This is a genomic window from Luteimonas salinisoli (assembly GCF_013425525.1).
GTDB classification, from domain to species: domain Bacteria; phylum Pseudomonadota; class Gammaproteobacteria; order Xanthomonadales; family Xanthomonadaceae; genus Luteimonas; species Luteimonas salinisoli.
The window spans coordinates 145,761-203,139 of record NZ_JACCKA010000091.1; the positions used below are offsets into that span (position 1 = coordinate 145,761).

45 protein-coding genes, 1 tRNA gene, 1 pseudogene and 1 riboswitch (1 of these 48 running past the window's edge) are annotated in these 57,379 nt (G+C 71.1%); of the genes and pseudogenes, 21 read left to right on the forward strand and 26 right to left on the reverse strand.

The features are described 5' to 3' along the window. Positions 1-157 precede the first annotated feature (157 nt). A complete protein-coding gene (locus H0E84_RS18005; RefSeq protein WP_180680030.1) occupies positions 158-1,987 on the forward strand; it encodes an autotransporter domain-containing protein in 1,830 nt (609 codons plus the stop codon). 315 nt (positions 1,988-2,302) lie between these two features. Next, a tRNA-Gly gene (locus H0E84_RS18010) sits at positions 2,303-2,376 on the forward strand. A 22-nt stretch (positions 2,377-2,398) separates the two neighbouring features. Here H0E84_RS18010 and H0E84_RS18015 read toward each other — a convergent pair. Both H0E84_RS18015 and H0E84_RS18020 read right to left on the reverse strand, forming a co-directional pair. After that, positions 2,399-2,830 carry a c-type cytochrome gene (locus H0E84_RS18015; RefSeq protein WP_180680031.1) on the reverse strand — a complete coding sequence of 144 codons (432 nt, stop codon included), beginning with the start codon at positions 2,828-2,830 and terminating at the stop codon, positions 2,399-2,401. 10 nt (positions 2,831-2,840) lie between these two features. After that, positions 2,841-4,217 (reverse strand): ferredoxin reductase family protein, encoded by a 1,377-nt coding sequence (locus H0E84_RS18020; RefSeq protein ID WP_345776345.1) that lies wholly within the window; start codon positions 4,215-4,217, stop codon positions 2,841-2,843. 102 nt (positions 4,218-4,319) lie between these two features. Here H0E84_RS18020 and H0E84_RS18025 point away from each other — a divergent pair, with 102 nt between their 5' ends. Both H0E84_RS18025 and H0E84_RS18030 read left to right on the forward strand, forming a co-directional pair. Then, positions 4,320-5,270: a DmsE family decaheme c-type cytochrome gene (locus H0E84_RS18025; protein WP_180680032.1), complete on the forward strand. Its 951-nt coding sequence runs from the start codon at positions 4,320-4,322 to the stop codon at positions 5,268-5,270. 74 nt (positions 5,271-5,344) lie between these two features. Continuing rightward, a complete protein-coding gene (locus H0E84_RS18030; protein ID WP_180680033.1) occupies positions 5,345-7,525 on the forward strand; it encodes an MtrB/PioB family decaheme-associated outer membrane protein in 2,181 nt (726 codons plus the stop codon). A 30-nt stretch (positions 7,526-7,555) separates the two neighbouring features. Here the strand turns inward: H0E84_RS18030 and H0E84_RS18035 are convergent, their stop codons facing one another. Continuing rightward, complete coding sequence (locus tag H0E84_RS18035; RefSeq protein WP_180680034.1) at positions 7,556-9,163, reverse strand: GMC family oxidoreductase; 1,608 nt, start codon at positions 9,161-9,163, stop codon at positions 7,556-7,558. Between the two features lie 186 nt (positions 9,164-9,349). Between H0E84_RS18035 and chrA the strand changes: the two genes are divergently transcribed. Together chrA and H0E84_RS18045 are read left to right on the forward strand one after the other, a co-directional pair. Continuing rightward, positions 9,350-10,669, forward strand: a complete 1,320-nt coding sequence (chrA, locus tag H0E84_RS18040) for a chromate efflux transporter (RefSeq protein ID WP_257644284.1) — start codon at positions 9,350-9,352, stop codon at positions 10,667-10,669. A gap of 39 nt (positions 10,670-10,708) precedes the next feature. Then, positions 10,709-12,055, forward strand: a complete 1,347-nt coding sequence (locus H0E84_RS18045) for an NTP/NDP exchange transporter (protein ID WP_180680036.1) — start codon at positions 10,709-10,711, stop codon at positions 12,053-12,055. Between the two features lie 20 nt (positions 12,056-12,075). On the opposite strand, the gene H0E84_RS18050 is transcribed toward H0E84_RS18045, so the two are convergent. Further along, complete coding sequence (locus H0E84_RS18050; protein WP_180680037.1) at positions 12,076-12,453, reverse strand: hypothetical protein; 378 nt, start codon at positions 12,451-12,453, stop codon at positions 12,076-12,078. Between the two features lie 34 nt (positions 12,454-12,487). Further along, complete coding sequence (locus H0E84_RS18055; RefSeq protein ID WP_180680038.1) at positions 12,488-14,962, reverse strand: acyl-CoA dehydrogenase; 2,475 nt, start codon at positions 14,960-14,962, stop codon at positions 12,488-12,490. Positions 14,963-15,138: 176 nt separating this feature from the next. Between H0E84_RS18055 and H0E84_RS18060 the strand changes: the two genes are divergently transcribed. The 3 genes from H0E84_RS18060 (at position 15,139) to H0E84_RS18070 (ending at position 18,240) form a co-directional block, all read left to right on the forward strand. Next, positions 15,139-15,753, forward strand: a complete 615-nt coding sequence (locus H0E84_RS18060; protein WP_180680039.1) for a TetR/AcrR family transcriptional regulator — start codon at positions 15,139-15,141, stop codon at positions 15,751-15,753. A 154-nt stretch (positions 15,754-15,907) separates the two neighbouring features. Next, entirely contained in the window at positions 15,908-17,740 is a 1,833-nt protein-coding gene (locus H0E84_RS18065) for a phosphoenolpyruvate carboxykinase (GTP) (RefSeq protein ID WP_180680040.1), read from the forward strand. 272 nt (positions 17,741-18,012) lie between these two features. Then, positions 18,013-18,240, forward strand: coding sequence for a hypothetical protein (locus tag H0E84_RS18070; protein WP_180680041.1), 228 nt, complete (start codon positions 18,013-18,015; stop codon positions 18,238-18,240). Positions 18,241-18,446: 206 nt separating this feature from the next. Here H0E84_RS18070 and H0E84_RS18075 read toward each other — a convergent pair whose 3' ends face one another. From H0E84_RS18075 to hslO, 5 genes are all read right to left on the reverse strand, one after another. Continuing rightward, positions 18,447-18,932, reverse strand: coding sequence for a hypothetical protein (locus H0E84_RS18075; RefSeq protein WP_180680042.1), 486 nt, complete (start codon positions 18,930-18,932; stop codon positions 18,447-18,449). 286 nt (positions 18,933-19,218) lie between these two features. Then, on the reverse strand, positions 19,219-19,815 hold the full coding sequence (locus H0E84_RS18080; RefSeq protein WP_180680043.1) for a hypothetical protein: 597 nt from the start codon (positions 19,813-19,815) through the stop codon (positions 19,219-19,221). Positions 19,816-19,948: 133 nt separating this feature from the next. Continuing rightward, positions 19,949-22,888, reverse strand: a complete 2,940-nt coding sequence (locus tag H0E84_RS18085; RefSeq protein WP_180680044.1) for a TonB-dependent receptor domain-containing protein — start codon at positions 22,886-22,888, stop codon at positions 19,949-19,951. Between the two features lie 182 nt (positions 22,889-23,070). Further along, on the reverse strand, positions 23,071-23,925 hold the full coding sequence (locus tag H0E84_RS18090) for an XOO1806 family protein (RefSeq protein WP_425600508.1): 855 nt from the start codon (positions 23,923-23,925) through the stop codon (positions 23,071-23,073). A 143-nt stretch (positions 23,926-24,068) separates the two neighbouring features. Continuing rightward, positions 24,069-24,971 (reverse strand): Hsp33 family molecular chaperone HslO, encoded by a 903-nt coding sequence (hslO, locus tag H0E84_RS18095; RefSeq protein WP_180680045.1) that lies wholly within the window; start codon positions 24,969-24,971, stop codon positions 24,069-24,071. A 151-nt stretch (positions 24,972-25,122) separates the two neighbouring features. Here hslO and mtgA point away from each other — a divergent pair, with 151 nt between their 5' ends. From mtgA to H0E84_RS18110, 3 genes are read left to right on the forward strand one after another with little or no spacing between them, the layout of a single operon-like run. Next, the gene (mtgA, locus tag H0E84_RS18100; protein ID WP_180680046.1) at positions 25,123-25,875 is read left to right on the forward strand and encodes a monofunctional biosynthetic peptidoglycan transglycosylase; all 753 of its coding nucleotides are present in this window, start codon (positions 25,123-25,125) and stop codon (positions 25,873-25,875) included. Between the two features lie 9 nt (positions 25,876-25,884). Further along, positions 25,885-26,910 carry a glycosyltransferase family 2 protein gene (locus tag H0E84_RS18105; protein ID WP_180680047.1) on the forward strand — a complete coding sequence of 342 codons (1,026 nt, stop codon included), beginning with the start codon at positions 25,885-25,887 and terminating at the stop codon, positions 26,908-26,910. Beyond that, positions 26,870-27,301: a CBS domain-containing protein gene (locus tag H0E84_RS18110; RefSeq protein ID WP_180680048.1), complete on the forward strand. Its 432-nt coding sequence runs from the start codon at positions 26,870-26,872 to the stop codon at positions 27,299-27,301. Before H0E84_RS18105 ends, H0E84_RS18110 begins: the two co-directional genes overlap by 41 nt. Positions 27,302-27,489: 188 nt before the next feature. Here the strand turns inward: H0E84_RS18110 and H0E84_RS18115 are convergent, their stop codons facing one another. The 7 genes from H0E84_RS18115 to H0E84_RS18145 form a co-directional block, all read right to left on the reverse strand. Further along, complete coding sequence (locus H0E84_RS18115; protein WP_180680049.1) at positions 27,490-29,439, reverse strand: AsmA family protein; 1,950 nt, start codon at positions 29,437-29,439, stop codon at positions 27,490-27,492. 101 nt (positions 29,440-29,540) lie between these two features. Further along, positions 29,541-29,909 carry a hypothetical protein gene (locus tag H0E84_RS18120; protein ID WP_180680050.1) on the reverse strand — a complete coding sequence of 123 codons (369 nt, stop codon included), beginning with the start codon at positions 29,907-29,909 and terminating at the stop codon, positions 29,541-29,543. A gap of 56 nt (positions 29,910-29,965) precedes the next feature. Beyond that, entirely contained in the window at positions 29,966-30,616 is a 651-nt protein-coding gene (gene trhA / locus H0E84_RS18125; RefSeq protein ID WP_180680051.1) for a PAQR family membrane homeostasis protein TrhA, read from the reverse strand. A 79-nt stretch (positions 30,617-30,695) separates the two neighbouring features. Then, on the reverse strand, positions 30,696-31,076 hold the full coding sequence (locus H0E84_RS18130) for a hypothetical protein (protein ID WP_180680052.1): 381 nt from the start codon (positions 31,074-31,076) through the stop codon (positions 30,696-30,698). Positions 31,077-31,144: 68 nt separating this feature from the next. Continuing rightward, on the reverse strand, positions 31,145-32,749 hold the full coding sequence (locus tag H0E84_RS18135; protein ID WP_180680053.1) for a peptide chain release factor 3: 1,605 nt from the start codon (positions 32,747-32,749) through the stop codon (positions 31,145-31,147). 356 nt (positions 32,750-33,105) lie between these two features. Next, positions 33,106-34,341: a peptidoglycan DD-metalloendopeptidase family protein gene (locus tag H0E84_RS18140; protein WP_180680054.1), complete on the reverse strand. Its 1,236-nt coding sequence runs from the start codon at positions 34,339-34,341 to the stop codon at positions 33,106-33,108. Between the two features lie 4 nt (positions 34,342-34,345). Continuing rightward, positions 34,346-35,461, reverse strand: coding sequence for an NHL repeat-containing protein (locus H0E84_RS18145; protein ID WP_180680055.1), 1,116 nt, complete (start codon positions 35,459-35,461; stop codon positions 34,346-34,348). A 118-nt stretch (positions 35,462-35,579) separates the two neighbouring features. Beyond that, a riboswitch (SAM riboswitch) is annotated at positions 35,580-35,703 on the forward strand. An 83-nt stretch (positions 35,704-35,786) separates the two neighbouring features. Between H0E84_RS18145 and metX the strand changes: the two genes are divergently transcribed. From metX to H0E84_RS18160, 3 genes are read left to right on the forward strand one after another with little or no spacing between them, the layout of a single operon-like run. After that, positions 35,787-36,827 carry a homoserine O-succinyltransferase MetX gene (metX, locus tag H0E84_RS18150; protein ID WP_180680056.1) on the forward strand — a complete coding sequence of 347 codons (1,041 nt, stop codon included), beginning with the start codon at positions 35,787-35,789 and terminating at the stop codon, positions 36,825-36,827. Further along, the gene (locus H0E84_RS18155) at positions 36,824-38,062 is read left to right on the forward strand and encodes an O-succinylhomoserine (thiol)-lyase (protein ID WP_180680057.1); all 1,239 of its coding nucleotides are present in this window, start codon (positions 36,824-36,826) and stop codon (positions 38,060-38,062) included. The genes metX and H0E84_RS18155 overlap by 4 nt, the downstream gene beginning before the upstream one ends. Next, positions 38,059-39,171 (forward strand): homoserine dehydrogenase family protein, encoded by a 1,113-nt coding sequence (locus H0E84_RS18160; protein WP_180680058.1) that lies wholly within the window; start codon positions 38,059-38,061, stop codon positions 39,169-39,171. Before H0E84_RS18155 ends, H0E84_RS18160 begins: the two co-directional genes overlap by 4 nt. Before the next feature lie 52 nt (positions 39,172-39,223). On the opposite strand, the gene H0E84_RS18165 is transcribed toward H0E84_RS18160, so the two are convergent. The 5 genes from H0E84_RS18165 to H0E84_RS18185 all read right to left on the reverse strand — a co-directional run bounded on the left by H0E84_RS18165 (position 39,224) and on the right by H0E84_RS18185 (position 43,138). Further along, complete coding sequence (locus H0E84_RS18165; RefSeq protein ID WP_180680059.1) at positions 39,224-39,799, reverse strand: hypothetical protein; 576 nt, start codon at positions 39,797-39,799, stop codon at positions 39,224-39,226. A 2-nt stretch (positions 39,800-39,801) separates the two neighbouring features. Beyond that, positions 39,802-40,419 (reverse strand): hypothetical protein, encoded by a 618-nt coding sequence (locus H0E84_RS18170; RefSeq protein WP_180680060.1) that lies wholly within the window; start codon positions 40,417-40,419, stop codon positions 39,802-39,804. Positions 40,420-40,837: 418 nt separating this feature from the next. Then, positions 40,838-41,341: an O-acetyl-ADP-ribose deacetylase gene (locus tag H0E84_RS18175; protein ID WP_180680061.1), complete on the reverse strand. Its 504-nt coding sequence runs from the start codon at positions 41,339-41,341 to the stop codon at positions 40,838-40,840. A gap of 13 nt (positions 41,342-41,354) precedes the next feature. Further along, positions 41,355-41,747 (reverse strand): DUF1622 domain-containing protein, encoded by a 393-nt coding sequence (locus H0E84_RS18180; protein WP_180680062.1) that lies wholly within the window; start codon positions 41,745-41,747, stop codon positions 41,355-41,357. Positions 41,748-41,755: 8 nt separating this feature from the next. Continuing rightward, complete coding sequence (locus tag H0E84_RS18185) at positions 41,756-43,138, reverse strand: L-serine ammonia-lyase (RefSeq protein ID WP_180680063.1); 1,383 nt, start codon at positions 43,136-43,138, stop codon at positions 41,756-41,758. Between the two features lie 45 nt (positions 43,139-43,183). Here H0E84_RS18185 and H0E84_RS20570 point away from each other — a divergent pair. Beyond that, positions 43,184-43,417, forward strand: a pseudogene (locus H0E84_RS20570) (glutaredoxin family protein); the annotation flags it as partial. Between the two features lie 430 nt (positions 43,418-43,847). Here H0E84_RS20570 and H0E84_RS18195 read toward each other — a convergent pair. From H0E84_RS18195 to H0E84_RS18205, 3 genes are read right to left on the reverse strand one after another with little or no spacing between them, the layout of a single operon-like run. Further along, entirely contained in the window at positions 43,848-44,396 is a 549-nt protein-coding gene (locus tag H0E84_RS18195) for a YceI family protein (protein ID WP_180680065.1), read from the reverse strand. Next, positions 44,389-44,988, reverse strand: coding sequence for a cytochrome b (locus tag H0E84_RS18200; RefSeq protein WP_180680066.1), 600 nt, complete (start codon positions 44,986-44,988; stop codon positions 44,389-44,391). Before H0E84_RS18200 ends, H0E84_RS18195 begins: the two co-directional genes overlap by 8 nt. Then, positions 44,985-45,707 carry a YceI family protein gene (locus H0E84_RS18205; RefSeq protein WP_425600506.1) on the reverse strand — a complete coding sequence of 241 codons (723 nt, stop codon included), beginning with the start codon at positions 45,705-45,707 and terminating at the stop codon, positions 44,985-44,987. The genes H0E84_RS18200 and H0E84_RS18205 overlap by 4 nt, the downstream gene beginning before the upstream one ends. 123 nt (positions 45,708-45,830) lie before the next feature. On the opposite strand from H0E84_RS18205, the gene H0E84_RS18210 reads away from it, so the two are divergent. From H0E84_RS18210 to H0E84_RS18230, 5 genes are all read left to right on the forward strand, one after another. Beyond that, the gene (locus H0E84_RS18210; protein WP_180680067.1) at positions 45,831-49,367 is read left to right on the forward strand and encodes a hybrid sensor histidine kinase/response regulator; all 3,537 of its coding nucleotides are present in this window, start codon (positions 45,831-45,833) and stop codon (positions 49,365-49,367) included. 77 nt (positions 49,368-49,444) lie between these two features. Beyond that, positions 49,445-53,017 (forward strand): hybrid sensor histidine kinase/response regulator, encoded by a 3,573-nt coding sequence (locus H0E84_RS18215; RefSeq protein WP_180680068.1) that lies wholly within the window; start codon positions 49,445-49,447, stop codon positions 53,015-53,017. Positions 53,018-53,159: 142 nt separating this feature from the next. Beyond that, positions 53,160-54,155, forward strand: a complete 996-nt coding sequence (locus H0E84_RS18220; protein ID WP_180680069.1) for a ligase-associated DNA damage response exonuclease — start codon at positions 53,160-53,162, stop codon at positions 54,153-54,155. Between the two features lie 28 nt (positions 54,156-54,183). Continuing rightward, entirely contained in the window at positions 54,184-55,791 is a 1,608-nt protein-coding gene (locus H0E84_RS18225) for an ATP-dependent DNA ligase (RefSeq protein ID WP_180680070.1), read from the forward strand. Positions 55,792-56,191: 400 nt separating this feature from the next. Next, entirely contained in the window at positions 56,192-56,857 is a 666-nt protein-coding gene (locus tag H0E84_RS18230) for a metallophosphoesterase family protein (protein WP_180680071.1), read from the forward strand. 31 nt (positions 56,858-56,888) lie between these two features. Here the strand turns inward: H0E84_RS18230 and hemE are convergent, their stop codons facing one another. After that, positions 56,889-57,379 carry the 3' portion of a uroporphyrinogen decarboxylase gene (gene hemE / locus H0E84_RS18235; RefSeq protein WP_219339829.1) on the reverse strand. 580 nt of this gene lie beyond the right edge of the window, so the window shows 491 of its 1,071 coding nt (coding positions 581-1,071); the start codon falls outside the window, past its right edge — the gene reads right to left on this strand; it ends in the stop codon at positions 56,889-56,891.

The following is a 57,379-nucleotide window of genomic DNA, read 5'->3' on the forward strand; positions in this document are numbered from 1 at the left end:
GGCGGCCATTGTCGCCGTTGCGGGGCGGCGATGCATGCGGCGGCGTCGCGATGACGCGGTGCGTCTTGAGCGGCCGTCGCGATCGTGGAACGATGCGCCACCATCCGCCGCCGTATGTCCCCTGCTGGCGCCCGTCTGCACGATTCTGGAGGAATCAATGCCCCTGTCCCGCCTCGCTCCCGCCGCCCTCGCTGTCGCGCTGGCCGTCGCCGCCGCGCCGGCCTCCGCCGACGACGACCGCTTCTCGCGCACCATCTTCTTCGGCGACAGCCTCACCGACGGCGGCTTCTTCCGTCCGCTGCTGCCGCCAGAGGCGCAGGCGGTGGCCGGCCAGTTCACCACCAACCCGGGCTGGGTGTGGGCACAGTTCGTCGCCGACCATTACGGCACCGACGCCTCGGCCAACGGCAACGGCCAGAACGGCGACAACTACGCCGTGGGCGGCGCCTGGGTGGTCGGCGACCGCACGGGGGCGCTGGGCCCCACGCCCTCGGTGACCAGCCAGGTCGGCAGCTACCTGGCCTCGACCGGCGGCAGCGCCGATCCCGATGCGCTGTACTCGATCTGGGCCGGCGCCAACGACATCTTCGCGATCGCCGCGGGCGCGCCGGTGGAGGAGACCCTGGGCACCGCGGTGGCCGGGCAGGTCGGCCTGGTCGGCGCGCTGCAGCAGGCCGGCGCCCGCTACATCCTGGTTCCGACCCTTCCTGACATGGGCATCACCCCGGCCGCGCGCGCGCAGGGCCCGGTGGCGCAGGCGCAGCTGACCGCGCTGGCCACCGCCTACAACGACGCGCTGTTCGGCGGCATCGCCGGCGCCGGGCTGCGGGTGATCCCGCTCGATACCTTCAGCTTCCTGCAGGAAGTGGTGGCCGACCCGGGCCTGTACGGGTTCGCCAACGTCACCGGTACCGCCTGCGAGCCGCAGATCGTCTCGCAGTCGCTGACCTGCAACCCGTCCACCTACACCAACCCGGACGCGCCGAAGACCTACCTGTTCGCCGACGGCGTACATCCCACCGATGCCGGGCACGCGGTGATGGCGGACCTGGCGCTGTCGGTGCTCGAGGCGCCGGTGCAGATCGCCGCGCTGCCGCAGTCGGCGGCGGTGGTCGGGCGCGCCCGCGCCGACCGCGTGGCCTGGCACCTCGACGGCCGCCCGCAGGGCGACGGCGCCAACTGGTGGTTGGACCTGCGCGGCGACTACCAGCGCTACCGGGACGCCGACGCCTACGACGGCCTGGCACCGGCGCTGACCGGCGGCGTCGACTGGACCCGCGGCAACCTGGTGTTCGGCGCATTCGGCGGCTACGGCGTCACCCGCCAGGACTGGGGCATGCGCCGCGGCGAGTTCGAACATTCGGACATCACCCTGGGCGGCTTCGTCGGCTGGTACGGCGACGGCGGCGGCTGGGTCAACGGCCAGCTGAGCTGGACGCAGCTGGACATCGACAGCGACCGCGACGTGTGGCTCGGGCCGGCGCGGCGCACCCACCGCGGCTCGGCCGACGGCGAGAACCTCACCGTCGCGATCAACGGCGGCTGGGAGTTCCGCCACGGCAATCTGCGCCACGGCCCGGTGCTGGGGCTGGTGTCGCAGCAGATCGACGTCGACGGCTTCGCCGAGAGCGACCCGGGCCTGTCGACCTCGCTGGCCTATCCCGACCAGACCTTCGACTCGCTGATCGGCAGCGTGGGCTGGCAGCTGGCGGTGGCCGAGGGCCACCTGCGCCCGTATGCACGCCTGACCTGGGACCGCGAGTTCGAGGACGCGCCCGAGGAAGCCTTCGCCCGGTCGCAGTCGATCGCCGGCAGCGGCTGGTACGCGGTGCCCGGGATGGCCTACGACGACAGCTATGCCACGGTGACCTTGGGCGCGCGCACCACGCTGCTGGGACTGGACGCCAACTTCGGCCTGAGCACCACTCTCTCGCACGCCGACAGCGGCAACTCCACCGTGCACGTCACCTTCGGCAAAGGCTTCTGAGCCGACCGCCCGCGGCCGATCACCCGCGCCGGCGCGGCCGCGGGCTTCACGTGCGCGGCTCGCTCCAGCAAAGGGCCGCCGGGTGCGGAGCAGGGCTTCCGTAGGCGGCCATGGCCGCGAAAGCGGGGCGTCTCCGGCCGGGTGGGCGGTGATTCCCGGCACGGCCGCCCACGCCGGCTTTCGCATGCATGGCACGCTCCTACGCGGCTCCGGGCCGGCTCCTACGGCTCAGGGCAGGGTCGCTCCGTGGAGGGGCTTCGACCGGGGCGGCGGATTGCCAAGCCCGGCCTGCCCGTCCTAGACTTCCCTTCCCGCGCGGGTGTAGCTCAATGGTAGAGCTGTAGCTTCCCAAGCTACTGACGAGGGTTCGATTCCCTTCACCCGCTCCAATGCGATCCAGGTCGGCCGCCGCTACAGGCTCAGCAGGTAGGCCACCAGAGCGTCGATGTCTTCGGCGGGCAGCGCCTGGTACGCCTGCTTGGCGCGCAGGGCGCTGGGAGAGAGGTCGTCCGCGACCGCCTTCGTGCCCAGGATCCAGTCGCGCATTTCGGCCTCGTCCAGGCGGTCGGCGACATCGTCCAGCGGACTGCGGCGGCTGCCTTCGCCGGCGATCGAGTGGCAGCGCATGCAGTCCTGCGCCTCGAACACCGCACGGCCACGCGCGATCTGCGCCGCGGGAGCGTCGTGTGCACCCGCTGTGGCCGCTCCTGCAGCCTCCGCCGCCACGGCGTCGCTGGGAGCGTCGTCCGAGGCCGGATTCATCACCATCGCGAATGCGGCCGAAATCACCAGCACCATGATGCCGGTGGCGATCGCGAGGGTTCTTGCCAGTTGTTTGCGCATGACGGGCTCCTCAGGCCAGGTCGAAGATTTCCGAGTGGACGCGCGAGGCCGGGACATCCAGTGCGCGCAGGCTGCGCTCTGCGAGCTGGATCATCGGCTGCGGGCCGCAGACGAAGTGGTGCAGTTCCTCCCCCCGCGCCGGCAGGTGGCGTTCCAGCACGGCGCGGTCGATGTAGCCGCGTTCGCCTTCCCAGCCGTCCGGCGGGTCGCCCAGTACGTGGACGATACGCAGGTCGAGCCGCCCCGCCAGTGCGTCGAGCTCCTCGCGGAACACCACGCGGTCCCAGCGGCGGTTGCCGTAGAACAGCCATAGCGGGCGGGTCTCGCCGCGATCGGCGCAGGCGCGCAGCATGCTGATGATCGGGGCGATGCCGACGCCGCCGGCGATGAACACGTAGCCGCGCGCCTCGGGGTGGTGGTCGGTGCCGAAGGTCCCGTAGGGCCCGTCCACCCAGGCGGTCTCGCCGGGCCGGATGCCGCCGATGGTGGCGGTGAAATCGCCCAGCGCCTTGATGGTGAACTCCAGGCGCCCCGGCCGGGTAGGGCTGGAGGAGATCGAGAACGGGTGCTCGCGCATCGCGAACGGCGAGGCGCGCAGGGTGACCCAGGCGAACTGCCCGGGCTGGTAGTCGAAGCGGTGCCCGTGCGCCGGCTCCACCGCCACCGTCCAGCTGCGGCCGCGTTCCTCGCGGACTTCGGCGACGCGCCAGGGATGGCGACGCAGCCACAGCGGCCGGAACAGACGGACGTGGATCGCCAGCAGCACCCACGACAGCGCCAGCGCGATCCAGAACGCACGCTTGGCGGGAGTGACGAGGTAGCTGCCGGAGCCGAGCACGTGCAGCAGTGCGAACAGGACGCCCAGGACCGCCAGAACAGTGTGGACGCGGCGCCAGGCGTCGTAGCCCAGGCCCAGGGTCTTGCGCAGCAGCGAGCTGAGCACGATCGCGACGAACGCCAGCAGTGCGAGCCAGCCCAGGCTCATGTAGCCGGGCGCGACGCGCGGATCCACGCTGCCGACCGCCTCGGGCCGCGTCACCAGCAGGACTACCACATGCAGCACCAGCAGCGCGAAGGCGACCACCGCCAGATAGCGGTGGAAGTAGTAGATGACGTCGATCCCGAACGGTGCCGTGGCGCGCTTGAAGCGTGCAGTCAGGGCGAACTGCACGCCCATCATCGCCAGCGCCGCGTATCCGACGATCAGGGCGAAATCCCAGGCGAAGCCGCCGCCGCCGGGGCGGTCGCCCAGCAGCAGGACGAGCAGGGGCAGGGCGATGAGGGCGAGATAGAGCGCGATCCAGAACGCTGGCCTCGCCCACCTGCCGGCAGCGGTGGGGCTGGTCGGGTCGATGGCGTGCCTCCGAGCCGCGATGCGGACGCGGATCGCCGCCCAGCATAGCCGGCTCGCGTTGCCGGCACGTCAACGCCCCCAGGGAACATGTGCTGCATACTTTCATGCTGTGCTGCTCCGGGGTGGGGAGGCGCGATGGGCAAGTGCTGGACAGGTGTGCTGGCCATCGTCCTGGTGGCGTGTGTGGCGTTGGCCGCGTTCTGGGCGCCCGACGGCCTGGGGCGGGAGGAAGCGCCGCCTGCGTTGCCGGCAGCGGCCCAGGACTGCATGGTCTGCCACGACGATCCGGGTGTGAACGCGATCCTGCGAACCGCGCATGCGGTGACCGACGATCCGCACAGCGGGTTCGCCGAGCATGGTTGCGCGACCTGCCACGGACCCAGCCACGCCCACCAGCAGCGCCCGGAGCGCGGCAGCCGCAGGGCGCCCCCCGACGTCGTGTTCGGGATCGCCTCGCAGTTGGATGCCGACGCGCAGAACGCCAGTTGCCTGGGCTGCCACCGCGCGGATGCCGGCCTGCACTGGCAGGGCAGCGTGCACGATCACGAGGGTCTGTCGTGCGCGTCCTGCCATCGCGCGCACTCGGTGCGCGATCCGATGCGCGATCCGGTGGCGCAGGCGCAGACCTGCTACGGCTGCCACGCAGGAGTGCGCGGCGAGACGCTGCGCCCATCCCATCATCCGCTCAACGACGAGCGCATGGCCTGCAGCGACTGCCACGCGGTGCATGGCTCCACCGGGCCCGCGCTGATGACCCGCGGTACCGTGAACGAGACCTGCCACGACTGCCACGCGGATCTGCGCGGGCCGTTCCTGTGGGAGCACCCGCCGGTGCGCGAGGACTGCCTGATCTGCCACCAGCCGCACGGCTCGGTGCAGGCCTCGCTGCTGCGCCAGCGCGGGCCCTGGCTGTGCCAGCAGTGCCACCTCGCCCAGTTCCACCCCAGCACCGCGCTCAGCGGCAGCGGCCTGCCGGGCGAGACGCTGCCGTCGGGCTCCGGTTCGATGCTGGGCAGCAACTGCGTCAACTGTCACAGCCAGGTGCATGGTTCCAACCACCCTTCGGGGGCGGGCTTCACGCGCTGAGGCGCCGCCCACGGCAGAGGAGCAACATGCGGCACGGTCCGGATTCATCGCGGCGGCGCTCCCCAGGCAGGTTGTTGCCGTGGGCGGTGTGCGCGCTGCTGCTGGGCGGAGCGGCCGGTGCCGCGGACCCTGTGGCGGACCCCGACCGCTGCCGCGAAATCGCGCTGCTGTTCGGCTATCTCGACAACGATGGTGTCCGCCATGGCCGCTATGCAGGCAGCGACAGCGGCGGCTTCGCGGGCATCGAGATCGATGCCTGCCGCGGTCCGCGTCCAGGCGAGGGCGGTGCGCGTCGCTGGTACGTCCGCGGCAGCGGCGGGGGCCTGGCCACCCGCTGGCTGCAGCTGGGCGGCGGCGAGCAGGGCAGGTACGCGATCCACGCCGACATGCGCCGGCTGGCGACGCCCGGGGCCGCCGTATGGACACCGCTGCGCGGCGAGGGCGACACGTTCCTGCTTCCGCCGGACTGGGTGCCGGCACCGGGCACCGCCGGGATGTCGCGGCTGCCGGAGCTCGGCGAGGCCCGGTTGGGCCTGGAGCGGCGCCAGCGCGGGCTCGGGTTGGCCTTCCTGCTGCCGGGCAACTGGCGTATCGAGACCCGCTACCGGCGCGAGGCGCGGCAGGGCTGGCAGCGCTTCGGCGGCGTGATCGGCAGCACCGGCGGCAATGCCCGCGCGATCGTTGTGCCGGCGCCGGTCGACCATCTCACCCGGCAGGCCGATACCACCCTCGGCTACGCGGGCGAGCACCTGCAGCTGCGCATCGGCCATCACCTGTCGCAGTTCGACAACGCCGCCACGCGGCTGCGCTGGCAGAACCCGTTCGTGGATGTCGCCGGCTGGGCGCCTTCGGCGAGCCATCCCGGCGGCTTCGGCCAGGCCCAGCCGGCGCCGGACAACCGCTTCCAGCAGTTCAGCCTGTCGGGCGCCTACGGCCGCAGCGCCGCACTGCGGATCAATGCCGATCTCGCCCTGGGCAGCATGCGCCAGAACCAGGCCTATCTTCCGTACACCGTGGATCCGGTACTGGCCGAGAGCGCCACGCAAGGGCTGCCGCGCGCCTCGCTCGACGGAAGGATCGACACCACGCTGCTGCAGTTGCGCCTCTCGGGCCGTCCGCACCGGCACTGGCGCTGGAGTGCCACCTATCGCTTCGACGACCGCGACAACCGCACGCCCCGCGACGCATACGTCGGGATCGGCGGCGATGCCCAGGCGCAGAATGCGGATCCGGCCAGCGGCCAGCGCCGCTACAACCTGCCGTACGGGTTCCGCGAGCGCACCGTCAGCGCCGACGCAGGGTTCAGGCCCTCGCGCCGTTTCGATGCCAGCCTCGGCCTGCGTCGGCAGGAGACCGCGCGCACCTGGTCGTCGCGCGCGGACAGCGACGAGACCCGCATCGAGCTGGCCCTGCGCGGCCATGCCGGCGACAGGATTTCGGGCGGTGTGCGGCTGCGCGAGGGGCGCCGCTCCGGCTCGACCTACGTGGGCAACCGTGCCTTCCTCGACAGCCACTCGCCGGACTACGTCGACACCGTGGCGGGCGGGTTCGAGAACCTGCCCGCGCTGCGCCAGTACCATCTGGCCGATCGCGACCGCAGCCATGCCCAGCTGTTCGCGACCTTCACACCCACGCCTGCCCTGGGCATCGGCATCGAGCATGGCCGCACCCGCGACGCTTATCGGCGCTCCGAGCTGGGCCTGCAGCGCAGCCGCATCGACTCCACGGGGATCGACGTGTCCTACGCGCCAGGAGGCGATTGGGCCGCCCACGCCCACGCCGGGCGCGAGCGCTTCACCTTCGACCAGGCCGGGCACAGCTTCCGCGGCGGCGCCAACAGGCTCGAGGAGGCGTTCGACCCGGAGCGCGACTGGTTCGCCTTCCACCGCGACCGTGCGCTCAGCCTCGGTCTCGGTGCTTCCCGCGAACTGCTGCAGGGCCGGTTGAAGCTGCGTGCCGACTACAGCCAGGCGTGGACCGAGGGCAAGGTGGCCGTGGTCGCCGGCACCGCGCTGGAGACCGGTCCGCTGCCTCCGACCAAGGCCCGGCTGCGGCGCATCGATCTGGATGCCGACTACCGCCTGCAGGAGCGGACGCGGCTGCGGCTGCGCTACAGCCTGGAGTCGTTCCGGAGCCGGGACTGGGCGTTCGACGGCGTCGGCCCGGAGACCCTGTCCGGCATCATCCTGCTCGGCGGCGAGAGCCCCGACTACGGCGCCGGTGCGGTGATGCTCTCGCTGCACCGAAGCTTCTAGAAGCCGGCGGGGCGCGGGCGATGAATCCGCTCAGGCGCGACTGCGGATCAGATCGGCGGCGCGTTCGGCGATCATGATCACCGGCGCGTTGGTGTTGCCACCGGGCAGCGTGGGCATCACCGAGGCGTCGACCACGCGCAGGCCGTCGACGCCGCGCACGCGCAGTTCCGGGTCGACCACGGCGTCCTCGTCCACGCCCATGCGGCAGCTGCCGGCCGGGTGGTAGACGCTCTCGGCCTTGGCGCGGACGAAAGCGGCCAGGCCGGCGTCGTCCAGGTCCTCGCGTGCGGGATGGATCGGCGCGCCGCGATACGGAGCGAACGCAGGTTGCCGCATGATCTCGCGCGAGAGCCGCGCGCACTCCACCATCATCTTCAGGTCGAAACCTTCGGCATCGCCGAGGTAGTTCGGCTCGATGCGCGGCTTGTCGCTGGCGCGCGCGCTGGCCAGGCGGATCCGGCCGCGGCTGCGCGGGCGCAGGAAGCAGGCGTGTACGGTATAGCCGTCGCCGGCCAGCCGCTTGCGGCCGTGGTCGTCGAGCATCGCCGGCACGAAATGGAACTGGATGTCGGCGCGCTCGTCGGGCGCCAGCGCCGAGCGGGCGAAACCGCCCGCTTCGGCGATGTTGCTGGTGCCGGGGCCGGTGCGGCCGCGCAGGTAGTAGCTCCAGGCGATGCGCGCGTCGCTGAGGCGGTCGTAGCTGATGCGGCTGCTGGCGTGGTACAGGGTGCAGATGTCCAGATGGTCCTGAAGGTTGCCGCCCACCCCGGGCAGGTGCAGCTGCACGCCGATGCCGTGCGCACGCAGCTCGCGTTCGGGGCCGATGCCGGAGAGCATCAGCAACTGCGGCGAGTTGACCGCGCCACCGCACAGCAGCACCTCCCGCGTGGCCTGCTGGTGGAACGCGCGCCCGCGCGCGGCATACACCACGCCGCTGGCGCGGCCGCGCTCGAAGGTGATGCGGCTGGCCATCGCCCCCGTCTCGACGACCAGATTGGGGCGCTCGCGCGCGGGCCGCAGGTAGGCCACCGCCGCCGAGCAGCGTGCGCCGTCCTTCTGCGTGACCTGGTACAGGCCCACGCCTTCCTGCCGCGGGCCGTTGAAGTCGGCGTTGTGCGGCAGCCCGGCCTGCTGCGCCGCCTCGACGAACGCATGCGAGAGCGGATTGACGTAGCGCAGGTCCGAGACCGCGAGCGGCCCGTCGCCGCCGTGCAGTGCGTCGGCGCCGCGGCCGTTGCCTTCCGAGCGCCGGAAACAGGGCAGCACCGTTTCCCAGTCCCAGCCGGGCGCGCCCTGCGCGGCCCAGCCGTCGTAGTCGGCCGGAACGCCGCGGATGTAGCACATCGCGTTGATCGAGCTGGATCCGCCGAGCACGCGTCCACGCGGCCACCACAGCCTGCGGTTGCCCAGCTGTTGCTGCGGTTCGGTGTCGTAGTCCCAGTTCACGCCTTTCTGGTTGACCAGTTTCGCCAACCCTGCGGGCATGTGGATGAAAGGATGCCAGTCGCGCGGCCCGGCCTCGAGCAGCAGCACCCGCACGTCCGGATCCTCGCTCAGCCGGTTGGCGAGCACGCAGCCTGCCGAGCCGGCGCCGATGATGATGTAGTCGTAGGCGGTCGCGGCGGAGCGGTCGGGCATCGCGCGAAACTAAGCGGCGACGCTAGAGCATATGCTCTTGCCGTCGCGGATGCGCGGCGACGGCGGTCCGCCGGCGGCCTGCAGGATATCTCGCGCCGGCCGGTGGGACGGGCGGCCGCGCCGTGCGCATTGACCCTCCGCAGTGTTCGGTCCAGATTCCACAGGACTCCCATGGCCGGTGGACCGATGCAGCCTTCGTTCAAGGACGCCCTGCGCGTCTGGCTCAGGATCGGCCTGATCAGCTTCGGCGGACCGGCGGGGCAGATCGCGCTGATGCACCGGTTGCTGGTCGAGGAGAAGCGGTGGATCAGCGAGGCGCGTTTCCTGCATGCGCTCAACTATTGCATGCTGCTGCCCGGGCCGGAGGCGCAGCAGCTGGCGACCTACATCGGATGGCTGCTGCACCGCGTCCGCGGTGGCCTCGCCGCGGGCATCCTGTTCGTGCTTCCGGGTTTCGTGCTGATGCTCGGCATCGCCTGCGTCTACGTACTGTACGGCGAGGTGGGGCCGGTCCGTGGCCTGCTGTTCGGCATGCAGGCCGCCACCCTGGCGATCGTGGTCGAGGCGGTGCTGCGGATCGGGCGCAGGGCGCTGCGGCACAGGCTGCTGTGGGGCTTCGCTGCGGCGTCGTTCCTGGCGATCTTCGCGTTCGGGGCGCCGTTCCCGCTGGTGATCCTGGGTGCCGCGCTCGCCGGCGTCGCGGGCGCCAGGCTGCGCCCGGCGGTGTTTCTGCCGGCGCTGCCAGTCGGGGGCGATCGCTCCGGGCTCCCCCGCCAGGCGCGCCCTGTCCCCGGCTGGACGCTGCGGGTGCTGCTGAGCGGCGCGGCGCTGTGGGGCCTGCCGCTGTTGCTGCTGCTGGCCACGCTCGGCGCGGGGCACGTCTTCGCCGACGAGGCCCTGTTCTTCAGCAAGATGGCGCTGGTGACGTTCGGCGGCGCCTACGCGGTGCTGGCCTACATGACCCAGCAGGCGGTGGAACGCTACGGCTGGCTCGGCCCGACCGAGATGGTCCAGGGCCTGGCGCTGGCGGAGACCACGCCCGGGCCTCTGATCCTGGTGATCGCCTTCGTCGGCTTCCTCGGCGCCTACGGCGATCCGGGCGCGCTGCATCCGCTGCTCGCGGGCGCGCTCGGCGCTTCGCTGTCCACCTGGGTCACGTTCGTTCCCTGCTTCCTGTGGATCTTCCTCGGCGCGCCCTACATCGAACGCCTGCGCGACCATCGCCTGCTCTCGGCCGCGTTGACCGGGATCACCGCGGCGGTGGTCGGCGTCATCCTGAACCTGTCGTTGTGGTTCGCCATGCACGTGCTTTTCGCCGACGTGGAACGCTGGGAAGGCTGGGGCCTGGACCTGCCGCTGCCGGTCCTGCAGTCGCTGGACGCCGCGGCGCTGGCGCTGGGTGTCTTCGCGATGCTGGCGTTGCTGCGCTTCCGGATGGGCTTGCTGAGGACGCTGGCCGTCTGCGCGCTGCTCGGTCTGCTGGCGCAGGCGGCGGGCATCGGCTAACGTGCCGCGAATGCCTTCAGGGCATCCCCGCCCCTGCACATGACCGCAGAAGTCCAGACGCAGCGCATCGCGCGCTTCCGCGCCGCGCTCGCCGCCTCGCCGCCGCTGTGGTGGGCGTTGCTCTATTTCTTTTCGCTGCTCTGCGGCTACTACGTGCTGCGGCCGGTGCGCGACGCGATGGGCGCCTCGCGCGACCCGTCCACCGTGTTCCCGCGCTGGCTGCTGGAGCTGGCGGACGCGCGCGGCATCTCCCTCGGCGACTACACGCTGCAGATCCTGTTTACCGGTACCTTCGTGGCGATGCTGGCGTTGCAGCCGCTCTACGGCGCCCTGGTGGCGCGCTTCCCGCGGCGGGTGTTCCTGCCGGTGGTGTATCTGGCGTTCATCGCCTGCCTGGCCGGGTTCTGGTGGGCGTTCGACAGCGGGGCTTCGGGTCGCGGCGCGGTGTTCTTCGTGTTCATCGCGGTGTTCAACCTGTTCGCGGTCACGGTGTTCTGGAGTTTCATGGCCGACGTGTTCGACAACGATCAGGCCAAGCAGGTGTACGGCTACATCGGCGCCGGCGGCACCCTGGGGGCGCTGGCGGGGCCGGGACTGACCCGGGTGCTGGTCGAACCGCTGGGCGTGGCCAACCTGCTGCTGGTGTCGGCGGGGTTCATCGGACTGTGCCTGCTGTGCATCGTCAGGCTGCGTCCGTGGGCGGTGCTGCGCGAGCGCGCCCACCGCGAGGCCAGCGGCGAGCGCGCGATGGGCGGCTCGGTATGGGCCGGGCTGCGCCTGGCCTGGCAGGATCCGCTGCTGCGCGCGCTGTCGATGCTGATGTTCTTCGGCGTCGGCGTCGGCACGCTCATCTACAACGAGCAGGCGGCGATCGTGCGCCAGTACTATCCGGGCGCCGAGGCCGCGACGCGCTACTACTCGACCATCGACTGGGCGGTCAACGGCCTGACCATCGTGGTGCAGGTGCTGCTGACACGCTGGCTGCTGCGCCGCTACGGCGTCGCCCCGCTGCTTCTGCTGCCGGCCCTGGCGATCCTGGCGGGGTTCTCGCTGCTGGCCGCCTCGCCCTTGCCGTTGCTGGTGGCGGTGGTGCAGGTGGTGACGCGGGCGAGCGAATTCTCGCTGGCCAAGCCCGCCCGCGAGACTCTCTACACCCGCATGGAGCGCGAGGCGCGCTACAAGGCCAAGGCGGTGATCGACACCGCGGTGTACCGCGGGGGCGACGTGACCTTCGTCTGGGTCCACAAGCTGCTCGCGGGATTCGGCTCGAGCGTGGTGTTTCTGGCCGGCCTGGGGGTCGCCGCCGGCCTGGCGTTCGGCGCCTGGCGGGTGGTGCGCGAACAGCGCCGGCTGCCGGAACATCCCGGCGACGCGCCCCACCCCTGACCGACTTCCGGCGGCGCCGGTCAGCCGAAGACCGGCAGCGCGAACAGCACCGCGCCCAGCACGAACAGCGCGGTCAGTGCGTGTACCAGCGGGTGGTTGACGCGCAGAAACACGCACTGTTCGATCGTTCGCCCCACCCAGAACAGCGCCATGAACAGGAGCAGCGCGCGCCCCAGCCGGGTCCCCGCCATGTCCGCCGGGAACAGGAAGCAGAGCGCGGCGATGCCTGAGAAGACGTAGATCAGCCTGAGATTGAGGATCTGGGTGATCGCACGGGTCGGCAGGGCGACCTTGCGAAGCTCGTACTTCCAGTCGAACAGCTTCCAGAACGCGGCGTGGAACAGCGCGAACCCGAGGCTGTGCACCCCGCAGGCCAGGACCAGCTGTTCGCCGGTCACCGGCGCTCTCCGCGGCCCGGCACCGGAACCTCGCTCAGGCCGCCTCGCGCGAAGCCTTGCCCTGCTCGCGATCGTAGTGGGACGCCGCGACCAGTTCGTGCGGGTCGAAATCGTCCACCCAGATCGTGTCGAGGGTGAGTTCGCGCAGCTCCTCGAGCAGCACCCGCTCCTCGGCGGTGATCCAGCCCTCCCGCACGCCTTCGTCGAGCTGGGTGGGGAAGTCGAGCGATTCGATGTCGCTGTTCTTCAGCGCCTTGAGGAACTTGCGCTCCACCGGCTCGGCCTGGATCGCCTTGGCCAGGTAGCTGTTGATGCGCCCGGCCGGGTTGTTGGCGCACGGGGTGGTGAAGACACCCTCGGCGAGGCGGTCGCGGGCGTCGTTGGGGTTCATCAGCAGCGCGGCGACGCGGTGGCCCAGGCGGTCGCTCGGCGCCACCGCGCGGCGGCCCCAGGGAAACACCAGACCCCACAGCAGCCAGCCCACCGGGCGGATCGGGAAATTGCGCAGCGCGCCGGAGAACGCCACCTCGATCTTGTGCACGCAGTCGTGGAACGCCCAGGCCAGGAGCGGCTGGTCGCCGACCGGCCGGCCTTCGTCCTCGTAGCGCTTGAGCATGCTGCTGGCGATGTAGAGCTGGCTGAGCACGTCGCCCAGGCGCCCGGACAGCGACTCCTTGAACTTGAGCTTGCCGCCGAGCAGCAGCATCGAGGTGTCGGCCATCAGCGCCAGCGCCGCCGAGTAGCGGTTGAGCTTGCGGTAGTAGCGGCGCGTGTAGGCATCCCCCGGGGCCTTGCCGAACCGCGCGCCGGTCAGGCCGAACCACAGGCTGCGCACCGCGTTGGAGATGGCGAAGCCGATGTGGCCGAACAGGTTGCGGTCGAACTCGACCAGGCGCTCGCGCTCGTCCTCGAGCTGCGCGGCCTTCATTTCCTTGAGCACCCAGGGATGGCAGAGGATCGCGCCCTGGCCGAAGATCATCAGGCTGCGGGTCATGATGTTGGCGCCTTCCACCGTGATCATGATCGGCACGGCCTGCCAGTTGCGGCCGGCGTAGTTGCGCGGGCCGAGGATGATGCCCTTGCCGCCGTGCACGTCCATCACGTCGCGCGAGACCTCGCGCGCCATCTCGGTGCAGTGGTACTTGGCGATGGTGGACGGCACCGCAGGATTCTCGCCGCGCGCCACCGCGGCGGCGGTGGCCTGGGCCAGCGCGCTGATCGCGAACGCCCGGCCGCCGATGCGCGCCAGCGCCTCCTCGACGCCCTCGAAGCGGCCCACCGACAGCCCGAACTGCTTGCGGATGCGCGCGTAGGCGCCGGTGACGATGGCGCCCATCTTGGCGCCGCCGCTGCCGGAGGAGGGCAGGGTGATCGAGCGGCCGATCGACAGGCACTCGACCAGCATCTGCCAGCCCTTGCCCGCATACGCCTCGCCGCCGATCAGCTGGCTGAGCGGGATGAAGACCTCCTTGCCGCGGACCGGCCCGTTCTGGAACGGGCTGTTGAGCGGGAAGTGGCGGCGGCCGGCCTCGACCCCCGGGGTCTCGCGCGGCACCAGCGCCAGGGTGATGCCGATGTCCTTCTTTTCGCCGAGGATGCCGTCCGGGTCGTACATGCGGAACGCCAGGCCGATCAGCGTGGCCACGGGCGCCAGGGTGATGTAGCGCTTGTCGAAGGTGAGCTTGACCCCGACCACGCGCGCGCCGTTCCACTCGCCCATGGCGACGATGCCGTAGTCCGGGATCGAGGTGGCGTCCGAACCGGCGAAAGGCCCGGTCAGGGCGAAGCAGGGCACTTCGCGGCCGTCGGCCAGGCGCGGCAGGTAGTGGTCCTTCTGCTCCTGGGTGCCGTAGTGGATCAGCAGCTCGCCGGGGCCGAGCGAGTTGGGCACGCCCACGGTGGAGCTGACCACGCTGGAGATCGAGGCCAGCTTCTGGATCACCTTGTGGTTGGCCAGCGCCGAGAAGCCGAGCCCGCCGTACTCCTTCGGCACGATCATGCCGAAGAAGCGGTTCTTCTTGATGAACTCCCACATGTCGGGCGGCAGGTCGGCATCGACGTGGGTGATCTCCCAGTCGTTGGTCATCCGGCACAGCTCTTCGGTGGGCCCGTCCAGGAACGCCTGCTCCTCGGCGCTGAGTTCCGCCTTCGGCTGGTCCAGCAGCACCTGCCAGTCGGGCCGGCCCGAGAACAGCTCGCCTTCGAAGCCGACGGTGCCGGCTTCCAGCGCGGTACGCTCGGTCTCCGACAGCGGCGGCAGGATCTTCAGATAGAAGCCCAATAGCGGCCGGGTGATCAGCGGCCGGCGGATGGCCGGGATCAGCAGCGGTACCGCGATCAGCGCGGCGATCGCGGCGGCGACCGCGGTGGCCACCGAGTGGGCGCCGAGCAGCCAGCAGGCGAGCAGTGCGGTGAAGGTGAGCGCGGCCCAGACCGCCAGCCGCAGCCGATGGTAGGCGGCGAATGCGCCGACGAGGAGGAAGACGATGAACGGGATCGCGACGCTCATGGGAAGCTCCGGAGGGCGAGGCCTGGGTGGGGGCGAAGACCGCATGCGCTTCGCGGCATCGACCATACGCAGAAGTATGGTAGGCCCGGCGGGTCGTGTCAATGATCGCGCAGGGCGCGTGGCGCGGGCATGACGGCGCTTTTCCCGACCCCGGCGTATGGATACACTTGCTCCCCATGACTTCCGCCGCCGCCCCGGCTTCGGGCAAGCCGAAAGCCGCCAGACCGCCGGAGCGCAGTGGCCGGCTCAGCGCCGAGGACTGGGCCCAGGCCGCGCTGGACCTGATCGCCGAGCAGGGCGTGGCGGCGGTGGCCGTCGAACCGCTGGCACGCCGGCTGGGCGTGACCAAGGGCAGCTTCTACTGGCATTTCCCGTCCCGTGACGCGCTGCTGCAGGCGGCGCTGGAGCGCTGGGAGAACGTCGAACAGGAGGCGGTGTTCGGCGCGCTGGAGAAGATCTCCGACCCGCAGGAGCGCCTGCGCGCGCTGATCCAGATGGTCGCCCACGAGATCAAGTCGCACGCGATCTACAGCGCGATGCTGCAGGCTCTGGATCACCCGATCGTGCAGCCGGTGATCGGCCGGGTGTCGGAGCGGCGGCTGGAGTACCTCACCGCCTCGTTCAGGCAGGTGGGGTTGGGCCGCAGCGAGGCGCAGCACCGTGCCCGCCTCGCCTACACCGCCTATGTCGGCTTTCTGCAGCTGTCGCTGCAGCTGCCGCAGTCGCGGCTCGACCACGACACCTTCGACGAGTACATCGAACACGTGATGGCGACGCTGATCCCGCGCTGAGCGCCGCGGATCCGCCGGTCTGCGACTCTCGTCGCATTGCGCCACGCAGCGGCCCGCCATGTGGCCACGGTGGCGCCGCGAATGGTGCAGGTGCAGCAAGACATGCCGGCGGCAGTCCCTAGAATGTCCCGGGACATCCAGCCCCGGGGCATGCATGAACGCAGTGACGCAGTTGTATCAGGACGTTCCCGCTCCGGGAACGCGGCTGCAGGAGTTGCAGGACTGGGTGGGCGAGGTCGCCGCGCTCGTCCGGCCCGACGCGATCCACTGGTGCGACGGCAGCGACGACGAGTACGCGGCGCTGCTGGCCGGCATGCGGTCCGACGGCATCCTGCTGCCGCTCAACCAGGCGACCCATCCGGGTTGCTGGCTGCACCGTTCCGACCCCGACGACGTCGCGCGCGTCGAGCACCTGACCTTCGTCTGCACTCGCGAGCGCGACGACGCCGGCCCCAACAACCACTGGATGCCGCCGGACGAGGCGCACGCGAAGATCGATGCGCTGTTCGAAGGCTGCATGCGCGGCCGCACGATGTACGTCGTGCCCTATTGCATGGGGCCGGTCGACTCGCCGCTGGCGCGATGCGGGGTGGAGATCACCGATTCGCCCTACGTCGTCGCCAACATGCGGATCATGACCCGCATGGGCGAGGCGGCATTGGCGCGGATCGAGCGCGAGGGCCGCGAGCGCGCCGCCCGCGGCGAGCGGGGTCCGGCATTCGTGAAGGGGTTGCATTCGCTGGGCGAACTCGACCCGGAGCGCCGCTTCATCATGCATTTCCCGGAGCAGCTGAGCATCAAGTCCTACGGCTCCGGCTATGGCGGCAACGCGCTGCTGGGCAAGAAATGCCATGCGCTGCGCATCGCCTCGTGGCAGGCGCGGCAGGAGGGCTGGCTGGCCGAACACATGCTGATCGTCGGCATCGAGAACCCGCGGGGCGAGACGCACTACGTCGCCGCGGCGTTCCCCAGCGCCTGCGGCAAGACCAACCTGGCGATGCTGATCCCGCCGGAGGGCTACCGCGAGGCCGGCTGGAAGGTGTGGACCGTGGGAGACGACATCGCCTGGATGCATCCCGGCGACGACGGGCGGCTGTGGGCGATCAACCCGGAGGCCGGCTTCTTCGGCGTCGCGCCGGGAACCTCGGCGAAATCGAACCCGAACGCCTTGGCGACCATCGCCCGCGACACCATCTTCACCAATGTCGCGGTGACCGAGGACAACCAGCCCTGGTGGGAGGGCCTGGACGACCGGGTGCCGGCGCTGGACTGGCAGGGCCGGCCGTACGACCCGGCCAACGGCCCCGCGGCGCATCCGAACGCGCGCTTCACCGTCTCCGCGAAGCAGTGCCCGGCGTATTCGCCGCGTGCGGAGGATCCGCACGGCGTGCCGATCTCGGCGATCGTGTTCGGCGGCCGCCGCGCCTCGCTGGTGCCGCTGGTGTTCGAGGCGCGCGACTGGACGCACGGCGTGCTGATCGGCGCCGCGATGGCCTCGGAAACCACCGCCGCCGCCGCCGGGCAGGTCGGCGTGGTGCGCCGCGATCCGATGGCGATGAAGCCGTTCTGCGGCTACCACTTCGGCGACTACTTCTCGCACTGGCTGTCGTTCGACAAGCCGGGCGCCAAACTGCCGAAGGTCTTCCACGTCAACTGGTTCCGCAAGGACGCGGACGGCAGATTCGTATGGCCGGGCTTCGGCGAGAACCTGCGCGTGCTGGAGTGGATCATCGGTCGGGTGGAGGGAACGGCCGGCGCGGTGGAGAGCGCGATCGGCGGCATGCCCCGGGAGGGCGACATCCACCTGGAGGGCATCGGATTGGGCATCGGCGCGGCGCGCGCGCTCTTCGCCATCGATGGTCCGGAGTGGCGGGCGGAGCTGGCCGACATCGGCGGCTATCTGGACGGATACGGTGAACGCGCGCCCGAAGCGTTGAAAGTGGAGCTGCGGCGGATCGTCGACGCGTTGGCCCGAGCGCCGGACTGAGGATTCCCGGCGACCGGGCGCATTTTCGTTCCCGGGCCGGCGCCGAAGGCCCGACGCCGCGGACCGCCATCCGTCAGGCCAGCCACGGCGGCATCCAGGGCCGAGAACCGGGCCTGCTCCGCGCGGATGCGCGCTGCGGGCCAGCCAGGACCGACCGGTGCTCGTCGCACCGTTCGTCGGAAAGACAACCAGGGGACTGGAGCCCGCGCCGGCGGGGCGTATATAGGGAATGCATGCCTCCGACCACCCCTGGCCGCTACTGGAGAAATGCCATGAACGTGTCCCTGCGTGTCCTCGCTTCGAGCGTCGTGATTCTTTCGCTGTCCGCGTGCGCGAGCACCCAGCGAACGGTCTCGACCTACTCGCCGGCGTATCCGGAAACCCGCCTCGTCCAGGATGTCGACTACATCCAGAACTACGAGAGGGCAGCCCAGCGGCGTGCCTTCGTGCACGTGCATTGGGTCAACCCGCCGACGCGAAGAGTTACGGCCGAGAACTGAGAACTAGACAACCAGGATTGAAAGCACTCGTCTGCCCGAAGCATCCGTTACCGACAGGGCCGGGCGCCAGGAAAGCGCGCCCGCGCCAGACGCGGCAAGCTCTTTCGATCCGACGTGTCGATGGTTAAGCGGTGGCTCCCGCCGGCAGCGCCCCTGGTCGGCCGGCGGAAACAGCGGACGTCCCCAGTCAGGCCGATGAGGACGCCCTAGCAGCTCCCGCCTTCGCCCGAAATGCAGCTGGGCTGGCGGATGATCTGATCCGCCGTTTCGCGGGCGCGGAGGCGTTCGCGCTCGATGGTGGCGACGGAGGAACACTGGGTCGAGGTGATGCGGGTGCCCGTCTTGGGTACCTGCCGGCACACCACGGCGTTTTCCCGCTGGTGCTGCACGATCGCTTCGAACGATTGCTGCGCGTTATGGAGCTCGGTCTTCTGGTGCAGCGACAGCTCGTCGGTGCCGGAGCGATCGGTCAGCAAAGCGATGATCTTCTCTCCGTTGTTGCGCAGCGCGTCCCTGTCCCTGGCGCGGAATCGCCCGTACTCGCCCCGTTCGGCGAGGGCGAGAATCTCGCGTACCTGGTCGAGGTATTCGGCGACCTGGTCGCCGGCCATTTCGATCTCGACGGCTTCCGCCTCGTCGGCGGCGGGAGCCGGTTGAGCGAGCGTCGCGTTGCCCAGGAGCAGGGGCAGCATGATGCTGCCGCAAACAAGTAGGCGCCTCATCGGCTGATCCCCCGTATTGACTTTGAATGGCCGAATATGCCACGGGGAGCGGCGGGCGATCAAGCCACGGCCGGCGCGGCCGAGGTGCCGCCGCATGATGCGGAAACTCCAGCGGACGCATCGGCGCCTGTCCGGATCCAAAGTGAGAGACGGGCCGAAGCCCGCCTCATGAATGCGCAACCTCGCGCGTTTGATGCCCCGATGCGCACGCCGAATTGTGGTGCGACAATCCGCCTGGTCTGGTTCGGCCTGCGCGTCAGCAGGAGCCGCCTTCCATCGCCTCTCCCCCGCCGAAGTGGGAGACGCAGCTGGGTTGCCTGATGATCTGGTCCGCCGTTTCGCGGGCGTTGCGGCGCTCCCGCTCGATGGTCGCGACGGAAGCGCATTGCGTCGAGGTGATGCGGGTGCCCGTCTTGGCCACCTGCCGGCAGACGACGGCGTTTTCCCGCTGGTGCTGCACGATCGCTTCGAACGACTTCTGCGCGTTGAAGAGTTCGGTCTTCTGGTGCAGCGACAGCTCATCGGTGCCGGAACGGTCGGTCAGCAGGTCGATGATCCTGTTTCCGTTGTTGCGCAGTGCGTCCCTGTCCCTGGCGCGGAAACGTCCGTACTCGCCCCGTTCTGCAAGCGAGAGAATCTCGCGGACCTCGGCGAGGTACTCGGCGACCTGGTCGCCGGCCATTTCCATCGCGGCGGTCTCCTCGTCGTCGGCGTCGGCCGTCGACTGGGCGAGCGAGACGCTGCCGAATGCCAGCGACAGCATGAGACTGGAGCAGAAGACGAGACGTTTCACCGATCGATTCCCCTGGTTGGCCGAAGGCCCGACTATGGCATCCCGGGCGGCCGGGATCAACGTCCCCGCCGACGTGCATTCAGGCCGTCGGACTGCGCGGAAAACCCCAGGAACCGGCATGGCGGCGGGCGTCGCGGCAAAAAAAAAGAGGCGGGCCGAAGCCCGCCTCCAGAGTCACGCAATCGAGCAAAAATCAGAACGTGAAGGTCGCGCCCAGCGTGATGTAACGACCGATCACGTCGTAGGTCTGCGGGAACGTGTTGCCGCTGTTGGTCGTCGTGGTGCCGATGGTGTTGCCCACCAGCGGCGGCTTCTTGTTGGCCACGTTGTTGACGTTCAGCGAGAAGCGGGCATTGAACGGCGCGTTGTAGGCCATGCCCAGGTCGAAGTAGTTGTAGGCGCTGATTTCCTCGAAATCTTCGAGGAAGTCGCCCTGCTGCAGGCCCTCGAGCTCCATCTTGCCGGTATGGCGCCAGCGCATGGAGAACTCCAGGTCGTTGAGCGACCACACCGTGCTCAGGTTCGCACGGAACTTGTGGGGACCGACGCCGCAGTCGGTGCTGTAGTAGCCAAGGCAGTCGCGGTTGATCGAGGCCGGGGTGGCCTGGAAGTCGTGGCTGGTGACCTTGCTGGCGTCGAGCCGGAACCCGAGACGGCCGTAGCTCTCCGGGAGGTTCAGGCCGTAGTGGACGCCGAGGTCGTAGCCGTCCGTCGACAGGCGGCCCAGGTTCGACTGCGCCAGCACGATGCCGTCCGAATCCACGCTGTTGAAGCCGCCGTTGCTCGGCGAGCGGAGGACCAGCTCGCAAAGGCTGTTGAACGTCAGGCCCGGATTGAACGCAGTGCTGTAGCAGCCGTCCAGAATGTCGCCGACCGCGGGGGTCGAGACCATTTCTTCCAGCTCGATCTTCCAGTAGTCGAAGGTCACGACCAGGTCGTTGGTGAACGTCGGCGACCAGACAAAACCGATGGTGCGGGTGTCGGCCTTCTCCGGCTCAAGCAGCCGGTTGCCGCCGGTGCGGACGTTGACCTGTCCGGCGGACGGCTGCGCAAGGCTGCCGATCTGGTTGACCGGAACGCCGGTGAGACGGCAGAGGTTGGCCAACGTACCGGCAGTGTTCGCCTCGCCCGGGCTGATCGCCGAACCGGCGCAGGGGTCGGTGTCCAGGTTCGCCAGGCCGGTCACCGCCGGAGCGAACAGCTCGCCGATGCTCGGGGCGCGGGTGGCGTGCTGGAACATGCCGCGGAAGCGCAGGGTCTCGATCGGCGCCCACTCCAGGCCGTACTTGTAGGTGCTGTAGTCGAACGAGTTGCCCTCGATCGAGAAGTCCGAGTAGCGATAGCCGAGCTCGAGGTTCAGCGAGCTGGCGGCGGTCATGCCGCTGAGCAGGGGCACCAGGGCCTCGCCGTAGGCCTCCTGGAGCCGGAAGCCGCCGCGACGGTCCGGGAACGGAGCGCCGGTGCCCATCACCTCGCCCTGGATCTGCGAGGCCGCGTCGGCGCGCGTCTCGGCGGTCGCCTTGCGGCTCTCGACACCGAAGGCCAAGCCGACCGGATAGTCGGACCACGGGCTCTTGAAGTCGCCCAGATCGCCCGACACCGTGCCGGCCAGGACTTCCTGGACGACGGACTGCTTGGAATACGACGACAGGTTGATGAAGCCGATCATCTCCGGGGTGATCGATCCTTCCGGGCCCCAGATGTCCAGCGGGACGCAGCCGTTCGAGGTATCCAGGCACTCGTTCGGATCGACGGCCAGCAACGCCTGGCGGGTCTTGGACAGCGAGCCCCAGTTGATCCGGGCGCTGTCCTGGTCGGACTCGCCGTGGGACCAGTAGGCGTCGTAGCGCCAGTTGTCGGTGATGTCGCCGCGCAGGCCGACGGTGTACTGGAAGGTCTTGGTGTCGATCGTGTTGATGCGCGGCCCGAGCTCGACGAGGCGGCGGCCGGGGGTGACCACCACGGTGTCGGTATTGCCGACGACGCAGTCGGCCGCGGCGATCCCGTTGCCGAAGCACAGCTGCTGACGGGCGGCCTCCGGAATGAACGGGTTGCCGATCGTGATGTCCAATCCGTTCAGGAACAGGCCGCTCGAGGCGAGGTTCAGTTCGACTTCCGAACGCGTGTAGAGCATCTGCGCGTAGGCTTCGGCATGCCGGTTGATCTCGAAGCGCCCGAGAGCGGTCGCCTGATAGCGGTCCATCGGGGTGTAGAAGTAGTTCTGCGGATTGAAGTTGAACGAGTGCACGGCCGGGTCGTAGGGGACCATCTCGCCGGTCGTCGTATCGATCACCCGGTTGCCGACGGCAGGAAGACCGGTCTCGGGATTGATGGCGCCCGTGGGAAAGCCGAGGAAGACCGACGGCACCGCGGTGGCCGAGCCCTGCGGATTGCCCGTGACCGACGACAGCGAAGCCAGACCGATCTCGCGCTCGCCCTGGGTCAGCGGGTCGGCCTTGGTGTGGCCGACGCTGAGCACCACGTTGCCGCGACCGTCGTACAGGTTGGCGCCGATGGTGACGTCGTTGCGCTGGCGCGCCTGGTCGTTCTTGTGCGACTGACCGTAGGACGAGGAGATCTCCAGGCCTTCGAAATCGCGGCGCAGGATGAAGTTGGCGACGCCGCCGATGGCGTCCGCGCCGTACACCGCCGAGGCGCCGCCGGTCACGATGTCCACGCTCTGGATCAGCGAGACCGGGATCGTGTTGATGTCGACCTGGCCGGCCAGGGTGTAGGGGACGAGGCGGCGACCGTCGAGAAGGACGACCGACCGGTTGGAGCCGAGCGAACGCAGGTCCAGCCTGGCGCCGCCGTCGGAACCGTTGTTGGTGCCGGGGCCGATCGGCGTGGTCACGCCCGGCAGCTGGCGGATGAATTCTTCGGCGGTGATCGGCTGCGAGCGCTGGATCTCATCGCGCTCCAGGCCGACGATCGGGCTGTTCGCAGTCAGGCCGGGAACGATGATGCGGCTGCCGGTGACTTCGATACGGTCCAGGGTGGTAGCCGTCTCCTGCTGCGGCTGCGCGTCGTCGGTCTCCTGGGCGACGGCGATGCCGGTCACGGCAAGGCTGCTCGCCCCAACGAACAACGCGAGGGTAATCGCGTCGCGGAGCTTGGTGGTCTTGAATGTCATCTCTCTCTCCAAGTGAGTCTTGGGAAATTCCCATGGGAACCCGCCGGCGGCGTCAAGTGAAACGCCTAATCTGGCAAGGCCGGGGCCGATAGTAGCCCCCCTCGGAGAAAAATTAAAGTGTCGTTAACACGGGTGCGGACAACGGGAACTTCACGCCTCCGCCAGGGGTGCAACAGGAGCCGTCAGAGGTCCTGTTCGTAGCGGACGTAGGGCACCGTGCCCTCGTCCTCGCCGTTCTCACCGCGCGGTGAGAAGGGGTTGCGACCGCGGGTCACCACGTTGTCGGCGCCCACCGTGAGCTGCCCGCTCCAGGGGGTCCGCCAGGTCAGGCCGAGCCCTACGCCTTCCCAGCGCGGTTGGCCGGGGGTGTCGATCACCTGGCCGATGACGTTGGCGCCGAAATTGCCGAAACCGCCGCCGACGCTGAGTGAACGGCTGTCCCAGCGGTTGGCGAGCCCGGCCGGGGCCTGGGCGTAGGGAATCAGCCGCGCCTTGGCGACGGTGCCGGCGATCGAGACGAAGCCCTGGTCGCTGATGCTCTTCTGGGCGAACACGGTCAGGTCGTTGCTGTCGACCTGGCTGGCACCGGGACGCGTACCGCCGGTCGAGGTCAGCCACGCCGGAAGGTTGCCGCTGCTCTCGCCGACGGCCACGCCGATGCTGCCGCCGGCGCGGCTGAAGGAGGCCGAAGCGGAACTGCGGCGCCCGGCGTCGTCGCCGAGATCGTCGAGCGATGCGAGCAGGCAGTTGTTGGCGAGATTGCCGAGCGCGTGCGACAGGCCACTCTGGTGGTCGCAGAGCAGGGCCAGGGAGTCGCCGGATTCCAGGCCGAACGCGGCGTCCAGGCGGTTGCCGCCGAAACGCAGGCGCGCGCCGGTCTGCGCGGTTCCGTCGTCGGTGGGCTCGAGCACCAGCAGCGCCTCGAGCCGGCCGCTGGCGTTGTTCCAGATCGGCAGCACCGTCTGCTCCCCGTCGTCGCCGCGAGCGGCGTTCCGCTCCTGCGCGTGCGCGCCCAGCGCAGCGCCGAAGGCGAGCAGGGCGGCGATCGCGAGCTTGGCAGGGCGCAGATGCATGGCGGACGGTCGACCCGTGGGTGGGGTCGGAAGTTCCCCGGGACAGCGGGAACCGACTCTACCCGATTTATGTTTATTTAACAATATCCCCGGTTCCCGGGACCCGGTCATTGCAGCCGGGTCGGGGCGTCCATTGGAGCGCCTCGCCCTGTGAACAGGGCGTCAATGGCGCTGCGGTCGAAGTGATACGCCTGGCCGCAGAACTCGCAGTGGACGCGCGCCAAGCCGTCGATGACGGCTGCCCGGGCCTCGTCCGGCCCCAGCGACTGCAGCACCGCCGCGACGCGTTCGCCGGAGCACGAGCATCCGAACCGCAGGGGCCGGCCGCCCAGCGCCTGCGGCGCCTCCTCGTGGAACAGGCGATGCAGCAGTGTGGCGGCGGGCCAGGCCAGCAGCTCCGCGGCGGAAAGCGTGTCGAACAGCGCGCTTGCGCGATTCCAGCCGTCGACATCGCCCGTATCGCCGGGCAGCTTCTGCAGCATCAGCCCGGCGGCGGCGCTGTCGCCGGCGGCCAGCAGCAGACGCGTCGGCAGCTGCTCGGACTGCCTGAAGTAGTCCTCGAACGCCTCCGACAGCGAATCCGCCGTCAGCTCCACCAGCCCCTGGTAGCGCTGCGGTTCGCGGCTGCCGGCCCCCGGGTTCTCGATGGTGACGGCCAGCGTGGCGCCGTCGCCGGCGTCGCGCAGGCCGCGCGGGGCCGTCGCGGCGTCCTCGGCGAGCCGGAGGATGCCGCGCAGGGTGCCGGCGGCGGTGCATTCGGAGAACAGCGCGCGCAACGCGCCCTGCCCGCGCAGGTGCACGGACAGCCGACCGTCGACCTTGGCGTGGCCGGTGAACAGGGCGGCGGCGGCGCTCGCCTCGCCCAACAGCGCCGCAGTGGCCGGTGGATGCGAATCGCGGCCGCGGATCGCCTTCCAGGTCTGGCCCAGGTGCACGCGCACGCCGCGGACGCCGGCGCGGGGCAGCAGGAAGCGGTCGAGACGGTCGGTGTCGGCGGGGCGGTCGGTCATGCGGGGAAAAGGTCGGCGCGCATCGGGAGTGCGTCGGACGCCGCGAAAGGGCGCGTCGTCGTCGTCATGTCGGATAATGCGCGAACGGTCGTGGCGGCGGAGACGGATGGATGGGGGCGGATCTCTTGAACCACAAGCGGGGGCGCGGGCGATGAGCGGGCCGAGGAGGCGCCGCCGGCGCTGGCTGCGGCGGCTTCTGCTGCTGCCGGTGCTGCTCGCGCTGTTCAGTGCGCTGCAGGTGGCGGCCTTGCGCTTCGTCGATCCGCCGTTGTCGCTGTTCATGGCGGCACGTCACGTGGAGGCGTGGCGCGCCGGGGACGGCGGCTTCCGCCATGCCTACCGGTGGCGCGACCTGGAGCGCATCGCCCCGACCCTGCCGCTGGCGGCGATCGCCGCGGAGGACCAGAACTTCGCCGTGCACCGCGGGTTCGACCTGGAGGCCATCGAGAAGGCGCGCGAGCACAACGCCCGCGGCGGCCGGCTGCGCGGCGCCAGCACGATCAGCCAGCAGGTCGCCAAGAACGTGTTCCTCTGGAACGGCCGCAGCTGGATCCGCAAGGGGCTCGAGGCCTGGTACACGGTGCTGGTCGAGGCGATGTGGCCCAAGCGGCGGATCCTGGAGGTCTACGTCAACGTCGCCGAATTCGGCGACGGCGTGTACGGCGCGCAAGCTGCGGCGCGCACCTTCTTCGGCAAGGATGCGGATGCGCTTTCCTCCGCCGAGAGCGCGCGCCTGGCCGCGGTGCTGCCGAGTCCGCGGCGCTACAGCGCCGCGCGCCCCGGCCCCTACGTGCAGCGGCGTACTTCGGCCATCGAAAGGCAGATGCGGCAGATCGGCGGCGCGACGTACCTCGAACGGCTGGATCGCGGCGAACCCGGTGTGCGATCCGGCAGCAGGCCTTAGGATGTGGGGATGCGCAGGGATCTGCTGACCGTCGTCGTCGCCGCCTACAACGAGGCCGAGGCGCTGCCCGTGCTGCAGCGGCGGCTGGCCGCCGTGCTCGATGCGCTGGAGGCGGACGCGGTCGACGGGCGGGTGCTCTACGTCGACGACGGCAGCCGCGACGACACCTGGCAGGTGATGCGTGCGCTCGCCGCCGCAGACGGCCGCGTCTCGCTGCTGCGGCTGTCGCGCAATTTCGGCAAGGAGGCGGCGCTGACCGCCGGGCTCGATCTGGTGGAGAACGGTGCGGCGCTGATTCTCGATGCCGACGGCCAGGATCCGCCGGAGCTGATCCCGCAGTTCGTCGCGCGCTGGCGCGAAGGCTACGACGACGTGCATGGCACACGGTTGCAGCGCGAGGGCGAAGGCTGGTTCAAGCGCGCCTCGGCGCACGCGTTCTACCGGGTGATGCAGCGGCTGTCGAGGACGCCGATTCCGGTGGACACCGGGGATTTCCGGCTGCTGTCGCCGCGTGCGCTCGCGGCGTTGCGGCAGTTGCGCGAACGGCACCGGTTCATGAAAGGGCTGTTCGGCTGGGTCGGCTACGAGCGCGTCTCGGTGCCCTATCGCCGTGAGCCGCGCCTGGCCGGCGACAGCAAGTTCAGTTTCTGGCGGCTGTGGAACTTCGCGCTGGAGGGCATTACCAGCTTCTCCACCGCGCCGCTGCGGCTGGCCACCTACGTGGGTCTCGGCACCGCGATGCTGGCCTTCGCCTATGCGGCCTGGGTTGTGTTCAAGGCGGTCTTCCTCGGCGACCCGGTGGCGGGCTGGCCGACGATGATGGCGGTGATCCTGTTCCTGGGCGGCGTGCAGCTGATCGCACTGGGCATGATCGGGGAGTACCTCGGGCGCCTGTACGAGGAGTCGAAGCAACGGCCGCTCTATCTCGTCGACAGCTGGTTGCCGGCGACGGGAGTATGCTCGGGCCGGGCCCAGCCGAGCGGAGGAGAGCGCCATGCGTACGGTGAGACAGCTGCTGGAGGCGAAAGCGCCTGAGATCTTCGCCGTGTCGCCGGACGTCCCGGTGATCGAGGCGATCCGCCTGATGGGGCAGAAGCATATCGGCGCGGTGCTGGTGATGGAGGGCGGCCGCCTGGCGGGCATCCTGTCCGAGCGCGACTACGCGCGCAAGATCGTGCTCGAGGGGCGTTCGTCGAAGGACACGCCGGTACGCGACATCATGACCGCGAAGGTCATCACGATCGGCCTGGACGACAGCGTGCAGGGCTGCATGCAGGTGGTGACGCGTGATCGCATCCGCCACCTGCCGGTCGTCGACGCGGCAGGCAACGTGCTGGGCGTGGTGTCGATCGGCGATTTGGTCAAGGCGGTGATCGAGGACCAGCAACTCGAGCTGGACCAGCTGCAGCGCTACATCGCGTCCTGAGCTCCGCCCGGTACCTCCGTTCGGGCGCTCCATCGCCAGCCGCGCAAACGGGCCGCCCCCTGTAGAGCCGAGCTTGCTCGGCTGCGTAGTCTCCGGGGCCCGCGCAGCGGAGCAAGCTCCGCTCTACGAGGGGGTGCCAGCGTCGCGACGCCCCGGATCCGTAGAGCCGAGCTAGCGGCTCGCGCGGGCTACTTCGCGTATTGCCCGCCGCAGTCGCTGTCCTCGCCGCCGCCGAGGTCGATCGTGGCCAGCAGCGCCGCCGGGGGGGCGATGCTTCCCAGCGCGACCGCAAGGGCGCCGCGCAGGCCGAGCCGGCCCATGTCGGGACGGAAGCCCGGATCGCGGAAGGTGCCGTCCACGACCAGGGGCGAGCGCAGCGTCAGGATGCTGCGGTCCTTCGGCCGCGGCTTGAGTACCAGGTCCAGCGACTCGTCGCGCAGGCTGATGCTTCCCTCGCCGAGGATGATCGTGTCGGTGGTGTCGAAGGCGAGGGCGCGGGCCTCCATGACCCCGTCCTGCACCGCGAAGTCGCCGAATGCGCAGCGGATCGGGATGACGCGGTCGCCGGCGATGAGGAAGCGCAACGCCTCGGCGATGTCGACGCCCGCGAGTTCGACCAGCAGATTGCTGATCTTCCCCGGGCCCATGCCCACGGCGATGTCGCCGCTGGCGCTGCCGAGCATCTTCGCCACCGAGTTGCCGGTCCCGCTGATCGCCGCCATGCCGCCGATGTCGCCGACCGCGTCCTCGGCCAGCGTGGAGTCCGGGAACAGCCGGGCCAGCTGCAGGCCCTGGATCCGGGCGTCCAGCCGGGTGCGGATCGGTTGCTCGTTGGCGTTCATGCGCACGGTCGAGCGGATATCGCCGCCGGCCACGCCGAAGTTCAGCGGATCCAGGGTGACCCGGCCGTTCTCCAGGAGAAGGTGCGCCTCCATGTCGTCCAGCGGCAGCGCCGGCGCATCGATGCGCGAAGCGCGCAGGCGCACGTCGGCATCCATCGCCTGCAGCTTGTCCAGTTCGTAGGGAGTGTCGGGTAGCACACGGCCGCTGGCGGCCTGCTGCCGGGCCTGCTCGCGCTGCGTCTCGTTCGCGGTCTCGCCGTCGCCTGCCTGCGGCGGTGCGCCGACGAATCCAGCGAGATCGTCCAGGTCGAGGAGGTCGGAGACGAGGTCCGCACGCAGGAAGGGCCGGTCGCCGCCGACTTCCACGGTCACGTCTCCCGCCAGGTCGCTGTCGCCCACCTTGCCCTCGAATCCGGTGTAGTGCCAGACGTTCCCTTCGCGGCGGAAGCGGCCGTCCAGGGAGTAGGGCGGCGTGGAAGGCATCGCGATGCCCAGCAGCGGATACAGGTCCTCCAGGTCGCGCCCGGACAGCGCCATCTGCAGGTCGAACCGCTGCAGTCGGAACGGATCGACCAGCGCGCCGCGTGCGTGGGCGCGAGTGGCGCCGGCCGAGGCATGCAGGTCGATCCGGTAGGCGCGTTCGTTGTCCTGCAGGTCCAGCGGGGACTGGGCGGTGCCCTCCATCCGGAAGGGGTTGCCGCGCCAGCGGCCTTCCCCCTCGATCCCGACCGGCGGCGCGCCGCCCTCGCGCCGCGACTCGCGGCTGGCGACGACCGCGTCGATGCGGGTGTCGTGCGCGGCGTCGACGAACAGCAGACGCCCGTCCTCCACCCACAGTCGCTCCAGGCGCGGTGGTGCGCCTCCACCCGATGGGCCGAAGTCCCAATTGCCGCCGCCTTCGGGGCCGGTTTCCAGGCGCAGCCGCGGTTTCACGAGGCGGATCTCCGGAATCCGGGCCCCGCGACGGGACAGCAGCGAGGGCAGGGCGATGCGCAGCTCCAGACGCTCGGCGCTGGCCATGTCCGCTTCTTCCGCCCATGACGCATTCCCCAGGCGCAGCGCATCCGCGCGGATGGTCGTTTCCAGCCCCGGGTCGACATCGAGGTCGCCGGCGATTTCGAAGCTACGGCCGGTGCGGGACTCCACTGCGCGCTCCACCGGCCCCTTGAACCAGTTCCAGTCCCACAGCAGGCACATCGCCAGCACGGCCAGCGCGACGGCGGCAAGCGCAGTCCACCAGGGATGGTCCGCGGCGATCGCGATCGGGCGCGGGGTACGTGAAGCGGCGGTTGCCATGCCTGCCTTGCGGTGTGACCTGGCCACACCATCGTCAGGGGACGGTAAAGCAGGGGTGAATTCGGCGGTCGCGGTTCAGCCGGCCTCCGCCGTTCGGAACGCTATTCCGGGACCTGCTCGCAGCGCAGGCTGCGGCCGCCGTCCTCCTGAGAGAGCTCGACATAGTCGCCGTCGACGACCAGGCGCAGCCCCACGTCCGCCCAGGTGGGCGGCGCGCTGCCGGAGATCGCCCCGAGCCGCACCATGCGGCCGTCGCTCATGTTCACGCGCGCGACGCGCCCGTCGCGGATGATCTCGACGCGGTTGCCGTCGTCGCACTGGTAGCGCGCCTGCACCACCTCGTCGTCGGCCGCGGCGGCGGCGGGCGGTGCGGCCGGGCTGGCGGCGGCTTCTTCCTGGGCCGCCTGCCGCTGGCATGCGGCCAGGACCAACGCAAGGACGAGGACGATGCCTGGGAAGAGTCTGTTCACTGGAGTCGCCTCGGGCAGGTGAGAGCGATCAATCATACGCCCGCCGTTGCCGGGCCTCAGAGCGGGCCGATCACCTCGGCCATCACCGCGACGTAGTGGCACACGCTGCCGGCGATGCAGAACAGATGCCAGATCGCGTGCGAGTAGGGCACCGATTCGCGGTGGTAGAAGAACGTACCCAGCGTGTAGGCGATGCCGCCTGCCAGCAGCCAGCCGAACGTCCAGGCGTCCAGGGCGGTGAGCACGGGTCTGATCGCCACCAGCACCAGCCAGCCCATGGCCACGTAGATCAGCGTCGACAGGCGCCTGAATCGCCCGGTGTAGAACAGCTTGAACACCACGCCGGCGAGCGCGAGCGTCCAGATTGCCGCGAACAGCGACCAGCCGAGGGGGCCGCGCAGGGCGATGAGGGTGAAGGGGGTGTAGGTGCCGGCGATCAGCAGGTAGATCGCGCAATGGTCGAAGACCTTGAGCCGGCCCTTGAGCACCGGATGGGTGACGGCGTGGTACAGCGTGGAAGCGGTGTAGAGCAGCAGCAGCGAGACGCCGAACACGATCGCGGCGCCGAGCTGCCAGGCGTTGCCGTGCAATGCCGCCAGCGCGATCAGCACGGCGCCGCCGGCGAGCGCGGCGGCCGCGCCGACGCCGTGGGTGAGTGCGCTGGCCAGTTCTTCGCGCCTGGCGTGCATCGTGGCGGCGTGGCTCATGGAGCTACCTTGGGCGGTGCGGTTGGAGCGATTGCTCGGTTTCGCGCAGCCCGCTGCGCCTGGTGCATCTCGCGCGCGATCACGGCCGGACACACTCCAGTGTGGGGCCTTCGTCCTGGTGCAGGAATACGCGGTCGCCCTCGAGGTCGAGGCCCAGTGCCTCGCCCACGTAGGCGCCGCCGCTGCCCTGCGAGGCGGACTCGGCGCGGGGAAGCGCGACGGTACGCCCGTCGGGAAGGGTGACGGTAGCCCCCTCGGCCGCATAGGCGATTCGCAGTTCGCTGCCGTCGATGCAGCGGTAGCTGGTTGCGGCATCGGCCGCGGCGACCGGGGGATCGACGTCCTGTGGCGTGCGCGCGCCGGCACCCGTGTCGTCGGCGCTGTCGGCCGGCTGCTGCTGGCAGCCCGCGGCCAACCCGGCGAAAAGGACGCAGACCGCGATGTGCGATGCGGTTCTCAACGGTAGAGGTCCGGCGCTGGAAACGCCCAGCGTAGCGGACTCGCCGGCAACGCCGGGTGACGAAGCGGTCAGTCGGTGTCGACCGCGTGCGCATGCTCCCGGGTCGCGAGGAGCTCCACGTCCGGCCAGCGTTCGGCGGTCAGCTGCAGGTTCACGCGGGTCGGGGCGAGATAGACCAGCTGGCCGGCCGCATCGATGCCCAGGTTCTGGGCGTTCTTTTCGCGAAACTCCTCCAGCTTTCTCGGATCGCCGCAGCGCACCCAACGGGTGGTGACCACGCCGACCGGCTCGAAGCCGGCATCGACGCCGTACTCGTCCTTGAGCCGGTAGGCGGCGACGTCGAACTGCAGCACGCCGACCGCGCCGAGGATCAGGTCGTTGGACATCAGCGGCCGGAAGAACTGGGTGGCGCCTTCCTCGGAGAGCTGCGCCAGGCCCTTCTGCAGTTGCTTGAGCTTGAGCGGATCGCGCAGCCGCGCGCGCCGGAACAGCTCCGGGGCGAAATTGGGGATGCCGGTGAAGGACAGCGCCTCGCCCTCGGTGAAGGTATCGCCGATCGAGATTGTGCCGTGGTTGTGGATGCCGATCACGTCGCCGGGCCAGGCCTCGGCGGCGATCTCGCGGTCGCTGGCCATGAAGGTCAGGGCGTTGGCGAGCTTCTGTTCCTTGCCGGTGCGCACGTGGAAGGCCTTCATTCCGGCCACGAACCGGCCCGAGCACACGCGCATGAACGCAACCCGATCGCGATGCTGCGGGTCCATGTTCGCCTGGATCTTGAACACGAAGCCGGTCAGCCCGGCCTCGGCCGGCTGCACCGTGCGGGTGGTGGTGGCGCGCGGCTGCGGCGGCGGCGCGTGACGGACGAAGAAGTCCAGCAGCGGCTGCACGCCGAAGTTGTTGACCGCCGAGCCGAAGAACACCGGTGTCTGCCGGCCGGCCAGGTAGGCCGGCGCATCGAACGGATGCGAGGCGCCCTGCACCAGTTCGAGCTCGTCGCGCAGCTCGGCGAGCATCTGCGCGCCGATCCGCGCCTCCAGGCCGGGGTCGTCGATCGACGCAAAGATGGTCGAGTCCTGGCGGGTGAAGTTGCGACCGGGTTCGTACAGATGCACCTCGCCGGTGACCAGGTGCACCACGCCCTTCAGGCGTTGACCCATGCCGATCGGCCAGGTGACCGGGGCGCACTGGATGCCGAGCACGGACTCGACCTCGTCGAGCAGATCGATCGGGTCGCGGCCCTCGCGGTCGAGCTTGTTGATGAAGGTCATGATGGGGGTGTCGCGCAGGCGGCAGACCTCCATCAGCTTGATGGTGCGCTCCTCCACGCCCTTGGCGACGTCGATCACCATCAGCGCCGAGTCGACGGCGGTGAGCACGCGATAGGTGTCTTCGCCGAAGTCGGCGTGACCGGGGGTGTCGAGCAGGTTGACGATGCGGCCCTCGTAGGGGAACTGCATCACCGAGGAGGTCACGGAGATGCCGCGCTCCTTTTCCAGCGCCATCCAGTCGGAGGTGGCGTGGCGCGCGGCCTTGCGGCCCTTGACGCTGCCGGCCATCTGGATGGCGCCGCCGAACAGCAGCAGCTTCTCGGTCAGGGTGGTCTTGCCGGCGTCGGGGTGCGAGATGATCGCGAAGGTGCGCCGGAGGGAGGCTTCGGTGGAAACGTCGGGCATGGGGGACGGCGCCGATGGGCGCGGGTCGGGAAGCGGAAAGGCGCGATTATAGGTATTACGGGAGCGCCCTGCGTCCCGGCCCGAGTGGCGCACCGGGCCGTTTGCCGCCGGGTGCCGGGCATGCCATGCCTTCCAGGCCCGGAAGCGGTGCAGTTCATGCTTGGCGGGATAGTCGGAGCCGCTTTTTGCTTCATGGTTCAAAGCCAGATTCGCGGTCTCCGGAGCCAGCGGCGCCCGGGCCGGGATATGCTCCCCGACTCGCCGCCGCAGGCCCGTGCCGCTGCGCGGTCCGGCCCGGCGCAGCGCGCCGGGCGTTCGCACAGGCCGCGCGGCAGTGCCGCGCAAGCAGCCTGTGCTCACCCATGGTCTGCTATCCGCATATTCCCGGCCCGGGCGCCGCACCGGTCATTCGCTTTCGAATCTCCGGCAGCCCATCCCTCCGAAGCCGACCAACGTTCAAGCGGGAGTCGCGCCGGGGTTTTGCGGAGAGCTGCACATGGATGTGCAGCGGCCCTGAGTCCGGCCATGGATGGCCGGACCGAAGGGCGGAGCAACACCCCCGGCGCGGCTCCCGCCCCGCGCAGTAAACCGAAGGCGCTCTTCCAAGGACCATCTGCCAGACACGGCGATTCATTGACGCAGCCCCGTGGCGACGGTGATGGATCCTCGAAACGGCTGGGGGTTGCTTGGCGCGGCTCCTGGAAGCGCAGGATCCCGCGCGGGCCGAACATGCGGAACGGGATCGATTGCAGGCGCATGCCGCGGTTGACCTGCACCACGAAGTGCAGGTGCGGGCCGCTGCTGAAACCGGTGTTCCCCGACAGCGCGATGCGCTGGCCGCGGCGGACGCGTTCGCCGCTGCGCACGAAGACGCGATCGGCATCGAGGTGGGCGTAGACCGCCATGGTGCCGTCGTCGTGCAGGACCCGCACGAAGTTGGCGCGCCCGCCGTAGCGCTCGTCGGTCCCGGTGTCGGTGAACCCCGACTCGACCTGCATCACCGTGCCGTCGCGCGCGGCCAGCACCGGAGTGCCGACCTCGATGGCGAAATCCACGGCGTGGCGATTCTCCGCGTCGGAGTGGCTGAAGCGGCCACCCCAGCCCTGTTCGACGTACAGCTGCCGGCTCTGCAGCGGCCAGGCGTACTCGACGTCGAGCGGCCGCGCGCCGGGATGCCCGGGCACGGCCTCGAGGCGAAGCTCCGCACCGCCGCGGGCATCGCCCTGGATCCGAGCCACCAGCACCCTGCCGCGCGCCGGTACCGTAGCCCGCGCCGGCAATGCCGGCTGCGCCATCGGGACCGCCGGGCCGGATGCGTGCAACATCACTTCGATCGGCCCGTCCAGCAGGTTGTCCGCCCAGGCCAGCAGCAACCCGTCGCGCTGCTCCAGGCGCAACCGCGCCACCGGCGCGGGCTCGACCTCCACCGCCACCATCGTCACCCCGGCGGCCGGTGCGCCCTCGCCGATCCGGTCGCCGTAGTGGACCACGCCGTCTTCGCTGGTCCACCTGTAGACGCGCGTCGCCTGCGACCCTGCCGGTGCGGCCAGCAGAGCGGCGACCGCCAGGGCCATGATCGTGCGCGCGCGCATCGGCTCAGCGCAGGCAGTCGGGGTCGAGCTGCAGCGCGCGCGCCACGTCGCGCAGGTCGAACGCGGTGACCGCGCGGTCGTCGTGCACCGCATACAGCGCGCCGGCGGGGAAGCGCGGCGTGGCCGCCGCGTGCAGCGCGACGCCGTCGGTGTTCGCGGTGATGCGGCCGCTGAAACTGCCGCGCGGCGCCAGGTCGGCGCGGGCGTAGACGTGGAACGTGGTCAGCGGGGTGAGCTGGTCCACCGCCACCCAATAGCCGCTCTCGGCGCCGCACGACCACAGCGCCACTCCCTCCGCCTCGCCGACGAAGCTGTCGTCGGGCAGATCGACGCCGGTGTAGCGCCCGTCGAGGGTGTACTCGCGCAGCGTCGAGACGTTGCGGCGGTCCTCGTCGGCCACCAGCAGGCGGTCGTGCAGCGGATCCCCGGCGATCGACTCGACCATGCGCAGCGCACCGCGTTCGCTGGTGTCGCCGAAGGACCCGAGGTATTCGGCCCGGAAGGTGCCCGCGGCGTCCGGACGCAGCCGATAGCGGCGTACCCGCTGGTCGAGCTCCGCGAGCGGCGGCACCACGTCGTGGCGTTCGCCGTACATGAAGCTGTCGGTCACGTAGGCCAGAAGCTCGCCGGGCGCGGACTCGTACAGCCAGATGCCGTAGGGGCTGCGCAGCTGCTGTTCGCCGAAGCTGCCCGCCGGGCGGAATTCCGGCAGTTCCAACACCTGGGCGCGCGGCGCATCGCGCTCAGTGACGAACACGTGGTCGCCGTAGACCATGAGCCCGTTGGGGCGGGTGAACTCGCCGGCAGCGCCGCCGTGGCGGCCGACGTCGCGCAGGCGCTCGCCGCTGTCGCCGTCGAACACCAGCAGGCGGTGGCTGGACTTGGCGGTGGCGATGACCCAGGTGGCGCCGTCCGGATGGATCCAGGTGGCCAGCGAATCCAGCTCGTCGTCGCGGTTCTGCTCGGTCACGAACACCTCCTCGACGGTGACGCTGTCGCGAGCCTGACCGACCACGCGCGCGACCGACGACGACGGCTGGGGAGGCGCGAGGGTCGAACAGGCGGCGAGGCCCAGGCAGGCCGCGGCAAGCAGGGGGGCGACGTAGCGGGAGGTCGGCATCGGCGAATTATCGCCGAGCCGCGCCCCGCGCGGTGGCCGGAACGATTGCACGAGAAACCATATCGCTCGATACGCATGAAGAGATTGACAAGCCGGATCCGCGCTGGCAGTCTCGCTCCATCCATCGAGACCGGCGGAGGGACAGGCCCTTTGATGCCGGGGCAACCTCCACCCAGCGCGCAGGCGCCGGGTGGAAGGTGCCAAGTCCTGCGGGGACCTGAGCGTCCACCGGAAGATGGTTGCGGACCGCCTCCCCCACGGCGGGCGCAATTCACCACCCGGCTCCCCGCGTGCATCGATGGCCCCTCCACCTCCGGAAGGCGCCATGAGCCTGGTCGATCCAGCGGTTTCCCGCCACGAACCGATTCCCCCGTATCCGCCGGCCGAGGTCCGCCGGGAGTCGGACGGCGCCGCCGTGCGCGGCGAGGCGGCGATCGACCTGGGCCTGCGCCACGCCGGAAGCCGGCGGGTGCGCCTGGCCTGGGAACTGCAGGGCGCGCCGGGCGCGCCGGTGGTGCTGGTGGCCGGCGGGATCTCCGCGCATCGCCACCTGGCGCCCAGCGAGGCGTTCCCGGAACCGGGCTGGGCCGGCGGGCTGGCGGAGTCGGGGCGCACGCTCGACCCGGCGCGCTGCCGGCTGCTGGCCTTCGACTACGTCGGCGCCGACGGTGCGCTGGACGTACCGATCGACACCGCCGACCAGGCCGACGCCGTGGTCGCGCTGCTGGACCTGCTGGGCATCGACCGACTGCACGCCTTCGTCGGTTATTCCTACGGCGCCCTGGTGGGGCTGCAGTTCGCGGTGCGCCACCCGGTGCGCCTGCAGCGCCTGGTCGCGGTGAGCGGCGCGCATCGCGCCCATCCCTACGCCGCCGCCTGGCGGGCGCTGCAGCGGCGCGCGGTCGCGCTCGGCCAACTGCAATGCGCCGACGCCCAGGGCCTGTCGCTGGCGCGGCAGTTCGCGATGCTCAGCTACCGCACCCAGGAGGAGTTCGCCGAGCGCTTCGACGCGCCGCCGGAGATCGTCAACGGCCGGGTGCGGGTGGCCGCCGAAGACTACCTGGACGCCGCCGGCGCCCGCTACGTGGCGCGCACCCCGATCAATGCCTGGCTGCGATTGTCCGAATCGATCGACCTGCACCGCATCGAACCGGCCGCCGTGGGCGTGCCCACCACGGTGGTCGCGGTGGAAGGCGACCGCCTGGTGCCGCTGGCCGACTCGGTGGCGCTGGTGGAGGGGCTGGGTCCGCGCGGCTGCCTGCGCGTGCTGCGCTCGCCCTACGGCCACGACGCCTTCCTCAAGGAAACCGACCGCATCGACGCGCTGCTGCACACGGCGCTGCAACCACACGGAGACGCCGCATGAGTACCCTCGACCAGACCGCCGCCGCCCCCTGTCCGGCGCCCGCCACCCGCGCGGTGCGCGCCGGCATCGACCGCGACCCGGCCTTCGGCGCGGTCACCCCCCCGCTGGTGCTGTCCTCCAACTTCAGTTTCGCCGGCTTCGCCGCCAAGCGCGAGTACGACTACACCCGCAGCGGCAATCCCACCCGCGACCTGCTCGGCGAGGCGCTGGCCGAACTCGAGGGCGGTGCCGGCGGCGTGGTCACCTCGACCGGGATGTCGGCGATCACCCTGCTGCTGCATGCACTGCTCGAGCCGGGCGACCGGCTGGTGGTGCCGCACGATGCCTACGGCGGCAGCTGGCGGCTGTTCGACGCGCTTGCGCGCAAGGGCCATTTCGAGCTGATCACCGCCGACCTCACCGATCCGCGTTCGCTCGCCGAGGCGCTGGCGCAGTCGCCGAAGCTGGTGCTGGTGGAAACGCCCTCCAACCCGCTGCTGCGCATCACCGACCTGCGCTTCGTGATCGAGGCCGCGCACCGTGCGGGTGCGCTGGTGGCGGTCGACAACACCTTTCTCTCGCCCGCGCTGCAGGTGCCGGTCGCGTTCGGCGCGGATGCGGTGCTGCATTCGACCACCAAGTACATCAACGGCCATAGCGACGTGGTCGGCGGCGCCCTGGTCGCGGCCACGGCGGAGCTGCACCAGCAGTTCAGCTGGTGGGCGAACGCGTTGGGGATCACCGGTGCGCCGTTCGACAGCTTCCTCACCTTGCGCGGGCTGCGCACGCTGGATGCGCGCCTGCGCGTGCACCAGGAAAACGCCGCGGCGATCGCCGCGCAGCTGCAGGCGCATCCGGCGGTGGCGCGGGTCTACTGGCCGGGGCTCGAAACGCATCCCGGCCACGCCATCGCCGCGCGCCAGCAGCGTGGGTTCGGTGCCATGCTGAGCGTCGAGCTGTGCGGCGAGGGTGCGGCCGCGCAGGAACGGGCGGTGCGCGCGTTCGTGGAGGGCCTGCGGCACTTCACCCTGGCCGAGTCGCTGGGCGGCGTGGAGAGCCTGATCGCGCATCCGGCCACCATGACCCATGCGGCGATGACCCCCGAGGCGCGTGCCAAGGCGGGCATCCCCGAAGGTCTGCTGCGGCTGTCGGTCGGAATCGAGGCGCTGGAGGATCTGCAGGCCGACCTGGCGGACGCGCTGTCGCGCGCCACCGCAGCGCAGCAGGCCGCGGCGCGCAAACGGGTGGACGCATGAGCACGGTGCTGCGGCTGCCGGCCGCCTCCCTGGCGAAGGCTGCGCCTACGCCGCGCGCCGCGCCCGCCGGGCCGCGACTGGCGCTGCTCGGCACCGGCACGGTGGGCAAAGCCTTCGTCGCGCGCTGCGAGCGTCTGCGAGGGCAGGGCGTGACGGTGCCCGCGTTCGCCTGGTTGTCGAACTCACGCGCGCTGGTGGCGGGCGACGAGGATCCCTGCGGCGCGGTCGAGCGGGCCCGCGCCGCGCCGGCGCGCGAAGGCGCGTGGCCGCCGTGGGTGGAAAACGAAAGCCTGCGCTGCGGCGACGTCGTCGTCGACGCCACCGCCAGCGAAAGCGTCGCCGGCTGGCACAGCGAGTGGCTGGCGCGCGGCATCCACGTGGTCACCGCCAACAAGCTCGGCAACGGCGGCGAGCTGGCGCGCGCCCAGGCCATCGCCGCTGCGCGCGGCGAACGCGGAGCGCGCTATGGCGATGCCGCCACCGTCGGGGCGGGCCTGCCGCTGCTGCGCTCGATCCGCGAACTGGTCGCCGGCGGCGATCGCATCCTCGCGGTCGAGGGCATCCTCTCGGGATCGCTGGCATGGCTGTTCGACCGCTACGACGATTCGCGACCGTTCTCCGATCTGGTGCGCGAGGCCCGCGCCAGCGGCTACACCGAGCCCGACCCGCGCCTGGACCTGTCCGGCGAGGACGTTCGCCGCAAGCTGTTGATCCTGGCGCGCGCCGCCGGCTTGCCGCTGGAAGCGCACGCGGTGCGCGGCGATTCGCTGCTGCCGCCGGCGCTCGCCGCGGCTTCCGTGGGCGCCGCCGATGCGCTGCTGCCGTCGCTGGACGCCCCGCTGCGCGAGCGCTTCCGGCTGGCGCACCGGCAGGGCGCGCGGCTGCGCTTCGTCGCGCGCTTCGACGAGGCCGGCGCGGAGCTCGGCCTGCGCGCGCTGCCGGTGGCGCATCCGCTGTGCGCGGGCGGCGGTACCGACAACCTGGTCGCGATCACCAGCTGCCGCTACCGCGACCAGCCCCTGGTGATCCGGGGGCCGGGCGCGGGCGCGGAGGTGACGGCGGCGGCGCTGCTCGACGACGTGCTGCAGGTCGCGCGTGCAGCGGCTTGACGTCGCCGCCGCGAGTTGACCGCCGAGGAACGCCGATTGGGGATCCGTCGCTCTAGGGCGATCGCTCCCGCGTGGCTTCTAGGAAGTCCGGATCGGTCAGCAGTTCGAGCAGCAGCTTCTGTACGGCGGTTGCGTAGTTGTCGAAGGCTGCAGGGATGGCGATCGCCCCCACGAACGAGGATTCCCACTCGTGTGCAGTCTGCAGGGCCTTGTCGTAGACCATCGCGTCGTCGCGCTCGACCTGGAACCTCGCGCCGACCAAGGCGGTGCCGATCTTGATGCCCGCGCCGTTCAGCTCGTTGTGCGTCAGCGTGCCGCTAATGCGAACATCACTGTCGCCGTCGTAGCGCCCCCCGGCCTTCAGCTCGTTGACGAGGGCCTCGCGCAGGTAACCCGCATACGTGCCGTCGCTGCCGGTGGTGAGGCGTGACCCCCGAACGCTGAGCGAATTGTTCTCGACTCCCGGGGCGGCCCCGAACGCTGCCACCTGCATCTGTGTGACTTCCGATTTCAGGAGTGCATCGCTGATATCGACCGAGGGTTGATAGGTGGGCGCCGGCATTGAGACACATGCCGCCAGCGACAAGGCGGCGACCGCAGGCAGGAGAAAGCGAATGGCTGCAAGCATGGTCATTGCTCCTCGAACAAGCGTCTGTCGCTGAAATCCTTCAAGGCGTTGAACACCATCTGATGGACGAGGGTGGTGAGCGCCTGCTGCATCGGCATCGGAGCGAGCCCGTCGGGACCGCCGTGATTGCCGATGGTCGTGTGCAGCGCGTGGTTGACCACCGTCTCGGTGGTAGTACCGTCCGCGGTGTAACTCACTGTGCAGACATAGCCGTCGGTGACCATGCTGCCGGCCAAGCCCAGAGTCAGCCCGGTGCCGAAGCCCTTGGCCGCGGCGTTGTCGGTCACCGGTACATTATCGATCACGACCTTCAACTGGCTGCCGGCAGGTACGCTGGCCGTGTCGGAAACGCTGCTGAACAGGCCGGATTCCTCGACGGCCTGGATCACCATCGGACGCACTTCCTGGGTGGCGCGCGCGTTAGCGTTGCCCTTGGTGCGGAACTCGAAAAGCACATTTGCGGAGCGCGGATTTGCAGGCGCGCGGAGGTCCGTCCTGCTAACCGTCGGCAGCGTCGGATCGACATAGGTTTTGGTACTCAGACACCCGGACAACGAGAAACTCAGCGCGAACGCAACCATCACCGCGCGCACCACGCGCGGTCCCTTAAACAGTCCCATCTAATCCCCCTGATTCGATTGGCGATCTCTTCGTCGCCCGGGGGCATGCGCCCGGGGCGGCTCACTATTGCGGAGCCGCGGCGAAAAGTAAATGGGTCGTCAGGGGCCTGGATCCGGTCGATCCAGCCCCGGCCGCGCAAGCTTTCCGTATAGCCGTCCTGCTGGCCGCGCTCGGTCCCGGCCGGCGGGGCGCGGTGGGGTGTCGGCGCCTTTCTGACCGCCTTGCCAGGGCAGCCGTCCCTCGGCCTCCAGGTGCAGGACGAAGACCAGCAACGTGCGGATCAGCACCATCGCGTCGAGTGTCATCAGGTTCCGAAGGTGTACTCGACGACGATGGTGCGGATGATGTCGGCGCCCCAGGAACTCTAGGCCGAGGATCAGCCCGCGCGGCGGCACGCCGGTCGCGTCCGGGGGCAAGTCACCCGTCCAGCAGGCGCCGGTAGATGGCCAGGTCCTCGTGCGAGAAGCAGCAGAAGATCACCCGCTCGATGTGCGGCGTCGCCGCGTCGAACTCGCGCACGGTATCGACGGCGATGCGCGCCGCCGCTTCGACCGGAAAGCCATAGACGCCGGTGCTGATCCCCGGGAATGCCAGGCTGCGGATCCCGGCCTGCGCCGCGACTTCCAGGCTGCGCCGGTAGCAGGAGGCCAGCAGTTCCGATTCTCCGGCATCGCCCCCGTGCCAGACCGGGCCGACGGTGTGGATCACGTGGCGCGCCGGCAGCGCGTGGCCGCCTGTGAGCCGTGCGTCGCCGACGTCGCAGCCGCCCAGGGCGTGGCACTCGGCCAGCAGGCCCGGCCCGGCGGCACGGTGGATCGCGCCGTCGACGCCGCCGTCACCCAGCAGCGACGTGTTGGCGGCGTTGACGATCGCGTCCACCTGGAGCGTGGTGATGTCGGCGTGGACCGCGACCAGTCGCATGGAGACACCCGGCTCAGTCGCGTCGGGGGCGCGGCGGGGTCCTGGCGTCCTCGCGGCCGGTCTGCCACGGCAGCCGTCCCTCCACTTCCAGGTGCAGGGCGAAGACCAGGAAGGTGCGGATCAGCACCATCACCCCGAGCATCAGCAGGCTGTCGAGGCTGTATTCGATGACGATGGTGCGGATGATATCCGCGGCGACCAGGAATTCCAGGCCGAGGATCAGCCCGCGCACGCTGTGCATGCGGAAGGCGAGATAGGCCTGGTGGCCGTCGCTGGCGCGCAGCTCGAACGGCCAGCGCGCGGTGGCGAACACGAACCCACCGATGATCACCGCCACGCCCAGCACTTCCAGGCCCTGGATGCTCCAGCCGATCCATTGCGCCAGGGGTTCGCCGATCGTCACCATGACGCGGCTCAGCACTCGATCACGTTCACCGCGAGGCCGCCGCGCGACGTTTCCTTGTACTTGTCGCGCATGTCGCGGCCGGTTTCGCGCATGGTCTTGATGACCTTGTCCAGGCTGACCTTGTGCTTGCCGTCGCCGCGCATGGCCATGCGGGTGGCGTTGATCGCCTTGACCGCGCCCATCGCGTTGCGCTCGATGCAGGGGATCTGCACCAGGCCGCCGATCGGATCGCAGGTCAGCCCGAGGTTGTGCTCCATGCCGATCTCGGCGGCGTTCTCGATCTTCCCCGGGTCGCCGCCCAGTGCCGCGGTCAGGCCGGCGGCCGCCATCGAGCACGCCACCCCGACCTCGCCCTGGCAGCCGACCTCGGCACCGGAGATCGAGGCGTTCTCCTTGTAGAGGATGCCGACCGCGGCGGCGGTGAGCAGGAAGTCGAAGATGCCCTGTTCGCTGGCGCCGGGGATGAAGCGATCGTAGTAGTGCAGCACCGCGGGGATGATCCCGGCCGCCCCATTGGTCGGTGCGGTGACCACGCGGCCGCCAGCCGCATTCTCCTCGTTGACCGCCAGCGCGAACAGGTTGACCCAGTCGAGCACGTCGAGCGGATCGGCCGCCGCCGCTTCCGGCCGCGTCGACAGCTCCTGGTACAGCATCGGCGCGCGACGGGTCACGTGCAGCCCGCCGGGCAGGGTGCCGCCCTGGCGGATGCCGCGCTCCACGCAGGAGCGCATCGCCGCCCACAGCGCGCGCAGGCCATCGCGGATCTCGTCGGCGCTGCGCCAGCACTGCTCGTTGGCGAACATCAGCTGGGCGATGGTGATGCCGTTGTCGCGCGCGCGCTGCAGCAGCTCGTCGCCGCTGGAGAATGGATACGGCACCCGGGTGGTATCGGCGACGATGCGGTCCTCGGCGGCCTCGTCCTGGTTGACCACGAAGCCGCCGCCGACCGAGTAGTAGTCGCGGCTGGCGATCTCGCTGCCCTGGGCGTCGTAGGCGGCGAAACGCATGCCGTTGGTGTGGAACGGCAGCTTCTGCCGCTTGTTCATCAGCAGGTCGCGCTTCTCCTCGAACGCGATCTCGTGCTCGCCATGCAGGCGGATGCGCCCGCCGCCGCGGATGCGCTCGAGCGCCGGGGGGATGACATCGGGGTCGATCAGGTGCGGCCAGTGTCCCTCAAGGCCCATCATCACCGCCTTGTCGGTGCCGTGTCCGCGGCCGGTCAGCGCCAGCGAACCGAAGACCTCCGCGCGCATGCGGGCCACGTCCTGCAGGCGTCCCGGCTCCACCAGCCAGCGCTCGACGAAGCGCGCCGCGGCGCGCATCGGCCCCACGGTGTGAGAGGAGCTGGGGCCGATGCCGATCTTGTAGAGGTCGAAGGTGCTGACTGCCATGCCGTTATTCTACGCGCCTGCCCCCTCCGTCCCGGTGTACCGCCCATGACCCAGCCCCGGCTCGTCCTGTACCAGCGCGACGACTGCCATCTCTGCGACCTGGCGCTGGAGGAACTGGCGGCGGCGCGCGTTCCCGAGTTCGAGAGCGTGTTCATCGACGACGATCCGGGGTTGGTAGCGCGCTACGACGTGCGCGTGCCGGTGCTGCGCGACCGCGAGCGCGGCGAAGAGCTGGGCTGGCCGTTCGACCGCGACACGGTGCGCCGCTGGCTGTCGCTGGCGGTGGCGGCGGCTGCGCTGCCGCTGGGCGTCGGCACGGCCGGCGCCGCCGAAGGCGATGTGGACCTGGCCAACCTGGGTGTAGTGGCGATGACCGAGCCAGCCGCGGACTGGGCCGGGCGGCGCCTGGCCGAGGTGCTGGACCTGGACGGCGTCGACCGGATCGTCCTGGTCAAGGCGGTGACCAGCGCGCCGGGCGATCTCGACCTCGCCAACGTGCGCCGCATCCTTCGCGGCGCGGTCGGGGAGGCGCACGGCGGCCGCAGGATGCGCCCGGGCATGCTGCGGATGGGCAGCGACGACGCCACCTGGGAGGGGCTGCTGCTGATGCGTTCGGGGGAGGTGTTCGGGTTCGCGATCGGCGCAGACGAGATCTGCCTGACGGGCGCCGGCGGGCGCCGCGCCTGCTGGGGCGAGCCCGGGCAGGACCTCAGTCGGCCGGGCGCAACACCACCCGCGTACTGACCGCGATCGCGTCGGGGATCACCGAGGTATCGCTCCACTCGCCCTCGCCGACGCCGAATTCGAGGCGGCTGACCGTGGCCCGGCCGGCGAGCACCGGCTCGGGTCCGGGCGTCCAGCTGAAGACCAGGGTGACGGGACGCTCGATGCCGCGCAGGGAGAGCACTCCGTCGGCCGCGTAGCGGCCGTCGTCGAGCGCGCGAAAGCCGGTGGCGGTGTAGCGCGCCTGCGCGAACCGCGCGCTGTCGAAGAAGGTGCGGCCGCGCAGTTCGCCGTCGTAGTCGTCGTTGCCGGTGGTGGCGCTGGCCAGCGGGATCGTGACGTCCAGGCGGCCGCCCGCCGGATCGGTCGGGTCGAACGAGAGCGTGGTCCGGAAGCCGGGGAAGCGGCCGCTGAAGGCCTCGCCCTGGTAGGTGCCGCCAAAGGCGAGGCTGGAGCCCGGCGCCTGGACGTAGTCGGTGGCGGTCGCGGGCCCGGCAAGAGCGAGCAGGGCGGCGAGCAGCAGGGCGTTACGCATCGCGAGAGTCCTTGGAAATGGTGGAGTGTCCGTCGCCCGCGCGCAGCCAGCCGCGCGGCAGCATCCGCGCCAGCGTGGCGTCCTGCAGGAACAGGTGGTGGTGGAACGCCGCCGCGGCGTGTACCAGGGCCACCGCCAGCAACAGCCAGAACAGCCATTCGTGGGCACCGGCGGCCAGTTCCCGCAAGCCGGCGTCGCGCCCGGCGATGGGCGGCAGGTTGAACAGGCCGAACCACTGCAGCGGAAAACCGGCGGCGGAATTGAACAGCCAGCCGCTGATCGGTATCGCGAACAGCAGCGCGTACAGCAGCCAGTGCGACAGCCGCGCCGCGTTGCGCTGCCAGCCGGGCACGCCGGCTACCGGCAGCGGCGCCCCGGCATACAGCCGCCAGCACAGACGCAGCAGCACCAGCGCCAGGATGGTGAGGCCGAAAGACTTGTGCAGGGCGTAGATGCGGATCTTGTCGGGGCTGTTGAGCATGTCGACCATGAGCAGCCCCACCGTGCCCTGACCGAGGATCAGCAGCACCACCAGCCAGTGCAGCAGCTGGCTGACGCCGCCCCAGCGGTCGGCGGTGTTCTTCCAGTTCATGCCGCGGACTCCGGCAGCCGCTGCGGGCGGAAGCGCAGCGTCGCCTGCGGCCCTTGGTCGTCGCGGTCCCGGGAGGGCGTCGCCCCGTCGTCGTCCTGCATGGGACCGGCGTCGGCGCGCGTGCGCGTGGCCTCGGCCTCGATATGCAACTCCACGGTGCGGCCGATCATCGAGCCCCACGCATCGATGCCGTAGTCGCCGCGGTCGAGCGTGCCGACCGCGGTGAAGCCGGCGGTGCTGCGGAACGGCGGCAGCGGGTGGCGCTTGAGCGCGTTCAACCGCACCGTGAGGGTCAATGGCCGGGACACGCCGCGCAGGGTGAGGATGCCGTGCACCTCGGCTCGGTCCTCCGCCAACGGCTCCACCCGCTCGCTGGCGAAGACAGCAACCGGGTGCCGCTCGGCATCGAGCAGGTTGCGGCCGAGCGCGGCGCGGTTCCATCGCGCATCCCCCAGGTCGATCGCGGCGATCGGGATCTCGGCGTGGAGCCTGGCTGCGGACCAGTCCTGCGGATCGAACACCAGCGTCCCGGTACTGCCCGAGACCGTGCCGATCGCGCGCGAGAATCCGGCGTGGTCGACGGCGAAGACCACCCGCGTGTGCACCGGATCGAGCGCGTAGGTGCGCGGCTCGGCCCGCGCGGCGCCGACGCTCAGCGCCAGGGCGAGGGCAAGCGCCGGCAGGACGGACAGGGGGGGCGGCGCGGAGAAGGCTGCCATCGGCTCGTTTTCCGGGGGGTTCGCCGATTCTACGGCCCTGGACGGCGGGCAGTGCGCGAAGGGTGGGCTTGCGTCCGCAATGCAGCGTTGCGAGGATCGACGGGCCAACCCGGGGGAAGGCCGATGCTCGACAGGACGTCATGGCTGTTGCTCGCGCTGTTGGCGCTTGGCGCTCCGGTCGGAGCCGCCCTGCCGGAAATGCCGCGGTTCCGCCAGCTGACCGTGGCCGACGGCCTGCCTTCCGACACCGTGAACGCGCTGGCGGAGGACCGCCACGGCTACCTCTGGGTGGGCACCGCCGACGGCCTGGCCCGCTACAACGGCATCGACCACAGGCTGTGGCGGCGCGAGCAGGGCCTGCCGGACAACGCGGTGAGGGCGCTGCACGTCGATGCGGAGAACCGGCTGTGGATCGGCACCGAGTCGGGGCTGGCGATGCTCGATCGCGGGCGTGCGCAGGTCGTGGACCTCAGCGACGGTGTCGGGGCCCCGGTCCCGGCCGATCGCATCACGGCGCTGGCTTCCACCGCCGACGGGGCGATCTGGGCGGGCACAGGGAACACCGGCCTGTACCGGCTCGAAGGCAGCGCGGCGACGCGCTACCTGCCCGATCCCGACGACCCCCGCGCGCTGCCGTCGGCCACCGTCTACGACGTGCGCACGACTCCCGATGGCGCACTGTGGGTCAGCACCAAGGGCGGCGTGGCGCGCTGGACCGGCGACGGGTTCGAGGTGGTCGCCGAGAGCGCCGTCGAGGATTCGATCGTCTACGACATCATGGTCGAGCTCGGCGGAAGGTTGTGGATCGGCACCCAGTTCGGCGTGTACTCGCGCGAAACCGACGGCCGGGTGGTGCCGGCACGCTGGGACGAGGACGCGATCGGCCTCGCCGGCAACAAGATCTACGCGCCTCTGCACCGCGACCGCAACGGGTTCTACTGGCTGGACACCCGCGCGGGTCTCGCCCTGGGCGACCGCGACCAGGCGCGGATCGTGCCGATCTACAGCCAGGTGCTGCAGGGCCCGGTGCTGCCGGATCTGGGCGAGGTGCTCGAGGACCGCGGCGGCGGACTGTGGTTCGCCAGCAGCGGTGCCGGGCTCTGGTACCTGCCGCCGAACTGGCATCGATTCGCGATGCTGGCCCGCCGCGAGGGCGAGGAGGACACGCTCGGCAACGCCGATGTGACCGCGATGGCCGCCGGCGCCGACGGCGCCGTCTGGCTGCATGGTTCCAGCGGCGTGCTCGACAGGCTCGACCCGCTGACCGGCCAGGTCGAGCACGTCCACTACGACCGCGATGCCGACTACGTGCCCGATGCGGTGCTCGAGGATGCCGAAGGCAACGTGTGGTTCGCGTACTACGGCGGGGTCGCGCGCCTCGGCCGCGACAGCGGCGAACTCCGAGCCTGGAACTATCTGGACGCGGAGGATGCCGCGATCGGCTGGCCGCACGTGGGCCTGGCCGAGGACGGCAACGGTCTGATCTGGGCGGCCACCCGGCGCCACGGGCTGCAGGCCCGCGATCGCAGCGGCCGGGTGCGCGAGCAGGTGGTGCCGGGCGACGGCCGCGGGCTCGTGGAGCAGGCGGAGATTCACGGCATCCAGCGCGCGCCCGACGGCGGACTATGGGTCGCATCCGGACAGGGGCTGCTGATGTGGAACGCCGGCGCGCGCCGGTTCGAACCGGTGCCGGGCGCGCGCGGTCCCGGCGTGGCCGCATTCGCCTCGGGCGACGGCGAAACGGTCTGGATGGTGCGCGACGGGCGTCTCGAGTGGTACCGCTGGGACGGCGCGGAACTGGAACTGCGCGAGGTCGTGGACGGCAGCCATGGCCTTCCGGCGGTGCCGTTCAACGGCATCGTCGTGGACGGCGCCGGCGTGCTCTGGCTGACCTGCCAGCGCGGGCTGGTCCGGGTGGATCCCCGGTTGAAAGCCGTGCAGGTATTCGGTGCCAGCAACGGCCTGCCGGGCCAGAACATCCGGTTGCCTCCGCTGGTGCGCCCTCACGACGGCCGCATCCTGATCGCCACCCCGGGCAGCCTGGTGATCTTCGATCCGGCGGCCGTGGGCTCTGCGGAGGCGGTGCCGAACCTGGTGATCGAGTCCGTCGGGGTGAGGCGCGCCGGTCTGGTCGAGACGCTCGATCCCGAAGCCGGCCTGCTCCTGCGCCACGGCGACCGCGACCTGCGGGTGGTCGCGCGGTTGCTCAACTTCAACGATGCCCGCAACAACCTCTACCGCTTCCGGCTGCGCGGCTACGACAGCGACTGGGTCGAGGTGGGCGCCGTCGGCGAGCGGGCGTTTTCGCTGCTCCAGCCCGGACGCTATCGGCTGGAGATCGTGGCGCGAACCGCACAGAGCCTGTGGTCGGCCCCGTTGGAACTGGACTTGGAAGTGGCGCCGCCGTGGTGGCGGAGCTGGTGGGCGTCGCTGCTCCTGCTGGTGCTGGTGGCGGTACTGCTGGGCGCGATGGCGACGGGATGGCAGCGTCGGGTGCGGCGGCGGATGGTCTGGGAGCGGATCCGCCACGAGAACGAGGTGTCCCGCAACGCCTCGGAGGCCAAGACCCGGTTCCTGGCAACCCTGGGCCACGAGGTGCGCACGCCGATGACCGGGGTGCTGGGGATGAGCGAACTGCTGCTGGAGACCCCGCTCGACGGCCGCCAGCGCCGCTATACGGAGTCGATCCAGCGCGCCGGCGAGCATCTGATGCGGCTGGTCAACGACGCCCTGGACCTGGCGCGGATCGAAGCCGGCAGGCTGCAGCTCGACCCCCAGCCCTTCGACCTGCGCCAGCTGCTCGACGAGGTGGCCGGGCTGATGGGGCCGATGGCGCGCCAGCGCGATCTCGGGTTCCGTCTCGACGCGGCGCGCGATGTGCCTGCATGGGTCCGTGGCGACGCGGTCAGGGTGCGGCAGATCCTGCTCAACCTGCTCGGCAACGCCATCAAGTTCACCGAGACCGGCTCGGTGGAACTGGCGGCCACGTGGCTGCCAGGCGCCGGCCTGCGCCTCGCCGTCACCGATACCGGGCCGGGCCTGAACGCCGAGCAGAGACAGCGCCTGTTCCGGCGATTCGAGCAGGCCGAGGGCGCGCGCACCGCGGCCCGCTACGGCGGCAGCGGGCTGGGCCTTGCGATCTGCCAGGAGCTGGCGGCGGCGATGGGTGGCCGGATCGACGTGGACAGCGCTCCGGGCGAGGGGACCCGCTTCACCGTCGAACTGCCGCTGCCGCCGGCCACCGCGCCGAAGGCGCCGCCGGCGCAGCAGCCGCAGGCGGCCGGTGCGCGGCGGCTGCTGCTGGTCGAGGACGATCCGACCGTGGCCGAGGTGATCGCCGGGCTGCTGCGCGCCCAGGGACATGCGGTGACCCACGTCGCCCACGGCCTGGCGGCGCTGGTGGAACTGGCGGCGCACGAGTTCGACACGTTGCTGCTGGACCTCGACCTGCCCGGCATCGATGGCCTGGCCCTGGCGCGGCAGCTGCGCGCCCAGGGGCGGGCGCAGCCCCTGGTGGCGATCACCGCCCGGGCCGATGCCGAGGCGGAGCCGCTGGCGCGTGCCGCGGGATTCGACGCCTTCCTGCGCAAGCCGGTCACCGGCCAGGCCCTGGCCGAGGTGATCGCCGCGGCCGATGCGATCGGCGTGCCCCGGCGCTGAACCCGTCGCCGGGATTTGCCGTCGCGAGCCATTGCGTCCAACCTGCGCGCCTGGCGGATGGAATGGATCGCGCGGGGATGGCCCAGGGGGTTTGCCGATGGAAGGGGTGGCTGGTGCTGGCGGCGACGCTGCTGCTCGTGCCGCCGCAGGCGTTGGCGGAGCTGCCGGACACGCCGCGCCCGCGCCAGTTCACCGTGGCCGAGGGGCTGCCGTCCAACCGCATCAACGCCCTGGTCGAGGACGAGCAGGGGTATCTGTGGATCGCCACCAGCGATGGCCTGGCGCGCTACGACGGCACCGGGTTCCGCATCTGGAGGGAGGAGCAGGGCCTGCCGGGCAACTTCGTCTGGTCGCTGGCGCTGGATCGGCGGGGGCGGCTGTGGGTCGGCACCGCCCGCGGCGGCCTGGCCTTGTACCACCCGGTCGAGGACCGGTTCGAGCGCTTCGACCGCGCCAACACCCCGGAGCTCGGCAGCGACGACATCTGGTCGCTGGCGTTGACCGCCGACGATGCGCTGTGGATCGGCACCGCCGACGGGGGCTTGCACCGGATGGCCGAAGGCGGCGCGATCACCCGATTCATGCCGGATCCCGACGATCCGCACAGCCTGCCGGCGCCCGGTGTGGTGAGCCTGGTGGTGGCGCCGGAAGATGGCACCCTGTGGGTCGGCACCTTCGACGGCGTGGCGCGATGGACCGGGGCCGGCTTCGAGCGATTGCCGCCCGGCACGTTGCCGGACCGGCGGGTCAACCATCTCCTCGTCGACGCCTTCGGCACGTTGTGGATCGGCACCCCCAGCGGCGTTACGGCCTACCGCAGCGACGGCAGCGCGGCGCCGACCCCTTGGCAGCCGCCGGGGGACGGGCTGTGGCCGGCGCAGGTGCTGCTGCACGACTCGCGCGGCGACTTCTGGTTGGACGTTCCGATCGGGCTCGGCCACGCCAGCGGCGGCGCGGTGCGCGCCGTGCCGCTCTACAGCGATGCCGCGCAGGGACAGGTGCGCCCGCAGTGGACCGCTGCGCACGAGGACCGCGAGGGCGGAGTGTGGCTGGTCAGCAACACCAACGGCCTGTGGTACCAGCCCGCCGGCTGGAGCCGGTTCACCGTGCTCAGCCGGCGGCTCGACGATCCCGATACCCTCGGCAATGCCCACGTGCGGGGCATCGCGCCGGCCGCCGACGGCGGCATGTGGCTGGTCGGCTCGGGCGGCGCGCTGGACCGGCTCGACCCCGACGGAGGTACGGTCCGGCACGTGATGGAGGACATCGGCGAAGGATTGATCCTCGGCGGCGTGCACGAGGACCGCGCGGGCGTCGTGTGGGTCGGCTGGCGCGGCGGGCTTGCGCGGATCGAGCCCGACAGCGGCGCCATCCAGCGCTGGCGCGGGAACGACGACGCGGACGCGCCATACGGCGAGGCGCAGAGCTTCCTCGAGACCGGAGACGGGCTGCTGTGGATCGCGTTCGATGCCGGTGGGGTGCAGGCCCGCGACGGGCGCGGCCGGGTTGTCCACGATTTTCCCCCGGGCGGCGGCGGTGGCCTGGCGCCGGGCGAGGTCGTCCGGAACCTGCGGCTGGGACCGGACGGCGCCCCCTGGTTCGCCGGTACCCTGGGCGTGCGCCGCTTCGACGCCGGGGCCGGGCAGTGGGCGTTCGTGCCCGGCGCACCGCGCGGACTCCGCTCGGACCTGGCCGCGGCGGCGGGCGGCGTGCTCTGGCTCGCAGGCTCGGGAACGGTGGAACGCTGCGACTGGGACGGCGGTGCGCTGGCATGCGTGCCCTGGTTCGGCGCGAACGAGGGCCTGCCGCGCCTGGCCTTCGGCGGCATGGTCGTGGACGGGTACGGCGCGCTGTGGCTAACCAGCGTGCGCGGCCTGGTGCGGGCCGATCCGGATGCGCGCACCGTGCGCATCTACGGGGCCTGGGACGGCCTGCCCGGGCAGGAATTCTCCGGGCGCCCGGTGGCGATGCCGGGCGAGGGCCGGATCCTCGCGGCCACTCCCGACGGCCTGGCGCTGTTCGATCCGCGCGCGCTGGGCCCGAGCGGGCCGGAGCCCAGCCTGGCGATCGAGCGCATCGATGCGCGCGGCGCCGCGGGGCGGCTGCGCTTCGCGGCCGGCGAACCGTTCGAGCTCCCACACGACGCGCGCGACCTGCGCGTGGTCGCGCGGCTGCTCTCGTTCCGCAACCCCCGGGCCAACGCCTACGCGTTCCGGTTGGACGGCCACGACGAGGGCTGGGTGTCCAGCGGCCCCGCCGGCGAGCGGATCTTCTCGCGGCTGCCGCCGGGGCGCTACACGCTGCAGGTCAAGGCACGCAACGCCGACAACGTCTGGTCCGAACGCGCCACCGTGTCCTTCGAGGTCACCCCGCCCTGGTGGCGCACGCCGTGGGCCCTGGCGCTGTTCGTGCTGGCCGGGATGCTGCTGGCGTGGTGGGCCGCCGCCGCGTACCGCACCCGGCTGCGCCGTCGCCATGCCTGGCAACTGGTCGAGCACAAGCGCGAGCTGGCCGAGCAGGCATCCGAGGCCAAGACCCGCTTCCTAGCCACCCTCGGCCACGAGGTGCGCACGCCGATGACCGGCGTGCTCGGCATGAGCGAGCTGCTGCTGGAGACGCCGCTCGACGGGCGCCAGCGCGCCTACACCGAATCGATCCGGCGCGCTGGCGACCACCTGATGCGTCTGGTCAACGATGCGCTCGACCTGGCGCGGATCGAGGCCGGCAAACTGCAGCTCGATCCGCAGCCGTTCGACCTGCGCGGGCTGCTGCAGGAAGTCGGCGGACTGATGGCGCCGATGGCGCGACAGCGTGGTCTGGCCTACCGCGAACAGATGGGGCGCGGGCTGTCGCGCTGGGTCCGTGGCGACGCGATGCGGGTACGCCAGATCCTCCTCAACCTGCTCGGCAACGCGATCAAGTTCACCGAGCAAGGCCAGGTGGCTCTGCGCGTGGACGAGATCGAGGGCGCGGTGCGGTTCGTGGTCTCCGATACCGGGCCGGGCCTGAACGCCGAGCAGAAGCAGCGCCTGTTCCGCCGTTTCGAGCAGGCGGACGGGGCGCGCACCGCGGCGCGCTACGGCGGCAGCGGGCTGGGCCTTGCGATCTGCCAGGAGCTGGCCGCGGCGATGGGCGGCCACATCGCGGTGGACAGCGAACCCGGACAGGGCACCCGCTTCACCGTCGAGCTGCCGCTGCCTCCGGCGGCGCCCGCGGCGGCCGAGGACGGCCCGGCGGTGGGTCCGTCGGCGGGCGTGGCGACGGCCGGGAGCCATGTCCTGCTGGTGGAGGACGATGCGATCGTCGCCGAGGTGATCGGCGGGCTGCTGCGCGTGCAGGGCCACGAGGTGACCCATGCCGCCCACGGCCTGGCCGCGCTGACCGAGGTCGCCGGCGGCGACTTCACCCTGGCGCTGCTGGATCTCGATCTGCCCGGCATCGACGGCCTGGCGCTGGCCCGGCAGCTGCGCGACCAGGGCTTTGCGCGGCCGCTGGTGGCGATCACCGCGCGCGCCGACGCCGAGGCCGAACCCGCCGCGCGCGCCGCCGGCTTCGACGCGTTCCTGCGCAAGCCGCTGACCGGCGAAGCGCTCGCGACGACCATCCGCCGGGTGCTCGGCGGCCCGCGGCGGGGCGACGCTGCGGGCTAGCCGTCGCTGCAGCCGCGGGCTGCCGGTCGGGGCGCGCCGGGCGGCCGCCGTTCCAGCGCAGCGTCGGTCGCCGAAGGAAACGGGCGGCCCCGCCCGCCCCGTGTCTGCGCACTCTCCACGCGTCGCCGTCCACACTGCGGCGATGGGTTCCACCGATCTCGTCGAGCTGCGCCCCGAAGGCCTGTACTGCGCGGCCGGCGGCTTCCATATCGACCCGTGGCGGCCGGTGCCGTGCGCGGTGATCACCCATGGCCACGGCGACCATGCCCGTGCCGGCATGGGCGAATACCACTGCAGCGACGCCAGCCTGCCGATCCTGCGCTGGCGGCTGGGCGCGCAGCGCTACCGACCGCACGCGCACGGCGACGCGTTCGCCCTCGGCGACGCCCGCGTGTCCCTGCACCCGGCCGGCCACGTGCTCGGCTCGGTGCAGGTGCGCATCGAGGCCGGCGGCGAGGTCTGGGTGGTCTCGGGCGACTACAAGCGCCAGGCCGATCCGACCTGCGCGCCGTTCGAGCTGGTGTCCTGCGACACGTTCATCACCGAGGCGACCTTCGGCCTGCCGGTCTACCGCTGGCCCGATGCCGCAGGCGTCGCGCGCGAGATCGTGGCCTGGCGCGACCACTGCGCCGCGCGCGGCGAGGCGGCGGTGCTGTTCTGCTACGCGCTGGGCAAGGCGCAGCGGCTGCTGGCGGAGCTGGCGGCGCACACCGACCGGCCGGCGCTGCTGCACGGGGCGATCGCCGCCGGCGTGCGGGTCTACCGCGAGGCCGGCGTCCCCATGCTCCCCACCACGGTGGTGGCGGACGAGGAAAAAGGCCGCGACTTCGCCGGCGAACTGGTGCTGGCACCGCCCTCGGCCGCCGGCAGCCCGTGGATGCGGCGCTTCCGCCGCGCCCAGACCGGCTTCGCTTCGGGCTGGATGCGGGTGCGGGGCCACCGCCGCCGGCGCAATCACGATCGCGGCTTCGTGGTGTCCGATCACGCCGACTGGCCGGACCTGATGCGTACCGTGCGCGAGACCGGCGCACGCCGGGTGATCGCCACCCACGGCAACACCGACGCGATCGTGCGTGCGCTCAACGAGGAAGGCATCGCCGCCGAAGCCTTCCGCACCGACTTCGGAGCCGAGCAATGAGCGCGGATGCAGGCGTCGCGGATGCCGCATGAAACGCTTCGCCGCCCTCTACCGCGAGCTGGACCGCAGCACCGCCGTCCTCGACCGGCGGGCGGCGCTGGCCGGGTATTTCCGCGCGGCGCCGCTGCGCGATGCGGCCTGGGCGCTCTACCTGCTCTCCGGCGGCAAGGTCGCCGGCGCCAGGCGACGGATCGCCGGCACCCGCGAGCTGCGCGAGTGGGTCGCCGCCGAGGCCGGGTTGCCGGACTGGCTGGTCGAGGAGAGCCACGACCAGGTCGGCGACCTGGCCGAGACCCTGGCGCTGCTGCTCGACGATCCGTCGGCGCCCGCCGCCGACGTCGGCCTGGCGGACTGGATCGAGCGGCGTTTGTTGCCGGTCGCGAACCGCGAGCCGGAAGTGCGCCGCGCGCTGGTGGTCGAGGCCTGGCGCGCGCTGCCGTTCGACGAGCGCCTGGTGTTCAACAAGCTGCTCACCGGTGCGCTGCGCGTGGGCGTGTCGCAGCGGACGGTGCAGCAGGCGCTGGCGGAGATGAGCGGTGTGGACGTCGCCCGCATCGCCCAGCGCATGCTCGGCGAATGGACGCCGACTCCGGGATTCATGCGCGACCTGCTGACCCCGGAGGCGCTTCCGGGCGACCGGCAGCAGCCGTATCCGTTCTTTCTCGCTTCGCCGCTGGAGGACGGTCCGGAAGGGCTGGGCGACATCGGCGACTGGCTGCTGGAGTGGAAATGGGACGGCATCCGCCTGCAGTTGATCCGCCGCGGCGGCGAGGCGGCGCTGTGGTCGCGCGGCGAGGAGCGCCTGGACGGGCGCTTTCCCGAGATCGAGGCGGCGGCGGCGGGCCTGCCGGACGGCTGCGTGCTGGACGGCGAACTGCTGGCCTGGGGCGACGACGACGGTACCGCCCCGCTGCCGTTCACCGCCTTGCAGAAGCGCATCCAGCGCCGCAAGCCGGGGCCGAAGCTGCTGGCCGATACCCCGGTGCGGGTGCAGGCCTACGACCTGTTGGAGCTCGAAGGAGAGGATCTGCGCGATTGCCCGCTGCAGCTGCGCCGCGAGCGCCTGGAGGCCCTGCTCGCCGCCCACGGCGACCCGCGCATCGTGCTCTCGCCGCAGGTCGACGCGGCCGACTGGGAGGGGGCCGCCGCGCTGCGTGCGCTGGCCCGCGAGCGCGCAGTCGAGGGCCTGATGCTCAAGCGCCGGGACTCGCCGTACCGGTCGGGGCGGCCGCGCGGCGACTGGTGGAAATGGAAGATCGACCCGCTCACCGTGGATGCCGTGCTGCTGTACGCGCAGCACGGCAGCGGCCGCCGCAGCAGCCTGTATACCGACTACACCTTCGGGCTGTGGGACGGCGATGCGCTGGTGCCCGTGGCCAAGGCGTATTCCGGCCTCGACGATCGCGAGATCCTCGCGCTGGACCGCTGGATCCGGGCGAACACCCTCGAGCGCTTCGGTCCGGTGCGCTCGGTACGCCCCGAGCACGTGTTCGAACTCGGCTTCGAGGCGGTCAACCGCAGCGCGCGGCACAAGTCGGGCATCGCGGTGCGCTTCCCGCGGATCCTGCGCTGGCGCCACGACAAGCCCGCCGCCGAGGCCGACCGCCTCGACACCCTGCGTGCGCTGGCGCGGTAGCGGTGGCCGCCATCCGCCTCCTTGTCCGTTCCCTGGTCGGCGGGTGCACGCGGGTCTGGCGGCGTTGCGCCGGCCAGGCCCGCGACCAAGGGCTTTTCGTTCCCCGCCAGCGACTGCGGACTGGTGCCGTCGCCGGCGCAGGACACCACGATGGATGCGGATACACTGCGCGCGATGTTCACGCCGGACCACCTGCCTCGGGGCCTTCATGCGCGCCTGAACCCTTCCGCGCTGGCGCATCGCAGGGCACGGATCGTCGCCCCGGTCGGCGGCCCGCTTTCGCCGTCGCTGCCGGGGCGTGCATCGCGCCCGCCGTGGGCCGGGTCGCTCCGCGGGCTGTCGGGCGCCGGGGCCTGGCGCGCCGGCATGCGAGGCGCCGCAATGCAGCGCGAGCGCCGCCATGGCCGATGACCGCGAGATCGCCCTGGAGGGCGAACGCATCGTGCTGTACGCCGAACGCGCCCTGTACTGGCCGCGTGCGGCGACGCTGGTCGTCGCCGATCTGCACCTGGGCGAGGGCGGCGAGCCCCGGCGCACCGGGCTTGCGGCGCCGGCGGCCGGCGCCGGGCACGACCTGGATCGCATCGACGGCCTGCTCGAGGCGACCGGCGCCGCGCGCCTGCTGGTGCTGGGCGACCTGCTGCATGGCCTGATCCCGGATGCGCCGTGGCTGGCGCGCTGGTTCGCCTGGCGCAACCGCCGCGCGGCGCTGGCGGTCGAGGTGGTGGTTGGCGATCACGATCGGGCCTTGCGGGTGCATCCTGCGCGCGCCGCCTCGATGGGCCTGAGCCTGCTCGGCAAGGTGCTGCACGAGCCGCCGTTCGCGTTCGCGCACGATGTCGACGACCCCGACGCCGTGGACGGGTATCTGCTTGCCGGCCAGCTGCAGCCGGTGCTGCGGCTGCCGGGGCTGCCGCGGCTGCCGGCGTTCCGTTTCGGCGCCCGCGCCGGGGTGCTGCCGGCGTTCACCGCGCTTCCGGGCGGCACCGCCTTCGAGCCCGTCGCCGGCGAGCGGGTGTTCGCCTGCGCGCCCGGGACGCTGGTGGAACTGCCCGCTTCCTGTTGATCCACCGGACCGGCGCGTTGCCGCGGCCGCCTCAGCGCGCGCTGCGGCCGTGCACCGCCTCCACCAGCACCGCCACGTGGTCGGGATCCATGTCCGGGGCCATGCCGTGGCCGAGGTTGAACACGTGCCCCTCGCGCGAGCCGTCGTTGCCGGCGGCGTAGGCGTCGAGCACGGTCGCCACCTCGCGCCGGATCGCCTCGGGCGATCCATAGATGACCGCTGGATCGAGATTGCCCTGCAGGGCGACCCGCCCGCCGACGCGGCGCGCGGCGTCGTCCATGCCCACCAGCCAGTCGACGCCGATGCCCTCGGCACCGCTGTCGGCGAGCGCTTCGAGGTGGATGGCGCTGCCCTTGCCGAACAGGATCAGCGGAGTGCGCTGGCCGCCCTCGCCACGCTCGAGCTCTCGGGCGATGCGGGCCAGGTAGGGCAGCGAGAACTCGCGGTACATCGCCGGCGACAGCACCCCGCCCCAGGTGTCGAACACCTGCAGCACCTGGGCGCCGGCGGCGCGCTGCGCGG

Excerpts from the sequence above, each read along its gene's own strand:
- H0E84_RS18005 (WP_180680030.1), top strand. The coding sequence starts at position 158 with ATGCCCCTGTCCCGCCTCGCTCCCGCCGCCCTCGCTGTCGCGCTGGCC.
- H0E84_RS18015 (WP_180680031.1), bottom strand. The coding sequence starts at position 2,830 with ATGCGCAAACAACTGGCAAGAACCCTCGCGATCGCCACCGGCATCATG.
- H0E84_RS18025 (WP_180680032.1), top strand. The coding sequence starts at position 4,320 with ATGGGCAAGTGCTGGACAGGTGTGCTGGCCATCGTCCTGGTGGCGTGT.
- H0E84_RS18035 (WP_180680034.1), bottom strand. The coding sequence starts at position 9,163 with ATGCCCGACCGCTCCGCCGCGACCGCCTACGACTACATCATCATCGGC.
- chrA (WP_257644284.1), top strand. The coding sequence starts at position 9,350 with ATGCAGCCTTCGTTCAAGGACGCCCTGCGCGTCTGGCTCAGGATCGGC.
- H0E84_RS18045 (WP_180680036.1), top strand. The coding sequence starts at position 10,709 with ATGACCGCAGAAGTCCAGACGCAGCGCATCGCGCGCTTCCGCGCCGCG.
- H0E84_RS18055 (WP_180680038.1), bottom strand. The coding sequence starts at position 14,962 with ATGAGCGTCGCGATCCCGTTCATCGTCTTCCTCCTCGTCGGCGCATTC.
- H0E84_RS18060 (WP_180680039.1), top strand. The coding sequence starts at position 15,139 with ATGACTTCCGCCGCCGCCCCGGCTTCGGGCAAGCCGAAAGCCGCCAGA.
- H0E84_RS18065 (WP_180680040.1), top strand. The coding sequence starts at position 15,908 with ATGAACGCAGTGACGCAGTTGTATCAGGACGTTCCCGCTCCGGGAACG.
- H0E84_RS18070 (WP_180680041.1), top strand. The coding sequence starts at position 18,013 with ATGAACGTGTCCCTGCGTGTCCTCGCTTCGAGCGTCGTGATTCTTTCG.
- H0E84_RS18075 (WP_180680042.1), bottom strand. The coding sequence starts at position 18,932 with ATGCTGCCCCTGCTCCTGGGCAACGCGACGCTCGCTCAACCGGCTCCC.
- H0E84_RS18085 (WP_180680044.1), bottom strand. The coding sequence starts at position 22,888 with ATGACATTCAAGACCACCAAGCTCCGCGACGCGATTACCCTCGCGTTG.
- hslO (WP_180680045.1), bottom strand. The coding sequence starts at position 24,971 with ATGACCGACCGCCCCGCCGACACCGACCGTCTCGACCGCTTCCTGCTG.
- mtgA (WP_180680046.1), top strand. The coding sequence starts at position 25,123 with ATGAGCGGGCCGAGGAGGCGCCGCCGGCGCTGGCTGCGGCGGCTTCTG.
- H0E84_RS18105 (WP_180680047.1), top strand. The coding sequence starts at position 25,885 with ATGCGCAGGGATCTGCTGACCGTCGTCGTCGCCGCCTACAACGAGGCC.
- H0E84_RS18110 (WP_180680048.1), top strand. The coding sequence starts at position 26,870 with ATGCGTACGGTGAGACAGCTGCTGGAGGCGAAAGCGCCTGAGATCTTC.
- H0E84_RS18115 (WP_180680049.1), bottom strand. The coding sequence starts at position 29,439 with ATGGCAACCGCCGCTTCACGTACCCCGCGCCCGATCGCGATCGCCGCG.
- trhA (WP_180680051.1), bottom strand. The coding sequence starts at position 30,616 with ATGAGCCACGCCGCCACGATGCACGCCAGGCGCGAAGAACTGGCCAGC.
- H0E84_RS18135 (WP_180680053.1), bottom strand. The coding sequence starts at position 32,749 with ATGCCCGACGTTTCCACCGAAGCCTCCCTCCGGCGCACCTTCGCGATC.
- H0E84_RS18140 (WP_180680054.1), bottom strand. The coding sequence starts at position 34,341 with ATGCGCGCGCGCACGATCATGGCCCTGGCGGTCGCCGCTCTGCTGGCC.
- H0E84_RS18145 (WP_180680055.1), bottom strand. The coding sequence starts at position 35,461 with ATGCCGACCTCCCGCTACGTCGCCCCCCTGCTTGCCGCGGCCTGCCTG.
- metX (WP_180680056.1), top strand. The coding sequence starts at position 35,787 with ATGAGCCTGGTCGATCCAGCGGTTTCCCGCCACGAACCGATTCCCCCG.
- H0E84_RS18155 (WP_180680057.1), top strand. The coding sequence starts at position 36,824 with ATGAGTACCCTCGACCAGACCGCCGCCGCCCCCTGTCCGGCGCCCGCC.
- H0E84_RS18160 (WP_180680058.1), top strand. The coding sequence starts at position 38,059 with ATGAGCACGGTGCTGCGGCTGCCGGCCGCCTCCCTGGCGAAGGCTGCG.
- H0E84_RS18165 (WP_180680059.1), bottom strand. The coding sequence starts at position 39,799 with ATGCTTGCAGCCATTCGCTTTCTCCTGCCTGCGGTCGCCGCCTTGTCG.
- H0E84_RS18170 (WP_180680060.1), bottom strand. The coding sequence starts at position 40,419 with ATGGGACTGTTTAAGGGACCGCGCGTGGTGCGCGCGGTGATGGTTGCG.
- H0E84_RS18175 (WP_180680061.1), bottom strand. The coding sequence starts at position 41,341 with ATGCGACTGGTCGCGGTCCACGCCGACATCACCACGCTCCAGGTGGAC.
- H0E84_RS18180 (WP_180680062.1), bottom strand. The coding sequence starts at position 41,747 with ATGGTGACGATCGGCGAACCCCTGGCGCAATGGATCGGCTGGAGCATC.
- H0E84_RS18185 (WP_180680063.1), bottom strand. The coding sequence starts at position 43,138 with ATGGCAGTCAGCACCTTCGACCTCTACAAGATCGGCATCGGCCCCAGC.
- H0E84_RS18195 (WP_180680065.1), bottom strand. The coding sequence starts at position 44,396 with ATGCGTAACGCCCTGCTGCTCGCCGCCCTGCTCGCTCTTGCCGGGCCC.
- H0E84_RS18200 (WP_180680066.1), bottom strand. The coding sequence starts at position 44,988 with ATGAACTGGAAGAACACCGCCGACCGCTGGGGCGGCGTCAGCCAGCTG.
- H0E84_RS18205 (WP_425600506.1), bottom strand. The coding sequence starts at position 45,707 with ATGGCAGCCTTCTCCGCGCCGCCCCCCCTGTCCGTCCTGCCGGCGCTT.
- H0E84_RS18210 (WP_180680067.1), top strand. The coding sequence starts at position 45,831 with ATGCTCGACAGGACGTCATGGCTGTTGCTCGCGCTGTTGGCGCTTGGC.
- H0E84_RS18215 (WP_180680068.1), top strand. The coding sequence starts at position 49,445 with ATGGCCCAGGGGGTTTGCCGATGGAAGGGGTGGCTGGTGCTGGCGGCG.
- H0E84_RS18220 (WP_180680069.1), top strand. The coding sequence starts at position 53,160 with ATGGGTTCCACCGATCTCGTCGAGCTGCGCCCCGAAGGCCTGTACTGC.
- H0E84_RS18225 (WP_180680070.1), top strand. The coding sequence starts at position 54,184 with ATGAAACGCTTCGCCGCCCTCTACCGCGAGCTGGACCGCAGCACCGCC.
- H0E84_RS18230 (WP_180680071.1), top strand. The coding sequence starts at position 56,192 with ATGGCCGATGACCGCGAGATCGCCCTGGAGGGCGAACGCATCGTGCTG.